48 protein-coding genes (1 of these 48 cut by a window edge) are annotated in these 54721 nt (G+C 67.8%); 20 read left to right on the forward strand and 28 right to left on the reverse strand.

The window, feature by feature from the left end:
• Both J2X20_RS12330 and J2X20_RS12335 read left to right on the forward strand, forming a co-directional pair.
• A protein-coding gene (locus J2X20_RS12330) for a TonB-dependent receptor plug domain-containing protein (protein WP_310264954.1) crosses the window boundary here: on the forward strand, nucleotides 1-1401 show its 3' end. The gene continues 1557 nt to the left of window position 1, outside the view; 1401 of the gene's 2958 nt are visible here — the last part of the coding sequence; its start codon lies beyond the left edge, outside the window; its stop codon occupies nucleotides 1399-1401.
• A 193-nt stretch (nucleotides 1402-1594) separates the two neighbouring features.
• Nucleotides 1595-2296, forward strand: a complete 702-nt coding sequence (locus J2X20_RS12335) for a PEP-CTERM sorting domain-containing protein (RefSeq protein WP_310264956.1) — start codon at nucleotides 1595-1597, stop codon at nucleotides 2294-2296.
• An 81-nt stretch (nucleotides 2297-2377) separates the two neighbouring features.
• Here J2X20_RS12335 and J2X20_RS12340 read toward each other — a convergent pair whose 3' ends face one another.
• From J2X20_RS12340 to J2X20_RS12355, 4 genes are read right to left on the reverse strand one after another with little or no spacing between them, the layout of a single operon-like run.
• Nucleotides 2378-3091, reverse strand: a complete 714-nt coding sequence (locus J2X20_RS12340; RefSeq protein ID WP_310264958.1) for a queuosine precursor transporter — start codon at nucleotides 3089-3091, stop codon at nucleotides 2378-2380.
• A 28-nt stretch (nucleotides 3092-3119) separates the two neighbouring features.
• Nucleotides 3120-6425, reverse strand: coding sequence for a PAS domain-containing hybrid sensor histidine kinase/response regulator (locus tag J2X20_RS12345; RefSeq protein WP_310264960.1), 3306 nt, complete (start codon nucleotides 6423-6425; stop codon nucleotides 3120-3122).
• 2 nt (nucleotides 6426-6427) lie between these two features.
• Complete coding sequence (pyrF, locus tag J2X20_RS12350; protein ID WP_310264962.1) at nucleotides 6428-7231, reverse strand: orotidine-5'-phosphate decarboxylase; 804 nt, start codon at nucleotides 7229-7231, stop codon at nucleotides 6428-6430.
• Nucleotides 7231-9456: a putative bifunctional diguanylate cyclase/phosphodiesterase gene (locus J2X20_RS12355; protein ID WP_310264964.1), complete on the reverse strand. Its 2226-nt coding sequence runs from the start codon at nucleotides 9454-9456 to the stop codon at nucleotides 7231-7233. The genes pyrF and J2X20_RS12355 overlap by 1 nt, the downstream gene beginning before the upstream one ends.
• Before the next feature lie 73 nt (nucleotides 9457-9529).
• Between J2X20_RS12355 and J2X20_RS12360 the strand changes: the two genes are divergently transcribed.
• Nucleotides 9530-10039 (forward strand): GNAT family N-acetyltransferase, encoded by a 510-nt coding sequence (locus J2X20_RS12360; protein WP_310264966.1) that lies wholly within the window; start codon nucleotides 9530-9532, stop codon nucleotides 10037-10039.
• 56 nt (nucleotides 10040-10095) lie between these two features.
• Here the strand turns inward: J2X20_RS12360 and purB are convergent, their stop codons facing one another.
• Genes purB through J2X20_RS12375 form a run of 3 tightly spaced genes read right to left on the reverse strand, consistent with a single transcriptional unit; the run spans nucleotide 10096 to nucleotide 13728 of the window.
• On the reverse strand, nucleotides 10096-11472 hold the full coding sequence (purB, locus tag J2X20_RS12365) for an adenylosuccinate lyase (RefSeq protein WP_310264968.1): 1377 nt from the start codon (nucleotides 11470-11472) through the stop codon (nucleotides 10096-10098).
• A gap of 40 nt (nucleotides 11473-11512) precedes the next feature.
• On the reverse strand, nucleotides 11513-12541 hold the full coding sequence (locus J2X20_RS12370) for a M48 family metallopeptidase (protein WP_310264970.1): 1029 nt from the start codon (nucleotides 12539-12541) through the stop codon (nucleotides 11513-11515).
• Nucleotides 12541-13728, reverse strand: a complete 1188-nt coding sequence (locus tag J2X20_RS12375) for a YjgN family protein (protein WP_310264972.1) — start codon at nucleotides 13726-13728, stop codon at nucleotides 12541-12543. Before J2X20_RS12375 ends, J2X20_RS12370 begins: the two co-directional genes overlap by 1 nt.
• 196 nt (nucleotides 13729-13924) lie before the next feature.
• On the opposite strand from J2X20_RS12375, the gene J2X20_RS12380 reads away from it, so the two are divergent.
• Nucleotides 13925-14548, forward strand: coding sequence for a glutathione S-transferase family protein (locus J2X20_RS12380; protein WP_310264974.1), 624 nt, complete (start codon nucleotides 13925-13927; stop codon nucleotides 14546-14548).
• Between the two features lie 141 nt (nucleotides 14549-14689).
• On the opposite strand, the gene J2X20_RS12385 is transcribed toward J2X20_RS12380, so the two are convergent.
• Together J2X20_RS12385 and J2X20_RS12390 are read right to left on the reverse strand one after the other, a co-directional pair.
• A complete protein-coding gene (locus J2X20_RS12385; protein ID WP_310264975.1) occupies nucleotides 14690-15337 on the reverse strand; it encodes a response regulator in 648 nt (215 codons plus the stop codon).
• Between the two features lie 103 nt (nucleotides 15338-15440).
• Nucleotides 15441-17093 carry an FMN-binding glutamate synthase family protein gene (locus J2X20_RS12390; protein ID WP_310264977.1) on the reverse strand — a complete coding sequence of 551 codons (1653 nt, stop codon included), beginning with the start codon at nucleotides 17091-17093 and terminating at the stop codon, nucleotides 15441-15443.
• Nucleotides 17094-17177: 84 nt separating this feature from the next.
• On the opposite strand from J2X20_RS12390, the gene sppA reads away from it, so the two are divergent.
• Entirely contained in the window at nucleotides 17178-19058 is a 1881-nt protein-coding gene (sppA, locus tag J2X20_RS12395; protein ID WP_310264979.1) for a signal peptide peptidase SppA, read from the forward strand.
• Between the two features lies 1 nt (nucleotide 19059).
• Here sppA and J2X20_RS12400 read toward each other — a convergent pair whose 3' ends face one another.
• Together J2X20_RS12400 and J2X20_RS12405 are read right to left on the reverse strand one after the other, a co-directional pair.
• A complete protein-coding gene (locus J2X20_RS12400; RefSeq protein ID WP_310264981.1) occupies nucleotides 19060-19461 on the reverse strand; it encodes a nuclear transport factor 2 family protein in 402 nt (133 codons plus the stop codon).
• A gap of 11 nt (nucleotides 19462-19472) precedes the next feature.
• Entirely contained in the window at nucleotides 19473-20093 is a 621-nt protein-coding gene (locus J2X20_RS12405; RefSeq protein WP_310264983.1) for a glutathione S-transferase, read from the reverse strand.
• Between the two features lie 54 nt (nucleotides 20094-20147).
• On the opposite strand from J2X20_RS12405, the gene J2X20_RS12410 reads away from it, so the two are divergent.
• From J2X20_RS12410 to J2X20_RS12420, 3 genes are read left to right on the forward strand one after another with little or no spacing between them, the layout of a single operon-like run.
• Nucleotides 20148-20624 (forward strand): hypothetical protein, encoded by a 477-nt coding sequence (locus tag J2X20_RS12410; protein ID WP_310264985.1) that lies wholly within the window; start codon nucleotides 20148-20150, stop codon nucleotides 20622-20624.
• Nucleotides 20624-22096: a hypothetical protein gene (locus tag J2X20_RS12415; protein WP_310264987.1), complete on the forward strand. Its 1473-nt coding sequence runs from the start codon at nucleotides 20624-20626 to the stop codon at nucleotides 22094-22096. The genes J2X20_RS12410 and J2X20_RS12415 overlap by 1 nt, the downstream gene beginning before the upstream one ends.
• A 46-nt stretch (nucleotides 22097-22142) precedes the next feature.
• On the forward strand, nucleotides 22143-22628 hold the full coding sequence (locus tag J2X20_RS12420; protein ID WP_310264989.1) for a hypothetical protein: 486 nt from the start codon (nucleotides 22143-22145) through the stop codon (nucleotides 22626-22628).
• A gap of 10 nt (nucleotides 22629-22638) precedes the next feature.
• Here J2X20_RS12420 and J2X20_RS12425 read toward each other — a convergent pair whose 3' ends face one another.
• Nucleotides 22639-22941, reverse strand: a complete 303-nt coding sequence (locus J2X20_RS12425) for a putative quinol monooxygenase (RefSeq protein ID WP_310264991.1) — start codon at nucleotides 22939-22941, stop codon at nucleotides 22639-22641.
• Nucleotides 22942-23243: 302 nt separating this feature from the next.
• Here J2X20_RS12425 and J2X20_RS12430 point away from each other — a divergent pair, with 302 nt between their 5' ends.
• A complete protein-coding gene (locus J2X20_RS12430; RefSeq protein WP_310264993.1) occupies nucleotides 23244-23855 on the forward strand; it encodes a PEP-CTERM sorting domain-containing protein in 612 nt (203 codons plus the stop codon).
• Nucleotides 23856-23858: 3 nt separating this feature from the next.
• Here J2X20_RS12430 and J2X20_RS12435 read toward each other — a convergent pair whose 3' ends face one another.
• On the reverse strand, nucleotides 23859-25256 hold the full coding sequence (locus J2X20_RS12435) for an amidase (RefSeq protein ID WP_310264995.1): 1398 nt from the start codon (nucleotides 25254-25256) through the stop codon (nucleotides 23859-23861).
• Nucleotides 25253-25789 carry a peroxiredoxin gene (locus tag J2X20_RS12440; protein WP_310264997.1) on the reverse strand — a complete coding sequence of 179 codons (537 nt, stop codon included), beginning with the start codon at nucleotides 25787-25789 and terminating at the stop codon, nucleotides 25253-25255. The genes J2X20_RS12435 and J2X20_RS12440 overlap by 4 nt, the downstream gene beginning before the upstream one ends.
• Before the next feature lie 98 nt (nucleotides 25790-25887).
• Between J2X20_RS12440 and J2X20_RS12445 the strand changes: the two genes are divergently transcribed.
• On the forward strand, nucleotides 25888-26745 hold the full coding sequence (locus J2X20_RS12445; RefSeq protein ID WP_310264999.1) for a hypothetical protein: 858 nt from the start codon (nucleotides 25888-25890) through the stop codon (nucleotides 26743-26745).
• Here the strand turns inward: J2X20_RS12445 and J2X20_RS12450 are convergent.
• The 3 genes from J2X20_RS12450 to bufA2 form a co-directional block, all read right to left on the reverse strand.
• Complete coding sequence (locus tag J2X20_RS12450; protein WP_310265001.1) at nucleotides 26727-27512, reverse strand: HvfC/BufC family peptide modification chaperone; 786 nt, start codon at nucleotides 27510-27512, stop codon at nucleotides 26727-26729. The two genes, J2X20_RS12445 and J2X20_RS12450, sit on opposite strands and share 19 nt — an antisense overlap.
• Nucleotides 27509-28330 carry an MNIO family bufferin maturase gene (gene bufB, locus J2X20_RS12455; RefSeq protein ID WP_310265003.1) on the reverse strand — a complete coding sequence of 274 codons (822 nt, stop codon included), beginning with the start codon at nucleotides 28328-28330 and terminating at the stop codon, nucleotides 27509-27511. Before bufB ends, J2X20_RS12450 begins: the two co-directional genes overlap by 4 nt.
• 189 nt (nucleotides 28331-28519) lie before the next feature.
• Entirely contained in the window at nucleotides 28520-28774 is a 255-nt protein-coding gene (bufA2, locus tag J2X20_RS12460; RefSeq protein ID WP_310265005.1) for a BufA2 family periplasmic bufferin-type metallophore, read from the reverse strand.
• 224 nt (nucleotides 28775-28998) lie between these two features.
• Here bufA2 and J2X20_RS12465 point away from each other — a divergent pair, with 224 nt between their 5' ends.
• From J2X20_RS12465 to J2X20_RS12480, 4 genes are read left to right on the forward strand one after another with little or no spacing between them, the layout of a single operon-like run.
• On the forward strand, nucleotides 28999-29880 hold the full coding sequence (locus J2X20_RS12465) for an N-acetylmuramic acid 6-phosphate etherase (protein ID WP_310265007.1): 882 nt from the start codon (nucleotides 28999-29001) through the stop codon (nucleotides 29878-29880).
• Nucleotides 29877-31145 (forward strand): MFS transporter, encoded by a 1269-nt coding sequence (locus tag J2X20_RS12470; protein ID WP_310265010.1) that lies wholly within the window; start codon nucleotides 29877-29879, stop codon nucleotides 31143-31145. The genes J2X20_RS12465 and J2X20_RS12470 overlap by 4 nt, the downstream gene beginning before the upstream one ends.
• Nucleotides 31142-32275: an acyltransferase family protein gene (locus tag J2X20_RS12475; protein ID WP_310265012.1), complete on the forward strand. Its 1134-nt coding sequence runs from the start codon at nucleotides 31142-31144 to the stop codon at nucleotides 32273-32275. Before J2X20_RS12470 ends, J2X20_RS12475 begins: the two co-directional genes overlap by 4 nt.
• 4 nt (nucleotides 32276-32279) lie before the next feature.
• A complete protein-coding gene (locus tag J2X20_RS12480) occupies nucleotides 32280-33548 on the forward strand; it encodes a glycoside hydrolase family 10-like protein (protein WP_310265015.1) in 1269 nt (422 codons plus the stop codon).
• A gap of 8 nt (nucleotides 33549-33556) precedes the next feature.
• On the opposite strand, the gene J2X20_RS12485 is transcribed toward J2X20_RS12480, so the two are convergent.
• A complete protein-coding gene (locus J2X20_RS12485) occupies nucleotides 33557-35344 on the reverse strand; it encodes a S8 family peptidase (RefSeq protein ID WP_310265017.1) in 1788 nt (595 codons plus the stop codon).
• 186 nt (nucleotides 35345-35530) lie between these two features.
• On the opposite strand from J2X20_RS12485, the gene J2X20_RS12490 reads away from it, so the two are divergent.
• On the forward strand, nucleotides 35531-36784 hold the full coding sequence (locus tag J2X20_RS12490) for a glycerophosphodiester phosphodiesterase family protein (RefSeq protein ID WP_310265019.1): 1254 nt from the start codon (nucleotides 35531-35533) through the stop codon (nucleotides 36782-36784).
• A 105-nt stretch (nucleotides 36785-36889) separates the two neighbouring features.
• On the opposite strand, the gene J2X20_RS12495 is transcribed toward J2X20_RS12490, so the two are convergent.
• Complete coding sequence (locus tag J2X20_RS12495) at nucleotides 36890-38332, reverse strand: aminotransferase-like domain-containing protein (RefSeq protein WP_310265021.1); 1443 nt, start codon at nucleotides 38330-38332, stop codon at nucleotides 36890-36892.
• A gap of 165 nt (nucleotides 38333-38497) precedes the next feature.
• Here J2X20_RS12495 and J2X20_RS12500 point away from each other — a divergent pair, with 165 nt between their 5' ends.
• On the forward strand, nucleotides 38498-39781 hold the full coding sequence (locus J2X20_RS12500; RefSeq protein WP_310265023.1) for an MFS transporter: 1284 nt from the start codon (nucleotides 38498-38500) through the stop codon (nucleotides 39779-39781).
• Between the two features lie 97 nt (nucleotides 39782-39878).
• Nucleotides 39879-40652, forward strand: a complete 774-nt coding sequence (locus tag J2X20_RS12505; RefSeq protein WP_310265026.1) for a substrate-binding periplasmic protein — start codon at nucleotides 39879-39881, stop codon at nucleotides 40650-40652.
• Here the strand turns inward: J2X20_RS12505 and J2X20_RS12510 are convergent.
• Nucleotides 40615-41211, reverse strand: coding sequence for a flavodoxin family protein (locus tag J2X20_RS12510; protein WP_310265027.1), 597 nt, complete (start codon nucleotides 41209-41211; stop codon nucleotides 40615-40617). The genes J2X20_RS12505 and J2X20_RS12510 overlap by 38 nt on opposite strands.
• A gap of 181 nt (nucleotides 41212-41392) precedes the next feature.
• On the opposite strand from J2X20_RS12510, the gene J2X20_RS12515 reads away from it, so the two are divergent.
• Nucleotides 41393-42034, forward strand: coding sequence for a hypothetical protein (locus J2X20_RS12515; RefSeq protein ID WP_310265029.1), 642 nt, complete (start codon nucleotides 41393-41395; stop codon nucleotides 42032-42034).
• A gap of 1 nt (nucleotide 42035) precedes the next feature.
• On the opposite strand, the gene J2X20_RS12520 is transcribed toward J2X20_RS12515, so the two are convergent.
• Together J2X20_RS12520 and exaC are read right to left on the reverse strand one after the other, a co-directional pair.
• Nucleotides 42036-42413 (reverse strand): DUF779 domain-containing protein, encoded by a 378-nt coding sequence (locus tag J2X20_RS12520; RefSeq protein ID WP_310265031.1) that lies wholly within the window; start codon nucleotides 42411-42413, stop codon nucleotides 42036-42038.
• A gap of 168 nt (nucleotides 42414-42581) precedes the next feature.
• Nucleotides 42582-44105 (reverse strand): acetaldehyde dehydrogenase ExaC, encoded by a 1524-nt coding sequence (gene exaC / locus J2X20_RS12525; RefSeq protein WP_310265033.1) that lies wholly within the window; start codon nucleotides 44103-44105, stop codon nucleotides 42582-42584.
• 332 nt (nucleotides 44106-44437) lie between these two features.
• Between exaC and J2X20_RS12530 the strand changes: the two genes are divergently transcribed.
• Nucleotides 44438-46171 carry a PQQ-dependent methanol/ethanol family dehydrogenase gene (locus J2X20_RS12530; RefSeq protein ID WP_310265035.1) on the forward strand — a complete coding sequence of 578 codons (1734 nt, stop codon included), beginning with the start codon at nucleotides 44438-44440 and terminating at the stop codon, nucleotides 46169-46171.
• A 62-nt stretch (nucleotides 46172-46233) separates the two neighbouring features.
• On the forward strand, nucleotides 46234-46539 hold the full coding sequence (locus J2X20_RS12535) for a high-potential iron-sulfur protein (protein ID WP_310265037.1): 306 nt from the start codon (nucleotides 46234-46236) through the stop codon (nucleotides 46537-46539).
• An 86-nt stretch (nucleotides 46540-46625) separates the two neighbouring features.
• Here J2X20_RS12535 and J2X20_RS12540 read toward each other — a convergent pair whose 3' ends face one another.
• From J2X20_RS12540 to J2X20_RS12565, 6 genes are all read right to left on the reverse strand, one after another.
• Nucleotides 46626-48227 carry a glycoside hydrolase family 43 protein gene (locus tag J2X20_RS12540; RefSeq protein ID WP_310265038.1) on the reverse strand — a complete coding sequence of 534 codons (1602 nt, stop codon included), beginning with the start codon at nucleotides 48225-48227 and terminating at the stop codon, nucleotides 46626-46628.
• Nucleotides 48228-48245: 18 nt separating this feature from the next.
• A complete protein-coding gene (locus J2X20_RS12545) occupies nucleotides 48246-49625 on the reverse strand; it encodes a TAXI family TRAP transporter solute-binding subunit (RefSeq protein ID WP_310265040.1) in 1380 nt (459 codons plus the stop codon).
• Between the two features lie 2023 nt (nucleotides 49626-51648).
• Nucleotides 51649-52224, reverse strand: a complete 576-nt coding sequence (locus J2X20_RS12550) for a hypothetical protein (RefSeq protein ID WP_310265042.1) — start codon at nucleotides 52222-52224, stop codon at nucleotides 51649-51651.
• Nucleotides 52225-52310: 86 nt separating this feature from the next.
• On the reverse strand, nucleotides 52311-52883 hold the full coding sequence (locus J2X20_RS12555) for a hypothetical protein (RefSeq protein WP_310265044.1): 573 nt from the start codon (nucleotides 52881-52883) through the stop codon (nucleotides 52311-52313).
• A gap of 825 nt (nucleotides 52884-53708) precedes the next feature.
• Nucleotides 53709-54047 carry a hypothetical protein gene (locus J2X20_RS12560; protein WP_310265045.1) on the reverse strand — a complete coding sequence of 113 codons (339 nt, stop codon included), beginning with the start codon at nucleotides 54045-54047 and terminating at the stop codon, nucleotides 53709-53711.
• A gap of 82 nt (nucleotides 54048-54129) precedes the next feature.
• Nucleotides 54130-54483 carry a hypothetical protein gene (locus tag J2X20_RS12565; RefSeq protein WP_310265047.1) on the reverse strand — a complete coding sequence of 118 codons (354 nt, stop codon included), beginning with the start codon at nucleotides 54481-54483 and terminating at the stop codon, nucleotides 54130-54132.
• Nucleotides 54484-54721 lie beyond the last annotated feature (238 nt).

Raw genomic sequence — 54721 nt, forward strand, 5'->3', positions numbered from 1 at the left:
CTGGCCGGCGGTGTCGAAGTCCGCCGCGAAGCCATCGAAGTCAATCCAGATCCGGAAAACGCGGCCGGCAACATCCTCGGCCTGGCCAACACGGCCGTGCGGGGCAGCCGCAACGTCAAGTCGGCCTTCGTCGAAGTCAATGCACCGGTGTTCAAGAGCCTGGAGCTCAACCTGGCCGGCCGCGTCGACAAATACCCCGGCATCAAGACCAACTTCGTGCCCAAGATCGGCCTGATGTACCGCCCGAACACGGTGGTGGCCCTGCGCGGCAGCTACTCCGAAGGCTTCCGCGCCCCGGCCGTGTCCCAGGTCAGCCCCGGCGGCGCCCAGTTCTTCGTCAACAACCTGATCGACCCGGTCCGCTGCGACACCAGTGTCTCGCCCAACGTGCCCAAGCCGGGCGCCGAGACGGCGGACTGCAACAAGAGCGTGTCTGGCATGGGTGGCGCCAACCCGGCCCTGCGCCCCGAGAATTCGTTCAACAGCTCGCTGGGCCTGATCCTCAGCCCCATGAAGGACGTCGACATGCTGGTCAGCTGGTTCCGCATTCGCCGCAATGGCGAAGTGGCCCTGGGTGACGCGCAGTCGGTGCTGGACCATCCCAACGCCTACCCGCCGTCCTCGATCGTGCGTGACACCAACCCGGCCCTGCTGCTGAACGGCCAGCCGGGCACCGGTCCGCTGCTGTCGGTGGCCACGCCCTGGGAGAACCAGGGCAGCACCATGGTCCAGGGCCTGGACTTCGAAGGTCGCCTCGTCGCCCGCTTTGACCAGGTCAAGTGGACCAATGCGATCAACGGCACCTACATGCTGAAGTACGAGCGCGTCGAGCGCAATGGCTATGCCACCGGCAACAACCTGGTCGGCACCAACGGCGGCCTGGCGGACTGGGCAACGTCGGTGGGCGACATCCCGCGCATGAAGTTCCGCGTCACCTCCACGCTGGACAACGGCCCCCACTCCATCATGGGCGCCATGAACTTCGTCAGCGGTGTGTCCTTCCGTCGTCAGATGGACACCACGAACATCCCTGGCGTCGTGTCCCCGGCTTATTACTCGGGCCAGACCTGCCACTACGGCGACCTCGCCGCCGGGGATCCGTTCCTGTCCGGCCGCAGCAAGATCGGTGCAGCGCCGACGGCGGTCAACGGTCGTGATTTCTACATCAACCGCTACCCGAGCTGCTCGGTGTCCAGCTGGACGACCTTCGACCTCAGCTACACCTACACCGGCTTCAAGGACCTGACGCTGGGCCTCGCCATCCAGAACTTCATGGACGAGAAGTCGCCCTACTACCCGACGACCTCCACGGGTACCGCGGCGGTACAGGGCTACAACGCAGGCCTGCACAACCCCTACGGCCGTTACTTCACCGTGTCGGCAAGCTACAAGTTCAAGTAAGCACGCGCCGCATCGCAGCACAAAGGGACGCCTCGGCGTCCCTTTTTTTGTTCAAGCAGATCGAACCCCGCGCTCACGGGTGTCGGTGCCTTTGACAGCAGCCGAGCTGCCAAGCCCGGCCGGCGTGGATTCCCCAGGGGCGATCACCCGTGGCTCAGAATTTGCATGCACTGAGTCATTTCTGGAGATGGCCATGACTCTGCTGAAAAAACTCCTCGCCGCCGCTCTCGTCGCCAGCGCCGGCCTGGCCCAGGCCGCCCCGGTCTACTGGACCGACTGGCAGAGCAGCAACCCCAATGCAGCCGGCTTCCAGGGCAATGGCGTCATCACGACGACGACGGCGACGGTCAACGTGACCTATACCAACCGCCAGGGCATAGGTTTCTACGACACCGGCGCCGGCTTCGACTACTGGGCCTATGGCACGTCCTACACCAGCAGCGCCGTCGACAACCGGCCCACCGGCTCGGACCAGATCGCGCTGAGCTACGCCGGCCCGCAGACCCTGCATTTCTCCCAGGCCATCGCCAACCCGGTGTTCGCCTTCATCAGCCTGAACGGCAACGGCTACGGCTTCGACCAGGACTTCGACATCCTCAGCGTCGGCTGCGGCTACTGGGGCTGCGGCAACGTGACCAAGAACGTCATCGACCATGGCGGCGGCGTGTTCGAGTACCAGCTCATCGGCACCGGCGAGCCGCATGGCGCCATCCGCTTCAAGGGCAGCTTCGACACCGTCACCTGGAACAGCCTGACCAACGAGTTCTGGAACGGCTTCACGGTCGGCGTGCAGGGCACGGCGGTCGAGGTGTTCGGCGTACCCGAGCCGACGGGCTTGGCGTTGACCGGCCTGGCGCTGGCCGTGGCGGTCGGTGTGCGCCGTCGCCGCAGCTGAGGCTCTGATGCCATAAAAAACGGCGACCTCAGGGTCGCCGTTTCCATCTCAGCCTGGCTTATACGAGCCGGCGCGTCGCGCTCACACCTTGATCGAAAAGGGATTGAAGTTGGTGCCGCGGTCGTAATGGTCCTCGCCCTCGGCGCGCTTCAGGAAGGCGACGACCTTGGCCGTCAGCGGGTACATGACGGCCTCCCAGATGGTCTTGAAGAGGTACTGGGTGACGATGACGGCGAACAGCTGGTCGTTGGGCCAGATGCCATAGAAGGCGATCAGGAAGAAGACGCCGGTGTCGACGAGCTGGCCGACGACGGTGGAGCCGACGATGCGCGCCCACAGGAAGCGGCCGGCCGTCGCGATCTTCATCTTGGCCAGCACGAAGCTGTTGGCGAAGCTGCCGCAGGCGAAGGCGATCATGGAGCCGGCGACGATGCGCCAGGTGTTGCCGAAGACGGCGTCCAGGTGCGGCTGGTAGGCCGCCATGAAGTCGTTCTGGGCCGGCGGCAGGTGGACGACGACATAGGCCATGAAGGCCGAGAACACCAGGGCGCCAAAACCCGCCCAGACGACGCGGCGGTCGCGGCCATAGCCGTAGACCTCGGTCAGGATGTCGCCAAAGATATAGCTGATCGGGAAGAAGAACAGGTCGGCGCCGAAGGTGACCGTGCCGATGACCGGCAGGGTCAGCTGGGCCGCCTTGGCTGCGCCAATCAGGTTGGAGCACAGCAGCACGCAGACGAAGGCCGCCATGATCAAGTCGTAGTACTTGAAGCTGCGGGGCGCGGATGGGGTCATGGGCTCCTCCTGTTGGGAGCCGGCATTGTCAACGCGCGGAAGTCAGACGTAACAGCGTCTGGTGCAGCTTGGGCGTGTCGATGGGCTTGGTCAGGAAGTCGTTCATGCCCGCCGCGAAGGCGTCGTCGCGTTCCGACACCAGCGCCGCCGCCGTCAGCGCCACGATGGGCAGTTCGCTGGCCTTGAAATGCTTGCGCAGCTCGCGCGTGGCGTCATGGCCGCCCATGACGGGCATCTGCACGTCCATCAGCACGATGTCGAAGGGCTTGCCGACGCTGGCCGCCGCGAGCACGGCCTCGATGGCCTGGCGGCCGTCGCTGGCCTGGGCGACTTCCATGCCCCATTGCTCGAGTTGGGCCACGGCGATCAGCATATTGACAGGGTGGTCCTCGGCGATCAGCACGCGCCGGCCATGCAGAGCGTCATGGGCATGGCCGGGAGCACGGGTCTCGCGCGGCTGGTGGGCCATGGGCGCCGGCGCGGCCGGCAGGGGCAGCTCGGCCCAGAAGGCCGAGCCCTCGCCCGGGCTGCTGTTCAGGCCGACCTCGCCGCCCATCAGCATGGCCAGTTCGCGGCAGATGGAAAGCCCTAAGCCCGTGCCACCAAAACGGCGCGTCGTCGACTCGTCGGCCTGGGTGAAGGGCTGGAAGAGGCGGGCCTGCTGCTCGGGCGCGATGCCGGGGCCGGTGTCGCGCACCTCGATATGCACCCACTCGCCGGCGCTGCCCCGGGCATTGGCCGGCAAGGCCCGCACGCTGACGGTGACGCCACCGGTCTCGGTGAACTTCAGCGCATTGGTCAGGTAGTTGGACAGGATCTGGCGCGTGCGCAGCGGATCGCCAAAGACCCAGCTCGGCAGGGCCGGATCGATCTCGACGGCGAAGGTCAGGCCGCGCGCCTGGGCCAGCGTCAGATAGGCCAGGCGGATGGAAGCGAGCAGCTCGCGCAGCGAGAAGGGCTGGCTCTCCAGCGTCAGCCGGCCGGCCTCGATCTTGGACAGGTCCAGGATGTCGGAGATCAGGCCCGACAGGCTCTCGGCGCTGTCCATCATCTGGTTCAGGTAGTCGCGCCGCTGGGTCTCGGAGATGTCGGGCTGCTGGGCCAGGCGGCCCAGGCCGAGCAGGCCGTTCAGCGGCGTGCGGATCTCATGGCTGGTGTTGGCCAGGAAGGCGCTCTTGGCGCGGCTGGCGGCCTGGGCCTCGTCCTTGGCGTGGGCGAGCTGGTCCTCGACGCGGCGTCTCTCGGTGACGTCCTCGATGATCCAGATGGTGCCGCCGCGGCTGGGGTGGGCGGGGTCGACGGCCTGGGCCAGCAGGCGAGCCAGGAAGGTGGAGCCGTCGCGACGGCGCATGGTGCGCTCGGCCTCGACCTGCTGACCGGCGGCGAGCTGGGGCCCGAGGTCGCGGCCGACGGCCTGCCAGTCCTCGACGCTGGGCCAGACGACGCTGCCATGCTGGCCGAGCAGGGCGCCGCGGTCCCAGCCGAACATGGCTTCCACGCGTGGATTGGCCAGCACGAACTGCTGGTCGCGCGTCAGCGCAATGCCGATGGAGGCGTTCTCGAGGATGGCGCCGTGCACGAGGCGGGTGCGCTCGCTCTCGCTCACATCGCGCGCATACAGCACCAGGTAGTTCTGGCCGTCCATCTCGAAAGGCGCGACCGACACCAGCATGGAAATGGCGCTGCCGTCCTTGCGGCGGAAGCTCACCGGCACATTGCTGGCAATGCCGTCACGGTGGATGGCCTCGCGGATCGCCGCGCGATCGGCAGCGTTGTGCCAGATGCCGATGTCGTCGGCTGTGCGGCCCAGGATCTCGGAGCTGTTCCAGCCGCTGAGCTGCTCGAAGGCCTTGTTGACCATCGCGTAGCGGCCGCTCTCGGCCTCGGTCAGCGTGATGACGTCGGGGCTGGTGGCGACCAGGTGCGACAGCAGGCCCTCGCTGCGGCGCAGCGCGTCCTGGGCGCGGCTCTGCTCGGTCTGGTCGGTGAAGAAGGTCAGCGTGGCCGGGCCCGAAGCCGTCTCGACGCGCACGCTGGTGGCCTGCACGAGGCGGCGGCGGCGCGACAGCGTGCGCAGCCGGTACTCGGCCATGGGCTGCATGGCGCCGGGGGCCATGCCTTCCAGGCGCGCCGCCTGCTGGCGGGCCGTCTCGTCGTCGCCGGGCTCGTAGTGACTGAACAGGTCCTGGCCGATCATGCTGCTGCGCTGCGCATAGCCGAACATGGCCATGGCGGCCGGGTTGGCGTCGACGACGCGGCCCCAGCGGTGCAGCACCAGCGGTGAAGGCGAGCGGCGAAACAACTCGCGGTAGCGCGTCTCGGTGGCCTGCACCGTCTGCTCGGCGGCGACTTCGCCCGTCACGTCGCGGCCCACGCCCCAGTAGCCGCGGAAATTGCCCTGCGCGTCAAAGCGCGGCTCGCCGCTGATGGAGACCCAGCGCGCGCTGCCGTCCACGCCGACGCGGCGCGCCACCATGCCGTGGAAGGGGCGGTGCGACTCGAGGTCGGCGCGATGCGCGTCGAGCTCGTCGTCGTTCAGGCCCATGCCGTCGAGTTCCCACGGCGTCTTGCCGAGGCGGCAATTCAGGTCCAGGCCCGAGGCACCGGGACGCTCCTCAGCGACATGGGTGAAGCGGAACTCACGGTCCATCTCCCAATACCAGTCCACCGCCATGCCAAGCAGGCCGCGGAACCTTGCGGTGCGTTCGTCGGCCTCGGCCAGCGACCGCTTGACCATTTTCAGCAGGCCCACGCCCGCCACCAGACCCGAGCCCAGCAGGCTGAACTGCACGATGGCGCGCAGCCCCAGGCTGGAAGAGGCCATGGGATGGGTGGCCCAGCCCAGGGCCTCGCCTGCGCCCAAGCCGGCCAGGGCGATCACGCCCAGCAGCGTCAGAGCGACGCCGGCCACCAGGCCCAGCAGGCCGGTGGCGAAGGCGATGACCAGGCTCATCAGCGGCAGGCTCAGCGACCACAGGCCCAGGTCGCGCGACACGGCCGCGGCCACCGGCAGGGCCAGCACCAGGGCCATCATGCCCAGGGCGATCAGCGGCTGCTCCTTGCGGCGGGTGCTGCGCGACAGCACGGCCAGGCGCAGCAGAGCCAGCACCGAGATCAGCAGGGCCAGGGCCGCAGGCGGCCAGCCGTCCATCCATTCATTGGGCTGGCGTGTGAACCACAGCAGCACGGCCACCGGGATGAAGACGGGAGCGCAGGCCAGCAGGAAGACCCGTGAGGCCTGCCAGCGCATGCTGCTCTGCAGGCGCTCGCGCTGCTGCTCGGGCGGTGCGGCATGCCCGACGAGGCTGCTCAGGTCTTCGCCGGCTCGCCCCATGTTCAGCTGAGGGCTCTGCGGGTCGCCTCCGCCACGGCGCGGGCGCGCTCGGCGAAGTCGGCGCCGCTGCTGGCGTAGAGGATGGCGCGCGAGGAATTGACGGCCAGCGGCGCGGAACGGCCGGCAGCCTGCACCACGGCCGCGGCATCGCCGCCCTGGGCGCCGACGCCCGGCACCAGCAGGGGCAGGGTGGGCGCGAGCTCGCGCACGCGGGCGATCTCGCCCGGATAGGTGGCGCCGACGACCAGGCCGAGCTGGCCGTTGCGGTTCCACTGCGTCTCGGCCAGATGCGCCAGATGCTCGAACAGGCGCGGCTGGCCGGGCACATCGGCCAGGCGCTGCATCTGCCAGTCGTCGCCGCCCTTGTTGGACGTGCGGCACAGCAGGATGGCGCCCTTGCCCTCGTAGGCGAGGTAGGGCTCGACGGAATCGAAGCCCATGAAGGGCGACAGGGTCACGGCGTCGGCCTGGTAGCGGACGAAGGCCTCGCGGGCGTACTGCTCGGCCGTGGAGCCGATGTCGCCGCGCTTGGCGTCGAGAATGACGGGCACGCCGGGGGCCACCTCGTGGATGTACGAAATGAGGCGCTCGAGCTGGTCTTCGGCGCGATGGGCGGCGAAATAGGCAATCTGCGGCTTGAAGGCGCAGACCAGATCCTTGGTCGCATCCACGATGGCCGCACAGAAGTCAAAGAACTTCGACGCGTCGCCGGCCCAGGCCCCCGGCAGCTTGCTCGGCTCGGGATCGAGGCCGACGCACAGGCGCGATTGGGGAGTCAGGGCTTGGAGCTGGGCAACGAAGGTCATCAGTAGGCGGAGATGGGAATGGTGCGGGCGAGCACGAATTGTGCAAAAGCCTCCGCGGGCAGCGGCCGGCTGAACAGATAGCCCTGCACGGACTGGCAGCCCTGGCGGCGCAGGAAGGCCAGCTGGCCCTCGGTCTCGACGCCTTCGGCCAGGGTCTCCAGGCCCAGTGCGCTGGCCATGCGGATGACGGCGTCGACGATGGCGCGGTCTTCAGCGTCGTCGGTCAGGTCACGCACAAAGGACTGGTCGATCTTGAGCTTGCTGACGCGGAACTTCTTCAGATAGCTCAGCGAGGAATAGCCGGTGCCGAAGTCGTCGATCGACAGCTGCACGCCGCGGGCATGCAGCTCGTTCATGACCGTGATGGCAACGGCCGGATTGTCCATGGCGGCGCCCTCGGTCAGCTCCAGCTCCAGGCGCTCGGCCGGCATGCCGACCTCTTCCAGCACACGGCCCACCAGTTCGGGCAGGTCGTCATGGCGGAACTGCACGGCCGACAGGTTGACGGCCATGGTCAGCTCGGGCAGGCCGGCGGCATCCCAGCGGCGCAGCTGGGACAGGGCCTCGCGCAGCACCCATTCGCCGATGGGCAGGATCAGCCCGGAGCTCTCGGCGATGGGGATGAATTCGGCCGGCGACACCCAGCCCAGCTCGGGGTGATTCCAGCGCAGCAGGGCCTCGGCGCCGACGATATGGCTCTCGCCCTGGGCGTCCAGCGCGAACTGCGGCTGGTAGTGCAGGCTGAGCTGGTTGCGCTCCTGCGCACGGCGCAGCGCGTTCTCCAGCTGCAGCGCGCGGGCCGACTGGGCCTGCATCTCGCTCGTGAAGAAGCGGTAGGCGTTGCGGCCATCCTTCTTGGCCCGGTACATGGCCGCATCGGCGCATTTGCACAGGGTGTCGAAGTCGTCGCCATCGGTCGGGAACATCGCGATGCCCATGGAGGGCGTGACGGTCAGTTCCTGCTGGTCGACATGGAAGGGAGCGCTGGCCAGGCCCATCAGCTTGGTGGCCAGGTGGGCGGCACCGGCGATGTCGGTCAGCGGCAGCACGAGGACGAACTCATCGCCGCCCATGCGGGCCACGGTGTCCTGCTCACGCACGGCACCGCGCAGGCGGCCGGCGAGCTGGGTCAGCAGGCTGTCGCCGACGCGGTGGCCCAGCGAGTCGTTGACGTTCTTGAAGTGGTCCAGGTCCAGGAAGAGGACGGCCAGCGGCTCGTCGTTGCGGCGCGCGATGTCGATGGCCTGGCTGGCGCGGTCGGCCAGCAGATGGCGGTTGGGCAGGCCAGTCAGGCCGTCGAACAGGGCCAGACGCTCGGCGCGGGCCTCGGCGGCCTGCTGCTCGGCGACCTTGAGCTCCAGGGCGGCGACGGTCTGGCTCAGCTGCTGGGTGCGTTGCTCGACAAGGGCCTCGAGCTGGGCCTTGGCCTGCACCAGTTCCAGCTCGGCCTGCTTGCGGGCCGTGATGTCCTGGGTGATCCAGATGGAACCGCGCGACAGATCGCTGCGGTCGATGGCCTTGCTGCGCACCTCGCAATAGATGGGCGTGCCGTCCTTGCGGCCCAGCAGCATCTCGGCATGGAAGGAGTCGCCGCGCGACAGCGGCTCGTAGCAGGCGTCGCCGGCAGCCTTCCAGTCCTCGTCGCTCAGGTACCAGGCGCGCGACAGCTGGCCGTCCAGCTCGCCGGGCTCATAGCCGAACAGCTGCTCGAAGGCGCGATTGCAGCGCGTCACGCGGCGGCCGCGCAGGAAGACGATGCCGACCATGGCGTGGTCGAAGATCAGCTGCTGCTCGGCGTGCAGGTCCTGCAGGGCCGCATCGGCCTGCTTGCGCTCGCTGATGTCGTCGACGATCCAGATCGAGCCGTCGGCCGGGTCGTCGACGTTGATGAGGCGGCCGGTCAGGTGGGCCCAGAACAGCTGGCCGTTCTGGCGCCGCATCAGCTGTTCGCCGCGGAAGGTCTCGCCGGTGGACAGCACCGGATAGGCACGGGCGCCCAGGCCACGCGCGTCCTGCTCGCTCTCGTAGAGCTCGTGGCTGCTCTTGCCGACGGCCGCCTCGGGGCTGTCGAAGCCGAAAATCTCGGCGTAGCGCTGGTTGCAGCGCACCAGGGTGCGCGCCTTGACGAAGACGACGCCCACGCCCGCGTTGGCCAGGATGACGTCCAGCTCGCGCAAAGCCTGGCTGAGCGCGGGGTTGTCGCTGGGGTCGGGCGCGAGGCTCATGAAGCGTCTATGCGGCGGCGGTGGTCTGGTTGGCGGGCAGGGAGCGGAGCATGACCGGTTATTGTCTTGCCTCATGCATATCCTGGATACCGAACGCCTGTCACTGCGTGAATTCACACCGCTTGACGCCCCCTTCCTGCTGCGCCTCGTCAACGAGCCGGGCTGGATCCGCAACATCAACGACCCCGGCGTGCGCAGCGTCGAGGACGCCCTGACCTGGGCCGAGGGCCGCCTCTTCAAGGCCTATCGTGAACTGGGTCACGGCTTCTGGGCCCTGGAGCGCCGCGAAGACGGCGTGCTGGTGGGCATGTGCGGCCTGTTCAAGCGCCCCGCCCTGCCCGAGCCCGACCTCGGCTATGCGCTGCTGGCCGAGCACGAGGGCCGGGGCTACGCGCTGGAGGCAGCGCGGGCCTGCGTGGCCCACGCCAAGGCGGCGTTCGGCTGGCCGGTGCTGATGGCCATCACGGCCGTCGACAACACGCCCAGCGTGGCCCTGCTGGCCAAGCTGGGTTTTGTCGAGCAGGGTCTTGAACAGCTCGAGGGCTACGAGGGGCCCTCGAGAGTGTTCAAGCTCGATCTCTAGCCGGTTGGGGACAGCGCGGCTCGCTGCGGCGCCCGCTCGGTCAGTCCCGCAAGGACTCAGATTTTCTTCGCCAGGTCCGCGGCCAGACCCGTGTAGGAGCCCGGCGTCATCTTCAGCAGCCTTGCCTTCTCGGCCTTGGGCAGGTCCAGCCCCTCGATGAAGGCGCGGATGGACTCCTGCGTGATGGCCTTGCCGCGGGTCAGTTCCTTGAGCTGCTCGTAGGGGTTGGGCAGGCCGTAGCGGCGCATGACGGTCTGGATGGGCTCGGCCAGCACTTCCCAGGCGGCATCCAGGTCATCGGCCAGGGCCGCCTCATTGAGCTCCAGCTTGCCCAGGCCCTTGGCCAGGGAGTCGTAGCCCAAGAGCGCATAACCCAGGCCGACGCCCATGTTGCGCAGCACGGTCGAGTCGGTCAGGTCGCGCTGCCAGCGGCTCACCGGCAGCTTCTGGCTCAGATGGGTCAGCATGGCGCTGGCCAGGCCGAAATTGCCTTCGGCGTTCTCGAAGTCGATGGGGTTGACCTTGTGCGGCATCGTCGAGCTGCCGATCTCGCCGGCCCTGGTCTTCTGCTTGAAGTAGCCCAGCGAGATATAGCCCCAGACATCGCGCGACCAGTCGATCAGGATGGTGTTGGCGCGCGTGAAGGCGTCGAACAGCTCGGCCATGTAGTCATGCGGCTCGATCTGGATCGTGTAGGGGTTGAACGTGAGCTTGAGCTGCTTCTCGATGACGCTCTTGGAGAAGGCCTCCCAGTCATGCTTGGGCCAGGCCGACAGGTGGGCGTTGAAGTTGCCGACGGCGCCATTCATCTTGGCCAGCGGCTTCACGGCGGCGATGCGCGCGCGGGCCGTGACCAGGCGGGCCACGACGTTGGCGATCTCCTTGCCGACCGTCGTCGGGCTGGCCGTCTGGCCGTGGGTGCGGCTCAGCATCGGCGTGGCCGCGAACTGGTGGGCCATCTTGCGCAGCGTCTCGACGATGCCGTCCAGGGCCGGCAGCATGACCTCGTCGCGCGCGGCCTTCAGCATCAGCGCATGGCTGGTGTTGTTGATGTCCTCGCTGGTGCAGGCGAAATGCACGAACTCGCTCGCCGCCAGCAGTTCCGGCTGGCCTTCGAAGCTGCGCTTGATCCAGTACTCGACGGCCTTGACGTCGTGATTGGTGGTGCGCTCGATGGCCTTGATCTCCTCGGCATCGGCCTCGCTGAACTTCTTGACGAGGCGGCGCAGGCGCGAGCGCGCGGCGCTGGACAGCGGCTTGAACTCCTTGAAGCCGGCGTCGCTGAGGGCGATGAACCACTCCACCTCGACCTGCACGCGGCGGTGCATCAGGCCGTACTCGGACAGCAGCGGGCGCAGGGCGGCCACCTTGGCGGCATAGCGGCCGTCCAGCGGCGAGAGAGCGCTGATCGGGTTGAAGTCGGTCGTGGTCATGGCGGGCCGGCGGATCGTGGAAAACCCGCAATTCTAGTTTTCAGCGCTCCGAGAAGAAGCGCACCCGCTCTTCGTCCGCCGGATGGGTGGAGATCGCGATGGCCAAAGGGTGGTTGTCCACGGTCGCCTGGTGCTTCTTGGCCAGGCGCTCGAAGAAGGCGGCCATGCGCGAGGTATCGGCCCCGCCGGCCCGCGCCAGGGCACGGCCATAGAAGTCGGCCTCGCGTTCGTTGTCGCGCGAATAGGCATTGCCGGCCAGCACCGCCGGCGCCGAGGCGAGCAGGGCGGAGAAGTCGCCGACGATGACCGAGGCCACGATGCTGACCGCACCGGCGCGCAGCATCAGGCGCAGGCCATGGCGGTGGCGCACATGGCCGGTCTCGTGGGCCAGCACCGTCATCACCGCATCCGGCTCGTCGGCCAGCAACTCCAGCAGGGCATCGGTGATGACGATGTCCCCGCCCGGCAGCGCAAAGGCATTCGGCCCCAGGGCCTTGCCGCCGTCGCGGAAATGGATCTCGAAACGCTCGGGCAAGGCCGGCCCGCCGTTGGCGCGCGCGCGGACGACGACCGTGGACCAGCGTTGGCGCCAGGCCTGCTGCTGCTCGGGCTTGAGCCCGCTGGGCTTGAGCCAGTCGCCGTCCAGGCTGTGCAGCACCTGCTCGCCGAGGCTGCGTTCGGCCGACAGCGGCATGGCGTCGACCGCCTTGTCCACGGCCCAGGGCAGGCCCCAGCGGTAGGCCGCGGCCAGGCCGGCAACGAGCAGCACCAGGGACATCAAGGCCAGCCGCCAGCTCTGCTGCCATTGCACGACGAGGCTGTCGCCGCGGCCCGAGGCCTGGGCCCAGGCGTCGAATGCGGGGCCGTCGGCGACGCTCAGCAGACCGCCGCCGGGCAGCAGGATCTGGCGCTGGCCGTGGCGCTGGCGTTCGGGCCAGGTGAGGCCGGCGAGCGGCGCGCTGTGCTCGCCGTAGTGCAGGCTCTTGCCGTCCAGCCAGACCTCGACCGGCCGCGCGCGGGCACTGCGGCCATCGAACCAGTCCGCAGTGATGCGGGGGCTGCCGTCCATCAAAGCCCCATGTCGATGCCGAAGAAGTCCCCGGCGATGTCGCCCGTCGCATCGGCATGGCCGGCATGGGCTGCGGCGACCCAGTCGGCCGGGTCTTCGCTGCTCTCGATCTGCACCGCCTCCAGCCGCAGCCGGGCGGTCGACACCGCTGCGAAGGGCCGGTACAGGCTCAGCGTCAGCGCCGTCAGCAGCCAGTTCTTCAGCGTCAGCGCAAACAGCGAACGGAACTTCAGCCGGCTCTTGAACGCGAGGGCCTCGCTGCGCGTGCCGTTCCAGGCCAGGTTCTGCATGCGCGCCGCGCCATACGGCATGACGACGGCAAACATCAGCAGATACATCAAGGCCAGGCCGATGCTGAACAGCACCATGCCCAGCACCGCCCGCTCGGGGCCGGCGAGGGTGCGCGACAACCCCACGAAAACGGCCATCAGCGCGCCACCGAGCAGCATGGGCAGGATGGCCACGCCCATGGTCTTCAGCGACAGCAGATACAGCTTGGCCACCGACAGCTTCAAACGGCTGTGCTGGCCGGCGATGCGGTAGCCATCGTGCTGGTAGCGCTTGAACAGCGTCAGCGACCAGGGGGCGAACAGCGTCATGCACAGCGCGCCGACGGAGTAGATCGCCAGGCCCGGCGTGAAGCCGCCGCCGGCGGCCTTGATGGCCTCGGGGTCCAGCGCCGAGGCGCCGCCGACCAGGGCGATGGCCGGCAGATAGCTGGGTGCGCAGCTCAGATAGGCGCCCCGCAGCGTGCCGTCGAAGCGCATGCGCAGGCCGCGCCAGCTGGTATTGCCCAGGCGGAACTGCAGGGAGGCCCGCCACAGCGCCGGCCAGACGGCGCACAGGATCAGGAAGGCGACGAAGGCCGCCGTCGTGGAGAAGCGGCCCGCGCCGCTGTAGACCGCCATCAGCAGGACCAGCAGCAGGAAGCCGCGGAACATCTTCCTGGGATCGCCGTGAAAGCTCAGTGCCTGGCCGTCGACCAGGGTGTTGGCATAGAAGTAACGGATGCGCCTGGCCTTGGCAAAGGGCAGGTACAGGCCCAGCGTGACAAGGATGAGCAGCATATTGACCGACCAGATGCGGAAGTATTCGCTGCCCGAACCCGTGAAGCGGATTTCGAGGACACGCGGCGCTGGCGGCAACGGCGATGGAGCCGCGGCAGTGGCGGCGTCGATGTCTGGCATGGGCTCTCCCTGGATCACTGCCACCGTCTACTGCGGTGGGCCGGCCGACACTCTGGCGGTCGCGAGCCGGGCTGGCAACCCCTGCCTGCGGTGGCTGTCGGCCCCAGCCGACAGGCCTTTTTCACGGCCGATTCGCCGGGGGGCGCTGGCTAGAATCGTTTCGACTTGTGATCCCCGTGTTTGCCCTATGACCGCGATGAAGTTGATCGGTTCTCTCGCCAGCCCTTATGTGCGCAAGGTGCGCATCGTGATGGCCGAGAAGAAGCTCGATTACCAACTGGTGCTTGAAGACGTCTGGGGCAGCGACGCCATCCTGAAGATGAACCCGCTGGGCAAGGTGCCCTGCCTGGTCATGGAAGGCCAGGACTCCATCACCGGCGCCGTCTTCGACTCGCGGGTCATCGTCGAGTACGTGGACACGCTGTCGCCGGTGGGCAAGCTCATTCCCGAGCGTGGCCGTGAGCGCTGCGAAGTGCGCACCTGGGAGGCCCTGGCCGACGGCATCATGGACGCCGGCATCCTCGTGCGCCTGGAGCGCACCTGGACGCATCGCACGCCCGAGCAGCGCAGCCCCGCCTGGATCGACCGCAACCTGACCAAGGTCCATGCCGCCCTGGCCGCGATGAGCCAGGGCCTGGGCGAGAAGGCCTGGTGCTCAGGCAATCATTTCTCGCTGGCCGACATCTCGCTGGGCTGTGCCCTGGGCTGGCTGGAGTTCCGCTTCCCCGAGATCCATTGGCGCGAGACCCACCCCAACCTGGCGCGTCACATGGACAAGCTCTCGCAGCGCCAGAGCTTCATGGACACTGTGCCGAGCTGACGGCCCCTCGCCCAGCCTCGCATCGCTGAACGCGAGCGAGTCTGATCGGTCCCCCGCGGGGACGGCGATGCTTGCTGCATCGAGCAGCAAGCACATCGCCAACGCGGGCCGGCTTGGGAGCGGCCCGGCGCTCGGCCCGCATCAGGCGATCAGGAGCTCCCTGGATCGAACATGCAGCAGGCGCACGAGGCGCCAGACGCGGCCTTCGATCTCGGCCGCCTGCAGCTTCCACAGCGTCGCGATCTCGGCCAGCAGCAGGCCCTGGGCCAGCAGCGTCAGCAGATGGCGGCTGGCCTGGTCGATCTGGCGGCCGGCAGGGCTGGCGTCCAGCGGCGCGGCGACCTGGCGGGCCATGGCCAGGGGACTGCGCTCGATGCCAAAGGCCGCCATGGCCTGGCGGGCCAGTTGCGGGCTGAGCATGGCGCGGCGGTCATGCAGGCGCATCAGCGCCTCGACCAGGCCGGCGCCGCCACCGTCATCGACGTGATAGGCGTTGGCCCCGGCGCTCAGGGCGGCGAACAGCTGCAGGTCGTCGGCCGTCGGCGTCAACAGCAGCAGCTGGGGGCGCACCGGCAAACGGCCCAACTCATGGGCAACGCGCATCGCATGGCTGTCCACCAGGCGCAGATCGCTGGCGACGATATCGGGCGCCAGCGCCGCGAGTTCGCCCAGCGCATCTGCCAGCACGGTGCTGCTGCCGGCCAGCTCCACGCCCTTGGCCTGCAGCAGCAGCGAGCGGGTGCGCTGCAGCGTGGCCTCGCTGAGACGGAGAAGGTAGACGGTGGGCATGGCGCAGGGATGTAACCGCTGCGCATTGTGCGCGTTTTGGGCCTTGCCCCCCTAATTTGCAGTCCCCATCCCCCGCGAGCGGGCGGCACCGGGATGGGTGGTCTCAGGCCGTGCGCTCGATATTGCCCTGCGGCGCAAAACTGTGGGCGCTGGCCAGCGGCCAGTAGATGCGGAAGGTGTTGTGCGGCAACTCGCCGCGCAGCACCGCGCCGGGCTCGACAAAGGGCAGCAGATTGGCCAGCAAGCGCACCTCATGCTTGTCCAGGCGGTGCACGATGTGCTGGGCCGTGATCTCCTGCGGATGGCACAGACCGGCGGCCTCGACGAGTTCCTTCAGCGCCTTCAGTGTGTTCTGGTGGAAGTTGGCGACGCGCTGGGCCTTGTCGGGCACGACGATGGCGCGCTGGCGGTGCGGGTCCTGGGTCGTCACGCCGGTCGGGCAGTGGCCGGTGTGGCAGGCCTGGGCCTGGATGCAGCCCAGGGCGAACATGAAGCCGCGCGCCGAGTTGCACCAGTCGGCGCCCAGGGCCATCAGGCGCACGATGTCGAAGGCCGTCGTGACCTTGCCGGCGCAGCCGATCTTGATCTTGTCGCGCAGATTCAGGCCGAGCAGGGTGTTGTGCACCAGCAGCAGGCCCTCCTGCACCGGCGCGCCGACATGGTTGGTGAACTCCAGTGGCGCCGCCCCCGTGCCGCCCTCGGCGCCGTCGACGACGATGAAATCCGGCGTGATGCCCGTCTCCAGCATGGCCTTGCAGACGGCGAACCATTCCCAGGGATGGCCGATGCAGAGCTTGAAGCCGGTGGGCTTGCCGCCCGACAGCGTGCGCAGCTTGTCGATGAACTGCATCATCTCGACCGGTGTCGAGAAGGCACTGTGCCGGGCTGGCGAGATGCAGGCCACGCCCTCGGGCACACCGCGCGCGGCGGCGATCTCGGCCGTCACCTTGGGGCCGGGCAGCACGCCGCCATGGCCAGGCTTGGCGCCCTGGCTGAGCTTGAGCTCGATCATCCTGACCTGGGGGTCGCGGGCATTGGCTTCGAACTTCTCGGCGCTGAAGCTGCCGTCCTCGTTGCGGCAGCCGAAATAGCCCGAGCCGATCTCCCAGATCAAGTCGCCGCCATGCACGCGGTGGTGGGCGCTGATCGAGCCCTCGCCGGTGTCGTGGGCAAAGCCGCCCTGCTTGGCGCCCTTGTTCAGCGCCAGGATGGCATGGGCGCTGAGCGCCCCGAAGCTCATCGCCGAGATATTGAAGACGCTGGCTGAATAGGGCTGGGCGCGGCCGGCGCCTATGGTGATGCGGAAGTCGTGACTGGTGAGATGGGTCGGGGCCAGGGAATGGTTGATCCATTCGTAGCCACGCGCACTGACGTCGAGCTGGGTGCCGAAGGGGCGCTGGTCGGGGTCGCCCTTGGCGCGCTGGTAGACGATGGAGCGCTGGGCGCGCGAGAACGGCGCGGCGTCGTTGTCGCCCTCCAGGAAGTACTGGCGGATCTCGGGGCGGATGAACTCCAGCAGAAAGCGCAGATGGCCGATGACGGGGTAGTTGCGCAGAATGGAATGACGCGTCTGGCGCGAGTCGCGCAGGCCGAGCAGCGTCAGCCCGAGGAAGACGATCACCAGCACGCCGTCGGTGAGCCCGCCCATCCAGCCGATGGCGAAGAACAACGCGAGCAGGCCGCAGAGCATCCACGTCAGATAACGCAGCGGGAAATACTCGTTGATGCGCCGCGTCCAGCTGGGCCAGGCAAGCATGAGATGTCCTCAAAACCGTGACCGGCGGATGCTAAGGCCGCCGGCCCTCACAATTGCCCGCATCAACCCTCAAGGTAGCTGTCGATGAAGTCCTTTTTCTCCACACTCGGCTGGCTGTTCTCCAAGGCCTGGTGGCTGCTGGATGGCACCCGACGCGCGCTGATGAACCTGCTGGTGCTGATCCTGCTCGTCGTCATCGTGACGGCCATCGTGACGCGCGGCCCCAAGCCACTGAACGACAAGACCACCCTGGTCCTCAAGCTCGACGGCAACCTCGTCGAGCAGTTCTCCGGCAGCCCGCGCGAGCAGCTGGCCGCCCAGGCCCGCGGCCAGAGCGTGCCGCACCAGACCCGGCTGCGCGACGTGCTCGCCGTGCTCGACCAGGCCGCGAAGGACGACAAGATCAGCGCCGTGCTGCTGGACGTCGAGGAGCTGCAGGGCGCCGGCCTGGCCGGGCTGCACGAGGTGAGCGCGGCCTTGCAGGCCTTCAGGAAGAGCGGCAAGCCGGTCTATGCCTATGCCGACAGCTACAGCCAGCGCGGCTATTTCGTGGCCACCCAGGCCAACGAGGTCTATGTGCACCCCATGGGCATGGTCGGCCTCGAAGGCTTCGGCCGCTACCGCACCTATTACAAGGACGCCCTGGACCGCATCGGCGTGGCGCCCAACGTCCTCAAGGTCGGCACCTTCAAGAACTTTGCCGAGACCTACACGGCCAATGGCCCCAGCCCGGCGACGCTGGAGTCCGAGGGCCTGGTCTATGGCGAGCTGTGGAGCGGCTTCACGGCCAGCATCGAAGCCGCCCGCAAGCTCGAGGCCGGCAGCATCGCCCGGGACATCGCCGACCTGCCCAGGCTGATGGCGGCCTCCCAGGGCGACGTCGCCAAGCTGGCCCTGCAGGCCAAGCTCGTCGACGGCCTGAAGACGCGCGACGAGATGCGCGAGCTGCTGATCGCCAAGGGCGCCAAGGATGAGGAGAGCAAGAGCTTCCGCCAGGTGTCCCTGAGCCAGTACATGGCCTATGTGAAGGAGGCCGGTGCGCCGAACAAGCTGCAGGCGGGCATCGGCATCGTCGTCGCCGAGGGCGAGATCGTCGATGGCGATGCCGGCCCGGGCCGCATCGGCGGCGACTCCACCGCGCGGCTGATCCGCAAGGCGCGCGAGGACGATGCCATCAAGGCCCTGGTGCTGCGCGTGAACTCGCCCGGCGGCAGTGCCTTCGCCTCCGAGATCGTGCGCCGCGAGCTGGAGCTGACGCGCCAGGCCGGCAAGCCCGTCGTCGTCTCCATGGGCGACGTGGCGGCCTCGGGCGGCTACTGGATCTCGATGGCCAGCGACGCCGTCCTCGCCGACGCCGGCACCATCACCGGCAGCATCGGCGTGTTCGGCATGCTGCCGACAGCCGAAGGCCTGATGGACAAGCTGTCCCTGCACACCGGCGGTGTCACGACGACCTGGCTGGCCGGCGGCTACGACCCGCGCCGAGCGCTGGACCCGCGGCTGAAGGCCGCCGTGCAGGCCAGCATCGACAACACCTACAGCCGCTTCACGACGCTGGCGGCCCAGGCGCGCAAGAGCACGCCGGAAAAGATTGACGCCGTGGCCCAGGGTCGCATCTGGACCGGCTCACAGGCCAAGGAGCGCGGCCTGGTCGACCGCCTGGGCAGCTTTGGCGACGCCGTGCAGACGGCCGTCCAGCTCGCCAAGCTCGAGGTCAAGGCCGGCGAGAAGCCGCGCCTGGTCTATGTGGAGCGCGACCTCAGCCGCGGCGAGCGCCTGCTGGCTTCGCTGACCGACGCGGTGGCGCCGTCCATCAGCGCGTCCATCGGCGCCTCGCTTGGCCTGGACGCCCTGCCCGCGCCGGTGCGCGAGGAGCTGGCGGTTCTGAAGGAGCTCGCGCAGCACTCGGCGCGCGGTCAGTGGGACAAGGCCGCCGCGGTGCACTGCCTGTGCGGTGTGCCCTGAACTACTGCTGAGCCTGCTGCTGCATCTGCGCCAGCAGCTCGGCCATCTTCTGCTGCACGGCCTGGATGGCCTTCAGGGGCCGGATCATGACCTTGAAGTCGGTGATCTGGCCCGCGTCGTTCCAGCGGATCAGATCGACGCCGTTGACGGCCACGCCTTCGAGCTCCAGCTCGAACTCCAGCAGCGCGTCACGCTCGCCGCGGATCTCGCGCACATAGCGAAAGCTCTGGTTGCCCAGGATCATCAGCGCCGCGCCGAGATATTGCGACGCCAGCAGCTTGCCGCGCTGGAGCGTGTGCACGACGGGCGAGTGGAAGACGACCTCGTCGGCCAGCAGGGCCGCCAGGGCACGGGGATTGCGGGCTTTCGCCAGCGCATGCCAGGCGTCGATGGGGTGGGTCATGGGGGCTCCAGTCATGGCCAGTGGCGTTGGAAGACGGCGGCGACTTCCGCCTGCTGCTCCACGCGCAGCAGCTGAGCATAAAAGCTCGGCCTCTCCGCCTGCAGCATGGGCCGCGACCCCGACCATTTGGACACGACGGTGGCCAGCAGTTCCAGCGCCCCGGGCGAGCCGGCGTCGAAGCCGATCTCGAACTGGTCGGCGAACAGCCGCCAGTGCTCGTGCAGGCGGGCCCGCGTGCCGGCACGGATCTGCGTCTTCATCGCGTCGTCGCAGGGCTCGCACCAGCGCTCGGGGTAGTCGATGACGCTGATGGCGGCATAGCAGTTGGCCGCGATATAGACCAGGCCGCGGATGGCGCGCGCCCGCGCGCTGGCGTCGGCGGGCAGCAGCAGGCCCGGCGGTGCCGTCAGGCCCAGATGGATGAGGATGGCCGCGCTTTCCGTCAACACCGTGCCGTCGGCCAGCACCAGCGTCGGGATCTGGCCCAGTGGGTTGACGCGCAGCAGCTCGTCCCGTCCCGGGCCGGGGTTCCAGGAAGCCGCGTCCACGCCCGTGTAGGCCAGGCCCGCCCGCGCCAGCGCCGCCTCGATGGCGGCCGAGCCCGAGCCCTTGGTACCGTACAAGGTCAACATTGCCATGACTCCTTCATTGAGCGTGCCGCCAAGCGTGCAAAATAATCTCACACCATGAGCTCCGGCCCCGCTCTTCCCCCTTCCCGCCATCCGGTCGTCAAGCCCAGCTTCGGCCGCGTCAGCGTGGGCGTGCATGGCCGCGTCATGGTGTCGCTGGCCGAAGGCCCCTTCGACGCACCGCTGATGGCCGCCGTCAAGCGCGCCATCGCCCTGGCCGGCAAGCGCCTGCCGGCCGACCGCCGCTTCGGCGACCTGCTGGAGATCCGCGGCAGCCTGCAGATGGACTCCGATGCGCTGGCCGAACTGCGCGCCAGCATCGACGCCTTCGGCTCGCGCGGCATCGTCGCCGTGTCCACCGTCTTCCTGGTGCGCCCCGGCATTCCCGGCATCGAACGCCTGCCGGCCTTGATGGACATCTGGCGCGCCAGCCGGCCGGTGCGCCGCGCCGACAACTTCGACGCCGCCTGGGCCCTGGTCAATGCCGACCTGGCCGCGGCCGGCCTGCCCACGCAAGAACCGCCGCCGCGCTGATGAGTGAAGCGCCGGGCCTGCAATGGCCGCTCGATGCCAAGGGCAAGCGCTCCACCGGGGCGCCGGGCCAGCGCATCGTGGCCGCGGCCTTGCGCGGGCTCGATGCCACGGCAGCAGATGCTGTCACCGCCGAACGCGACTGGCGCCATGCCTATCCCGCCCATTGGCTGGCCCTCGTGCAGGCCCAGGCGGCCAGGCCCGTCGGCGTCGTCGCCTCGGCGCGCGCGGGGCTCACGGCGGCCTGGAGCGAGTTGCCCTTTGTGCGCGCCGGCAAGGCTCTCTCGCTGGCCGATGCCATGCGCGCGCCGCAGCGCCGCTTCCAGACCCTGCAGCTGCACGGCAGCGGCGACGCCGCACCGGCGCCCTGGACCGTGCCCCATCAGGGCCGAGAGTTGTCCGGCGACGCCCTGGCCCGTCAGATCGATCGCTGGGAGAAGGCCGGCGTCTGCGAGGCCGCGCATGCCAGCGCCCTGCGCGACTGCCTGGCCCATCCGGAATGGTTCGACCTGTCCGACCAGCATCTGGTGCTGCTGGGCGCCGGCAGCGAGGCCGGCCCGCTGGCCTGGCTGGCCAAGTGGCGCGCCAACCTCGTCGGCATCGACCTCGCCCGCGCCGCGACCTGGAAGCGCATTGCCGCCACCGTCGCCGCCGGCAATGCGACGCTGACCGCGCCCGTCGCCCAGGGCCAGCCGCTGGACGCCGCCCACGCCGGCGCCGACCTGCTGGCCGACACGCCCGAGATCGCCGCCTGGCTGGCGTCCCTCGGACAGCCGCTGTCCATCGCCAACCTCGCCTATCTGGACGGCGAGCGCCATGTGCGCGTGTCCCTGGCCATGGACGCCATCAGCGCCACGCTGTGCGCCGCCGACGCGCGCACCCAGCTCGCCTATATGGCCACGCCGACCGACGTCTTCGCCGTGCCCGAGGAACTGGCGCGCGATGTCATGCGCCGCTATGCCGAACGCGGCGTCGTCAAGAAGCTGGCCCAGTTCGGCGCCCGCCTGTCCAGCGGCGGGCGCGGCTTTGCGCCGCATATCGAGACGCTGATCGACGCGGGCGATTTCGGCCACTGGGGTCTGGTGGACGCCCTCGTCGTCGAACAGGGTCCCAACTACGCGATGGCCAAGCGCTTGCAGCAATGGCGAGCCCTGGTGGCGCGCGCCGACGGCCATCGCGTGGCCTTCAACGTAGCGCCCAGCACCACGACGGCCTCGGTCGTCTCCAACCCGCTGCTGGCGGCGGGCTTTCGCGGCGCCAAGGCCTTTGGCGTCGAGGTCTTCGCGCCGGCGACGACGAATGCGCTGATGGCCGCGATGTGGGTGCACCAGCTGCGCACGGCGCCACGCGACTTCGCCCATCCGCTCAAGCTGCTGGTGCACACCGCCAACCACGGCGGCCTGTGGCGCCTGCCCTACCGGCCGCGCTCGGTGCTGCCGATGGCGGCGCTGCTCGGCTTCGTCAAGCGGCGGTAAGCTCGGTCGACGCGGCCAGGCGCAAAATCTGCCCGGCCCGACGTCCATGAACGCCCCAGGTCACGCCCCCCTGCACGAGCAGCCCGACACCCACGGCTTCGGCCGCGTCACGGTGGGCTTCATCGGCCGGGTCATGCACTACATCGCCCAGGGGCCCTTCGACGCAGCGCTGATGGCTGCGGCCAAGCGCGGCACCAACATCGCAGCAGACCGCATCCCGGCGGACCGGCGCTACGTCAGCCTGATGGAATTCCGCCGGCCGCTCGGCATGGACGACGAGGGCCTGCGCGAATTCAAGGAGACGGTGGGCGGTTTCGTGGAGCGCCAGACGGTGCCGCTGGCCACCATCCTGCTCGTCGCGCCCGGCGACGAAGACGCCGCCATGGTGCTCGACATGGCTGCCGTCTACCGGCGCAGCCGCCCCTTCCAGGTCTGTACGGACGTCACCGCCGCCTGGGACGAAGTCAACCGCGTGCTGCGCGAGGCCGGCCTGCCGGAGCAACCCTTGCCTGCGAGCATCGGGCGCGGCTGACCCCCCGCGTTCAGCCCGCCGGCCTGACCTCTGCGGCCTCGTGGATCTCCAGCCCCGGCGGCTCGGACGCCAGCGTCGCCAGCGCCTTGCCAAACTCGCGCGAGGCCGGCACGCGGAAGTGAAGCTGCAGGGCCGCCATGTCGCTCCACTTTTCGACGAAGACCAGGCGCAGCGGATTCTCGGTATCGCGGTGCACGGCATGCGCGATGCAGCCCGGCTCGGCGCGCGAGCGCGCCACATGCTGCTGGCTGAGCTTCAGCACCGCATCGAAGTGCTCGGGGCGGGCGGTGACATGGCCAAGGACGAGGATCATGGTGGGCTCCGTCAGACAGGCCAGGGATGTTGGGCGGGGCGCAGCGGCTCCCGCACGGCACCGAGGGCCAGCACCCCGGCATCGTAGAAGCGACGGCCGCCGTTGCGCCCAAGCGCATCCAACAAATGAAACACGCCGCGCGCCGGCGCGAAACGGCGCTGCAACCGGCGCTTCAGAGACTGCTCCCATCGCAGCACCCTGCTGCAGATACCACCTCCCGGAGAGCACTCATGACCGAGTGCGCGAGCTCGCACGCTTCAACCCGGGGATTGACCGAAACGATCCATCATCTGGGAATCACCATGTACTCAAGACTCTTTTCATCACTCTTCCTGGTCTTCGGGCTCGCCCAAGCTGCCCATGCCAATCTGGTGGTCAACGGCGGCTTCGAGACCGGCGACTTCACGGGCTGGACCGCTTCGATCGACGATTCATGGCTGAGGGTGTGCGGGCCATCGACCCTCAGCCTGTGCGAAGCGGTGGGCGGATTCCAGGCCACTGGGGGTCCCCATTCCGGCCAATATTCCGCGATCAATGGCCTGATGGGGCTGGGGGGCATCAGCCAGGACCTGTCCACCGAGGCGGGCAAGACCTATGAAGTGTCATTCTGGCTGGCCAATTGTCCGGACTATGCGGCTTGCGCGCCGAATGGCTTCAAGGTCACCTGGAACGGTATCGAACTGCTCGCGCTCAGCCAGGCCGACCCATTCGCGTGGACCCACTACACGTTCAACGTGCAGGCGAGCGGCACCAGCAGCACGCTGGCTTTCATGGGCAGCAACGGCGGGAGCTTCTACATGTTCGATGACGTGAATGTCGTCGGCGCGGGTCGCGCCCTTCCCGAGCCGGCCTCCCTCGCACTGGTCGTCGTGGGCCTTGGCGGCTTGATGGCCGCAAGGCGCCGCGCCCGTTGAGCATCAGCCGCGGAGTTCGGCGCTGAACGGCCACGCGCGCTGCATGGGCCGCAGCTGCTCCCACAGCGCGCCCAGCGCCAGCACGCCGGCGTCGTCGAAACGGCGGCCGATGACCTGCAGTCCGATGGGCAGGCCGCCCGCCGTGTAGCCCGCGTTGATGGACAGCGCCGGCTGCTCGCTCATGTTGTAGGGCAGCGTGAAGGCGATGTGCTCGAAGGGTCGGGCCGGATCGTGCAGGGGGCTGGCGAGATGGGCCGGGTAGGCCGGCATGGGAGCGACCGGCGACAGCACGAAATCGAATGGCTCGCAGGCGGCATTGGCCGCTTCGCGCAGGGCCTGCATCTGGCTGTAGCCGCGGAAGACCGTGCCGCCGTCATAGCCGGCCGCGGGCGCCACCCAGTCGAGGATATAGGGCAGGACCTTGGCACGCCGCTCGGGCGCCAGGGCCGAAATGTCCAGCCAGGAGCGCATGCGCCAGAAGCGGTCGATGCCCTCGGCCATCTCGCGTGTCGTGAAGGGGGCCAGCGGCTCGACGATGGCACCGGCCTGTTCGAAGGCGCGCGCTGCGGCCATGATGGCGGCCGCGACCTCGGGCTGCACCGTGTCACCCCAGCCTGCTTCCATCAGCAGGCCGATGCGCAGGCCACGCGGGTCGAGAGGACGTTGGACGAATCCCGGCGGCAGCTGCGTCGGGTCGCGCGCATCCGGCTGGGCCAGCACGGCCAGCATCAGCGCCGTGTCCGCAACCGTGCGCGCCAGCGGCCCGGCCACGCGGCCGGCATAGCCCGGCTTGATGGGCACGCGGCCATGGCTGGGCTTGAGGCCGACCAGGCCGCACCAGCCGGCCGGCAGCCGGATGGAGCCACCGATGTCGGTGCCGAGATGCAGAGGGCCATAGCCGGCGGCAGCGGCAGCCGCTGCACCGGCGCTGGAGCCGCCGGGCGTCATCGCCACATCCCAGGGATTGCGGGCCGGCTCGGCGTAGAGGCTGGACAGGCCCGAGCTCAGCATGCCGTAGTCGGGCATGGTGGTGCGCGCCCAGCGAACGGCGCCGGCCTCGCGCAGGCGGGCCGCGGGCGGGGCCTCGAAGTCGGCCACCGCATCGTCGGCCGTGGCGGCGGTACCCAGGCGGTAGCCGGCGCCCGGCACGGCGATGTTTTCCTTCAGCGTGACGGGCACGCCGTCGAGCGCCAGCGCCGCGCCGGCACGCCAGCGAACCTCGCTCTCCCGGGCGGCCGCCAGCGCGGTTTCGGCGTCGACGGCGCACAGTGCATGCAGCTCGCCTTCGCGCCGGCTCGCCTGGTCGAGCACGGCCTGCATGACCTCCACGGGCGACAGCTCGCCCGAACCATAGGCCGCCAGCAACGCGGTCGCGTCGAGAGCGTGGAGGCCGGCGGTCACTTCTTGAACTTCTCGGCGGCCTTCAACATTGCGTCGATGTGGCCATCGGGGTTCATGCTGGCATGCACGGCGGCGATCCTGCCGTCCGGGGCGATCAGGTAGGAGACGCGGTCGGCCATGGTGCCGGGCACCAGCTTCAGCGCGACGTCATAGGTCTTGATGACCTTGCCGCCGGCATCGGCCGCGACGGCGAACTTGTTGCGGCAGGCCTCGACGCTGAACTTCTTCAGCGTGTCGATGTCGTCATTGGACATGCCGATGACGGTGGTGTTGAGGGCCTTGAACCGGTCGGTCGCCTCGGCGAACTGGTGGGCTTCCACGGTGCAGCCGCTGGTGAAGGCCTTGGGATAGAAATACAACACCACCGGGCCTTGCTTCAGCGCTTCGGCCAGGCGGAACTTGAAGGCCTGGCCGCCCACCGCGGCTTCGGCGCTGAAGTCCGGCGCGGCGGCGCCCACGGACAGCGTGGCATGCGCGCACGGAGCGCTCAACGCCAGCGCCAGTGCGACAGCGTGAAATGGCCTGGGAAACATAACGACTCCTGTCGGGTGAGTATTCACAATGGCCGTCAAAGCGTGGCGGCGGCCGTCGCCCCTAGTATCTGCGCCGACGAACAACCCAGAGAAAACCCATGACTTTCCCGAACTGCCGCGTGCCGGCGTCGCTGGGCTGCGCGGTGCTCGCGCTGGCTGGTTGTGGCGCCCCCAGCGACGACACCGAGCCCCTCGACGACGCCTTCAATTGCACGGTGCGCAACTGCACCGAGTCTTCGACGCTGCGTGTGGACGAGATCAGCCCGCGCTTCACGGCCACGCAGATCGATGCCAACCGCGCCATCTTCCTGGAGGGCTTCCTCGGCAAGTCGGCCAACGCGACGACGACCGTGCTGCTGGCCGGCAACGAGAGCCTGATGGCCAGTACCGACGCCGAGCCCGAAGTGCGCATGAACAACCCCGACGGCAAGCGCCTGGACTACAGCCTCTACATCAACGCCTCGGCCGCCCAGCCGCTGGTGCGCGTCGTCTTCACGCGCGCCGGCGTGCGCCATGTCAGCGAGGTGATGCTGCCCGCGGCGTTCACCATCCTGCAGCCCACCGGCGCCCCCACGCTGCGCCGCTCGGGCAGCGCCCTGGCCGTGCGCCTGAACCTCGCCACCAGCGGCGACGCCAGCGCCGCGGCCACCGGCGGTTGCACCCGGGCCGACAACAGCAGCTTCCCGTTCAAGGACCTGGCCCTGGCCGCCGTCACCGAGGCCGGTGTGGCCGGCGGCTACCGGCTGGAGCCCGCCACCGTCGACACCGCGATGAACAATGCCAGCCGCGCGGCCAACAAGGACGCGGCCGACACACCGGCGGTGCGGGAATGCCAGTTCACCGTGGCCTGGATCCGCACCGCCTACGGCACGATCGCGCCGACGATGAACGGCCATGGCACGCTGAGGGGGCAGCGCGAGGCCACTCACCCGCTGAACTACGACGCGCGCTCCTGAAGCAGGCCGTCGGCCAGCCAGCGCTGCAGGGCGCCGATGACGGCAGGCGCGGCGGCCTCGGGGTCGCCGAGCTGCTCGGCAACGCGCTCGCACAGCCATGCGAAGGGCGCGCCGGCGGCGACGCCTTCGAGCAGGCCGGCCTCCAGCGGCTCCAGCGAACGCCAGCGGGTCTCGCCGGCCTGGCGCCAGGCCAGCAGCGTGTGCTCATGCGGCACGGGCTCGGGCAGTTCGGGCTGAACGTCGCCGAATTCCGGTTCCCATTCGCGCAGCACGCGCCAGGCGGGCTCGATGGCGTGGGCGAGCGTCACGCGCTGCACGCTGGGTTGCAGCTGCAGCACGAGATCGGCCCAGTCGTCGGAGCTCAGGGCCGCCAGCGTCGCCGGGTCGAGAGGCGGCGCCTCAGCCGCGTCGAAGGCGCCGCGCAGGGCCCAGTCCATGCGGGCGAAGTCGACCAGGCTGGCATGGGGCACGAGATCGTCATCGGCCGCGGCCATGAAGCCGGCCAGCTCGTGGCCGAACCAGCGGATGGACGGATGCTGGCTGGGCGTGGCGGCCAGATAGGCCTGGCCCAGGGCCTCGAAGGCCTCGTCGCCCAGGGCTCGGGCCAGCACGGTGTAGTTGTCGGTCAGCGCTGCGACGAGGCGGGCGCGGTAGGCATGGCGATAGACCTCCAGGCCGATCGCGTGATCGCCGGCCAGCAGGCCGGTGGCGTCCCCACCGTCGCGGATGGCGGCGGCGAGCTGCCGCTGTTGCTGCGTCACGCTCATGATTCAGCAGCCAGGCGGCGGGCCACGCTCAGCTCGGCCAGCAGGCTCTCCAGCGGCGGGATATGGTCATCGCGCTCGATCATGGTCGGCACGGCGCCGAAGCGCTTGACGGCATGCTGGTAGAGGGCCCAGACCTCGTCGCGCACCGGGTGGTCGTGCGTGTCGATGACGATGTCGCCACGGTCCTCGTGGCCGGCGAGGTGGATCTGGCGCACCGGCTCGACGGGAATGGCGTCGAGATAGGCGACCGGGTCGAAGCCGTGGTTGCGGCCCGAGACATAGACGTTGTTGACGTCCAGCAGCAGCTGGGCGCCGGTGGCCTTCAGCAGCTGGGCGATGAAGTCCCATTCCGTCATCTCGTCGGCCGCAAAGCGCACATAGCTGGAGACGTTCTCCAGCACCAGCGGCCGGCCGAGGGCGTCCTGCACCTGGGCGATGCGGCCGCCGACATGGTCCAGCGCCGCGCGCGTCAGCGGCACCGGCAGCAGGTCGTGCAGCTGGCTGTGGGCGTCGGCGCTCCAGCAGAGGTGGTCGGACACCCAGCCGGGCTCGAGGCGGTCGGCCAGGGCCTTGAGTTCACGCAGATAGCCGAGATCCAGCGGCGCCGGCCCGGCGACCGACAGCGACACGCCGTGCATGACGAGCGGGTAGTCGGCCCGGATGCGCTCCAGATGCACCAGCGGCGGCCCGCCCGGCACCATGTAGTTCTCGGAAATGATCTCCAGCCAGTCGGGCCTCACGGCGGCATCGACACCGGCCTCGAAGGCGGCGTAATGCTCGGTGCGCAAGCCGAGGCCAAAGCCTTGAATCTTGGTCATGTGTTCGCAAACAAAGAATGACGTGCGGCCGCAGGCTCGCACGCCATCAAGCGGCAGCCGTGGAACTGGCTTTAGCTCCGGCGTCACATCGCAAGCGATATGAGCCTTCACTGAAGCGCAAAGCGCTTTGCCAGGCCACTGGCTGCGCCCCCTTGAGGGGGAGGCGCGTCAAGCGCCTCGGGGGTGGTCTTATTTCTCCACCTTGCCGCCGGCCTTGGTGCATTCCTCAGCGCTCTTCTTGCTGACCCAGCCCTGGCCCTTGCAGCCGTTGTGGCCCTTGCAGTCGCTCTTGGCGGTCTTGCACTCGGAAGTGCCCTTGCAGCCGTTCACGCCGGAACACTTGACCATGCCGTCGGCAGCCATGGCGGTCGTCGGCACGGCAGTGGCGAACAGGGCGGCAGCGGCGGCGGCAATGCCCAGGCCGGTCTTCAGGGATGCGTTCATGTGGAGTCTCCAGAAAAAGAAAGTGGATGAGATCGGGTAATCACCACAGGTCGGCCCTGAACAGCGGAACCGACTTGCCAGCTTGCGTCGGGTTGATCCTTCGAGTCCTTACAGCCAGCCGGCAGATTCTGATTACCTGACGTTATGACCGCAATGGCGCGTGGCATTCGTCATGCCTCGGCACCAGCCGCTAGAGTGCGGCAAGCCTGCGCCTGCCCTTCCCCATGCTGAACACCGAAACACCGAGCACCCGGCATCCCGACCTGGACACTTACGCCACGCCGGACCTGCTGGATGCATTCATCGCCGACCAGGACGCCGCCGTGGCTGCCGTCAAGGCCGCCATGCCCCAGTTGGCCGCCGCCGTGGACGCCGCCCTGCCCCGCATTCGCGCCGGCGGCCGCCTGCTCTATGCCGGCGCCGGTACGTCAGGGCGCCTGGGCGTGCTGGACAGCGTCGAGCTCTACCCCACCTTCTCGTGGCCGCGCGAGCGGGCCGTGGCCGTCATCGCCGGTGGCCAGGGCGCGATGTTCGTCGCCGTCGAAGGCGCCGAGGATGACCGCGCCCAGGGTGCCGCCGACCTGGCCGCGCTGAATCCCGGCCCCAATGACGTCGCCCTGCTGCTGGCGGCCTCGGGCGGCACGCCCTATGTGCTGGGCGCCATCGAGGCCGCGCGCGCGGCCGGCAGCCTGACCATCGGTTTCGCCAACAACCCCGGCGCGCCCGTCACCCAGCAGGCCGAGATCGGCATCACGCTGGACACCGGCCCCGAGGTCATCTCCGGCAGCACCCGGCTCAAGGCCGGCACCTCGCAGAAGATCGCGCTGAACACCTTCTCGTCGGCCTTGATGGTGCGGCTCAACAAGGTCTACGGCAATCTGATGGTGGACCTGAAGGCCACCAATGCCAAGCTGGTGAAGCGGGCGCTGGCGCTGACGGTGCGCGCCTCGGGCGCCAGCGAGGCCGACGCACAGGCCGCGCTTGGCGCATGCGACCACCATGTGAAGACGGCCCTGGTCATGCTCAAGCGCGGCGTGGGCGCCGCCGAGGCGCAGAAGCTGCTGGACGCCGTGGATGGCAGCGTGAGCCGAGCCCTCGCGACATGACGCGTTCGCCGTGGAGCTGGATCCCCAGCCTCTACTTCGCCCAGGGCATCCCCTATGTCGTCGTGATGACCTTGTCGGTCGTCATGTACAAGAACCTCGGCATCTCCAACACCGACATCGCCCTCTACACCAGCTGGCTCTACCTGCCCTGGGTCATCAAGCCGCTGTGGTCGCCGCTGGCCGAGCTGTTCGGCACCAAGCGAACCTGGGTCGTCGTGCTGCAATTCTTCGTCGGCGCGGCCCTGGCGGGTGTGGCGCTGACCATCCCGACCGACAAGGTCTTCCAGCTGTCGCTGGCGGTGTTCTGGCTGATGGCCTTCGCCTCCGCCTCGCACGACATCGCGGCCGACGGCTACTACATGCTGGCCCTGCCCGAGCACAGCCAGGCCGCCTTCGTCGGGGTGCGCTCCACCTTCTACCGCCTGGCCAATATCGGCGGCCAGGGCGGCCTGGTCTATCTGGCCGGTGAGCTGACCGAGCGCAGCGGCAGCGTCGTGCAGGCCTGGACCTGGGTGTTCTGGCTGCTCGGCGGCCTGTTCGTGCTGCTGGCCCTGTGGCATGCCGCCGTGCTGCCCCGCCCTGCAGCCGATCTGCGCGGCCCGGGCCGCAGTGCGGCGCACGGGTTGCTGGCAGAGTTCTTCGCCGTCTTCGCCAGCTTCTTCAGGAAGCCCGGCATCGCCGTCACCCTGGGCTTTCTGCTGCTCTACCGCTTCCCCGAAGCGCAGTTGCTGAAGCTGGCCTCGCCCTTCCTGCTCGACCCCGTCGACAAGGGCGGCCTGGGCCTGTCCACCAAGGCCGTCGGCATCGCCTACGGCACCGTCGGCCTGACGGCGCTGACGCTGGGCGGTCTGTTCGGCGGCTGGATCATCTCGCGCCTCGGCCTGAAGCGCGCGCTGTGGCCGCTGGTGCTGGCCATGCACGTGCCCAACGTCGCCTTCCTGCTGCTGGCGCTGACGCATCCCGACAGCCTCGCCATCATCAGCGCGGCCCTCGCCGTCGAACAATTCGGTTATGGCCTGGGCTTCACGGCCTATCTGATGTACATGATCCATGTGGCCGACGGACCGCAGAAGACGGCCCACTACGCCATCTGCACCGGCTTCATGGCTCTGGGCATGATGATCCCCGGCATGTGGAGCGGCTGGCTGCAGGACCACATCGGCTACGTGCCCTTCTTCGCCTGGGTGCTGGTGGCGACGCTGCCGAGTTTCGCGATGGCGGCCCTGATCAAGATCCCCGACGGCTTCGGCAAGAAGCAAGAATGAACCCGCGCATCCTCAGCCTCGACGCCTTCCGCGGCTTCGCGATCGCGGCCATGCTGCTCGTCAACAACCCGGGCGACTGGGGCCATGTCTACGCGCCGCTGCTGCATGCGCACTGGAACGGCTGGACCTTCACCGACTGGGTCTTCCCCTTCTTCGTCTTCATCAGCGGCATGGCCATGACGCTGAGCCTGGCGCGCCGCGCCCAGGCCGGGGCTGACAAGACCGCCCTGCTGCTCGCCACCTCGCGCCGCGCCCTCGTCATCATCGGCATCGGCCTGCTGCTCAACCTCATCCCGAGCTTCAGTTTCGAGACCCTGCGCATCCCCGGCGTGCTGCAGCGCCTGGGCCTGTGCACGCTGGCCGCGGCGCCCATCGTCATCTGGTGCGACCGGCGCGGCGTGGCGCTGTGGGCCCTGCTGTTGATGGCCATCTATTCCCTCGTGCAGCTCGGCATGCCGGTGCCCGATGCGGAAGGCGTCGTCCACGTCGGCCTGCTGGAGCCCGGCAAGGATGCCGGCGCCTGGCTGGATCGCCTGCTGCTGGACGGCCATCTGTGGAAAACCGCCAAGACCTGGGACCCCGAAGGCCTGCTGTCGACGCTGCCGGCCGTGTCGACGCAACTGTTCGGCGTGCTCGCCGGCTATGTGCTCGCGTCCAACAGGCAACCGGCCGAGAAGACCATGACCTGGGTCCTCGCCGGCCTGGCCTCGCTGTGGCTGGGCCAGGCGCTCGACGCATTGCTGATGCCCATCAACAAATCGCTGTGGACACCCTCCTATGCCTTCGCGATGTCCGGCTGGGCGCTGCTCGTCTTTGCCGTCTTTTATTGGTTGCTGGACGCCATGCCGCAGCCGCTGGCCCGCGAGCGCTGGGCACGACTGCTGCATCCGCTGGTCGTCTTCGGCATGAACGCCCTCTTCCTGTTCGCACTGGCGGGCCTGGTGGCCAAGGCGCTGTACACGATCAAATTCGCCGACGGACGCACATTGGGCCGCGCGCTGTACGCGCCGCTGCGCGACTCGGGCCTAGCACCCATCAACGCCTCGCTGCTGCACGCCATCGCCTTCGTGCTCGTCATGTATGCCATCGCTTGGTTCATGCACCGCAAGCGCTGGTTTGTGAAAGTCTGATGCCATGAAACGCCGTGACCTGTTGAGCCTCGCCTCCGTGCCTCTGCTCGCTGCCTGCGCCACGCCGCCCACGCCTGCGCCCGTGCCGCCCAGCGAGGCCGCGTTGGCCGCCACGCCGCCAGCCCCTGCTGCCTCTGCCGTGGCAGCGCTCGCGCCGCCCCCGCCACGCGAATGGCGGGCCGCCTGGATCGCCACCGTCGCCAACATCGATTGGCCCAGCAAGCCCGGCCTCAGCGCCGAAGCCCAGCAGGCCGAGATCAAGGCCCTGTGCGACACGGCCGTGCGCATCGGCCTCAATGCGCTGATCCTGCAGGTGCGCACCAGCGCCGATGCCCTCTACGAGTCCGGGCTCGAGCCCTGGAGCGAATACCTCACCGGTACCCAGGGCCAGCACCCCGGCTACGACCCGCTGGCCGTCTGGCTGGCCGAGGCCCGCGCCCGCGGCCTGGAGCTGCACGCCTGGATCAACCCCTATCGCGCCCGCCACAGCACGGCCAGGTCGGCCCTGGCCGAGACCCATATCGGCCGCAGCCGCGACTGGGTCAAGCACTATGGCGACCAGCTCTGGATGGACCCGGGCGAACCCGCCGCCGCCGAGCAGACCCTGGCCGTCGTGCGCGACATCCTGAGCCGCTATGCCGTCGACGGCATCCACATCGACGACTACTTCTACCCCTATCCCGTCACCGACCCCGCCACCAAGCAGGAGGTCGACTTCCCCGACGACGCGAGCTGGCAGCGCTACGCGGCCAAGGGAGGGTCTCTGGGTCGCCACGACTGGCGGCGCTACAACGTCAACACCCTGGTGCAGCGCCTGTACACGCTGGCTCACGAGGTGCGCCCCGGCACGCGCGTCGGCGTCAGTCCCTTCGGCATCCCCAAGCCCGCAGCAAGGCCGGCCGGCATCAGCGGCTTCAGCCAGTACGACAAGCTCTATGCCGATGTCGAGCTGTGGCTGCGCGAGGGCTGGATGGACTATCTCGCGCCCCAGCTCTATTGGCCGCGCTCGCAAACCGCCCAGGCCTTCGAGCCGCTGCTGCAGGCCTGGCGCGCCTCCAATCCGCTGGGCCGGCCCATCCACCCGGGCCTGTTCACCAGTCGCATCAACGACACCGACAAGAGCTGGCCGCCCGATGAGGTGCTGGCCCAGATCGACATCATCCGGCGCGCCTCGCCCGGCAGCGGCCACATCCACTTCAGCATGGCGGCGCTGTCGCAGAACCGCAAGGGCATCGCCGACGCGCTGCGGGCCGGGCCCTACGCCCAGCCCTGATCCGGGCTTCAGTACGCGTAGGTCAGCTTGCGCAGCTGCACTTCGTAGCCGCGGTCGGTGATGGTGAAGGACGAAGAGGTGCTCTTCACGCGCAGGTACACCGCCATCGTCTTGCCCGTCGCGTTGAAATAGTTGACCTCGGTCTTGCCGTTGACGATGGCGGCGGCCTTGACCAGCTTGCCGCTGGCGTCCAGCAGCTCCATCGTCGCGTTGAAGGGGTAGATGTCCAGCAGCGACGGCGGGTCAATCGTCAGCGTGGTCTGCAGCGTCGTCGAGGCGGCCAGGTTGATCGAGTAGATGTCGACGTTCTGCGGGTCGGCCGGCTGCAGCGTGCCGCGCACCCGCGCCGGGAACACATTCAGGTATTGGGCCTGGGCCAGCGTGCCGTTGGGCTCCTTCTCGAGGCGCAAGCCCCGCGCCGCGATGATGGCCTGCTCGGCGTCGACGATGCCGGCGCCGCAGCCCGTGCAGCTGCCCGGGAAGGCGCGCGCGGTGGATCGCATCAGGTAAGCCATGTCGGTCGGCAGCACCGTCGAGTTGACGGCCGCCATCAGCGCGGCCACGCCGGCGACGTGGGGCGCCGCCATCGACGTGCCGCGCAGCCAGCTGTAGCCGTCGGCCAGCGGGCCGCTCATGCCGGTGTTGGACAGCGACAGCACGTTGCCGTAGGTCGCGTCGCCGCCAGGCGCCGCGATGTCCACCATGTCGCCGTAGTTGGAATAGCTGGAGCGCGCGCCGACCTTGTTGGTCGCGGCCACGGCCATCACATGCTTGCAGTTGGCCGGTGTCTGCTTGGAAACGTCCTGGTTGTCGTTGCCGGCCGCGACGACGACCAGCACCCCCTTGTTGTAGGCATAGTTGACGGCCGACTGCGTGATGCTGGCGCAAGCCGCCTCGCCGCCCAGCGACAGGTTCAGGATCTGCGCCGGGTTGGCGTTGGCCGGCACGCCGGCCACCGAGCCGCCCGCGGCCCAGACGATGCCGTCGGCGATGTCCGACGTGGTGCCGCCGCATTTGCCCAGCACGCGCACCGGCACGATCTTGGCCTTGGGCGCCACGCCGGTGACGCCCAGCGCGTTGTTGCCCAAGGCGGCGATGGTGCCGGCGACATGGGTGCCGTGCCAGCTGCTGTTCTTGGCCGGCTTGTCCACGCCGCACTGCTCGGCCGTGACGTTGTCGCCCGGGTCGCCGGCGTTGGCATCGCGGCCGCCGCCGTCGCCGGCACGGGTGCTGTCGGTGATGAAGTCATAGCCCGGCAGCAGGTTGGCCGCGATGTCGGCATGCGACAGCACGCCGGTGTCCAGCACGGCCACGCGCACGCCGAAGCCCGTGCCGATGTCCCAGGCCTTGGGCGCGTTGATGCCGCCGGTCGGGTCGCTCATGTCCCACTGGTCGGCCCAGCCGGGGTCATTGGGCGTGAAGCTGGGCTGCATGACGTGGTCGAGTTCGACGGACTCGATGCTCGGGTCCGACAGCTGGATGTCGCGCGCCAGCTGGGCCAGGGCGCTGGCCGGCACGCGCTGGGCGAGGCGGATGACGCGATGGCCGAAGGCGCTCTCGCGGTCGAAGGCGACGCGGTGGCCACGCGCCTCGCTCATGGCGCGGAAGCCCTGCAACGCGGCCTTGGCGGCCACCGGGGTGCGGCTGCCGTCGCGGAACTTGATGATGAGGCCGGCGACCTGGGGCTCGGCGCGGCTCGCCGGGGTCTGGGCCTGCGCCTGGCTGAAAGCCGGGCTCAGCGTGAACAGGGCGGCAGCGATGAAGCTCAGGGCGAAGGTCTTGCGGGTCGAGGTCATGATAGGTGGGCTCCGTGTTGAAAGTGCCTCCATGCTCGACAGCGCCGGTTGCAGTCCCGCTTCAAGCGCGGCGGCGTTTGGTTTCGTTTGTTTCGAGGCGCTGCCCCTAGCTTGTGGCCCTCAGGGTCACGCGGGCTTCATCCGGCAGGTCTAGCGTGCAGTCGCATCCACCACCAAGGACATCCCATGCGCCTCACCCTCGCCCGCCTAGCCCTGCTGGCCCTGGCCACCGCCAGCCTGCCCGTCCTCGCCCATGACCGCGAGCGCGAAGGGATTGCCAGCGTGCAGCTCGGCCCGCGCCCCTTCTTCCTCGTCAACGACATGCCCGAGGGCGCGCTCAAGAAGCGCCTGCAGCATTGCGCCGCCACGCGAGAGCACTACCGGCCCACGCTGTTCTCCATCGGCCACCGCGGCGCGGCGCTGCAGTTCCCCGAGCACACCAAGGAGAGCTACGAGGCCGCCGCGCGCATGGGTGCCGGCATCGTCGAATGCGACGTGACCTTCACCAAGGACAAGGAGCTGGTCTGCCGCCACGCCCAGAACGACCTGCACACGACGACCAACATCCTCGCCACGCCGCTGGCGAGCAAATGCATCAAGCCCTTCACGCCGGCTGTCTTCGATGCCGCCGGCACCCTGGTCGCGCCGGCCGCCGCCGAGTGCCGCACCGCCGAGCTGACGCTGGCCGAGTTCAAGACCCTGCGCGGCAAGATGGACGCCTTCAATCCGCGCGGCCGCAGCGTGGCCGAGTACATGGCCGGCACGCCCAGCTGGCGCACCGACCTCTATGCCGGCCCCACCAGCGGCACGCTGCTGACGCTGAAGGAAGCCATCGCGCTGTTCAAGCAGCTCGGCGTGAAGATGACGCCCGAGCTGAAGGCGACCAGCGTGGCCATGCCCTTTGACGGCTTCACGCAAGCCGCCTATGCGCAGAAGATGATCGACGAACACAAGGCCGCCGGCGTGCCGGCCCGCGACGTCTGGGCGCAGAGCTTCGACCTCAAGGACATCCTGTACTGGGTCAGGAACGAGCCGGCTTTCGGCCGCCAGGCCGTCTTCCTGGACGCCGCCGCCGTGCCGGCCGATGTACCCAGCGCCGACCAGCTCAAGGCCTGGCGCGCCCAGGGCGTGCGCATCGTCGCGCCGCCGCTGTGGGAGCTGCTGGCGGCCGACACCAGCGGCAACCTGCTGCCCTCGCAATACGCGCGCAACGCCAAGGCCGCCGGCCTGGACATCATCACCTGGTCGCTGGAGCGCAGCGGCATCCTGGCCGACGGCAACAACGGCTCCTACTACCAGACCTATGACAGCGCCATCACCCGCGAGGGCGACATGTTCCGCATGCTGGACGTGCTGGCCGAACAGATCGGCGTCATCGGCGTGTTCTCCGACTGGCCGGCCACCGTCAGCTTCTACGCCAACTGCACGGGGCAGCGCTAGATTGGTCCCGCGCAGGCTCGGCACATGCGCCGCGCGGGGTTCGCGGGATGCGCCGTCAGCGTGACCTGGGCATGGCCGCCTGCGCAATTCGGTGCACGTCGACGTTCAGTTCGATGACATGCGTGCCGACACCGGCGCCAGCGATTGGCGCGCGGCCTCTCCGAGGAACTGCAGCCCGGCCAGGCGCACCGCGTCCAGCGGATGCGCTGCAGCCAGGCGCAGACAGTGATCGAACCGCTCCGTCGAGGTGAAGACGGCGCCGGGAACAAAGGTGTAGCCGGCGTCCCGTGCCCGCGCGAGCAGATCCGATGCGACCAATCCTGCAGGAAGCTCCACCCATAGAACGTAGCCCGCATCGCCCGTTGACACACGTGTGCCCGTGGGAAAGTACTGCTTCACGGCCCGGGTCCAGGCCGCCACCTGCTGACGCAGCCGCAACCGCAGCCGTCGCAGATGGGCGTCGAATCCATCCCCGGACAAGAACTCCGCGAGCACCTGGTCGGTCATGTGAGGAATGAGTTCCCCGTGCACTGTCCGTGCGGCGCGCAGCCGCAGGCGGTGGCGCTCGCTGACGACGAAGCCCACGCTGAAACCCGGGCCGGTGACGCAGGCCAGGCTTGCGCAATGGATCACCAGTCCCTCGGAATCAAAGGCCTTCAGGGGGCGCCCTTTCTCGGCACCATGATGCAACTCGCCCATCAGATCAAACTCGATGAGGGGCACCCGATGAGCCGCCAGCAAGGTCACCAGGGACTGCTTCTCGGCGTCGCTCATCGTGCCGGCAGCCGCGGCGAAGAGGCTGACGTCGATCACGCAGGCGGCCAGCCTCTCCCGCGCCAGGAATGCCTCCAGTGCGGCGTTCGACTCCTCGACCCCTGGCGAGATGGGCAACTCGACCGACTGCAGCCCCAATGCGGCAACCACCTCCAGCACGCGCAGCGACCCTGGCGACGCCACGGCGACGCGGTCGCCGGGCTGGGTCAGCAGGCCCAGACACAGCTGCAGGGATTCACCGTCGCCGTGAGTGAGGATCACGTCGTCGGCGCTCACGGCGGCGCCTGAGCGGGCCAGTCGCTTGGCGAGCTGTTCGCGCAAGGCCTGGCTTCCAAAGACCGAGCCCGATGCCAATGCGCAGGCTTCGGTCCTCAGATGCTTGGACATCAACCGCCGCAAGGCCGTCAGCGGCAACAGCGCCGGTGGCAGCGCGAGGTGACCGAGCGATACCTGCCCCTCCCGCGAGGCCGCCAGCGTCATCAAGCGATGACGCCGCTCCTCCAGCTGCAGCGTCGCTGCCGTGGACCTCCGCGCTTGCTGCGGCAGGCCATCTCGTGGCGCCTGCACGAAGAATCCGCGCCGAGGGCGGGATGCGATCCATCCCGCGTCCTCCAGGCGATGCAGGGCATGCGTGACGGTGGCCAGGCTCATGCCATGCGTGCTGCACAGCTCCCTGACGGAGGGCAGTCGGTCGCCGGGGCGGTAGCGGCCGGCGCGCATCGACTGGATCAACGAGTCGGCCAGCGTCTGATAGAGATGCGGACGGGATGTCACGGTTCGGGCGGCGGGACGGGAAGGGGCGAACGATATCGGCTTTGGCGTCGGCGAATCGATACACAGGCAGCGCCGCGCAATCGATACAGCGCCCCTTCTGTATCGACCGAAAACGTCACCCCCTGGGACTGCCGCGGTCGGGGGCCGATGCCTAGAGTCCCAGGCATGACCTCGGTTCTGAATCCTCTGCGCCACCAACAACCCGCCACGCGCCGCCTGCTGGTCGGCGAGATGGCGGGGCTGCTCGCTGGCGCATCGACCCAAACCACACTGGCCTGGTGGATCGCGCATTCGGGCGGCTCGGGTGACCTCGCGCGCTACGGCGCGGCGATGGCGATCTGTGCAATGGTTGCGCTGCCCCTCATGTCGCCACTCGGGGACCGATGGGCCAAGCATCGTGTGGTCCGCTACGCGCGCGGCGTGCTGCTGATCGAAGCGCTGGCATTGGCTGCGATGGCCTTCACGCATGTCTACAGCTGGCCGATGCTGTGTCTTTGCGGAGCCCTGTCGGCAGTGTCCAACGCAGCCCTGATGCCGGCTCAGGCCAGCATGCTGCCAGAGCTCGTGAGCGCGGACCGGCTGCCCGAGGCGATCAGGCTGCGGCGCGGGTTCCAGGCTGCAGGAGGGCTGATGGGGCCGGCCCTGAGCGGCGCCTTGCTGGCGCTGCACGGCATTGCTGCGGCCATGATGGGCGCGCTGTTGCTGATGGTCGTCGCGGCGGGCATGGCGATGCGGCTTGAATCGCCACAGGTCTTGAGGTCCAGTGCCGCGTCAGCCGGGTGGCTCGGCGATATGCGCGCCGGTCTGCGCGCCAAGTGGTGTGTTCCCGTCGACCGCTGGTGGACGCTGGCAGGCGCCTTGATGATGGTGTTTTTCCTGCCGACGACGGGCCTGTTGTTGCCGCTGCGGCTGCAGTCATTGGGTCTTTCAGGCGGGTGGTTTGGCGCCTGCGGTGCCGCGCTCTCCCTCGGCGTGATGGCCGGTGTCGCGGGCTTGGCGGACGCGCTCATCCGCAGGCTGGACCGGGTACGCGCCATTGCGGTTGCGCTCGGCATTTGCGGCTGCGCCATGGGAGCCGCAGGCCTGTGCGATCACGCGTTGGCGCTCGTGGCCCTGTTCGCGCTGATGGGGATTTGCATGTCGGTCACGCAACTCGTGGGCCAGACCCATCGCATGCTGGCGGTCCCCGAGGCCTTCCGATCACGCATGGCGGCGGCCCAGTTGACCCTGGCCCACCTTGCCGCCACGGTGGCGCCGGCCGTTGCCGGTGCGCTGTTGACGGGATGGTGCGTCGACGCCGTCTATCTCTGGATGGCGGCGGGCTTTCTGGTCAGCGGCGGGCTGCTGCTCGCGGTCCCGGATTTTCGGCCGTTCCTTCGCCTGGATCACGCGCGGGTGAAGAACTGGTATGGGCAGCAGTATCCAGAGGCATTCATGCCAAGGCCGTGACCCACGCGAGGCAAGCCTGGGGCTTGTCCATGCCGGCGCCCGTTGGTCGCGGCCGGGCGAAGGGCTACATTGCGTCAGACCAGCCCTTCATTCCGGCATGCGCTCTGCCATCCGCCTCCTGTGTCTCGCCTTCGCCCTGCATGGCGCGCTGGCGTCGTCCTGCGAGTTGCGCATGACCTGGAAGCACGATCCGCCCTACCAGTACCAGGACGGCCAGGGCCGCCTCTCGGGCCTGGAAATCGAGATCGCGCGCGCGGCCCTCGCCCGCATGCAATGCCAGATCGTGCCCCTGGAATTGCCCTTCGCGCGAGCCATGACCGAGCTCGAGGCCGGCCGCATCGATCTCGTGCCCGGCGTGCTGCCCACGCCCGAGCGCCAACGCTATGCGCGCTTCTCGCTGCCGGGCTTGGCCACGCGCAACCTGGTGTTCCTGCGCAACGGCCTCGCTCAGCGCATCACCACGCTGGACGAGCTGCGCGCGTCGGACCTGCGCGTCGGCCTGGAGCGTGGCACGGCCTATCGCGCCGAACTGAAGACCCGGCTCTCGCGGCCCGGCATGGAGCGTCGGCTGGAAGAGGCCACCAGCCTGGAAGGCCTGCTGCGCATGCTGCAGATGCAGCGCATCGACGCCTTCGTGGCCGACGAGTATTCGACGGCCTTCCTGGCCCAGGAGCTGGGCTTGGCCGCGTCGTTCAAGGCCAGCGCTATCGTCATCGACAACGAGCCCCCGGTGTTCGCCTTCTCGCGCCGCCTGGTGGCGCCGGATTTCGTCGAACGCTTCAACGCCGCCCTCGAAGCCCTGCGGCGCGACGGCACGCTCAAGCGGCTGGAAGTCAGGTTCCTGACCGCTGCGCCGACGCCGCGCCGTTGACCAGCAGCCGGGCCGCGGCCGCCATCGCGGCCTCGTCCTGCAGCACATCGCCCGGCTTGCTGCCGTCGCCCAGTACCGCGCCGCCCCAGTGCATCTTCATGTAGTCGGCGCTGAAGCGCAGGCAGTCCAGCAGCGGCTGGGCCAGATGGGGCTCCTCGCCGCTGCTCGTGGCGCACAGCACATGCATGGCCTTGCCGGCCATGCGGGGCTTGAAGTCCACCCCCGGCACGCGCATGAAGCCGCTCCAGTGGTCGAGATAGAGCTTGAGCGGCGCCGGCACGCTGTACCAGTACAACGGCGCAGCGACGAGGAGGTCGGTCGCCCACAGCGTGTCCTTCAGCACCCGCCCCAGGTCGCCTTCAGGCTCGGGGTACTGGCCGCTGCCCTCATGGCGGATGTCCTCGAAGGGCGGCAGGGCCAGTTCGGCCAGGCGCAGCCAGCGCACCTCCACGTCGGCCGGCAGTGCGGCCACGGCCGCACGGGCCATCAGTTCGGCATTGCCGTCGGCGCGCGTGCTGGCGAGCAGGACAAGGACGCGGCGGTTCACGGGGTCGATCATGGCGGCGGACGAAGCTGGGATGCCCGCATGATGGCCTCGAGAGCCTGCCCCTTGCCCGTCGCGGGACAAATCCTCGAATCGAGGCGCGTCCACCCCCATCCGCGGGGCGCCCCCCAGGCCTTGGGGTGGGCAGGGCCGGCGTTTCGGTCGCCCAATGGCAGCAGCTCCCGGGAGAACCACCATGCGCCGTGCCCTTCTTGCCCTTGCCCTGTCCGCCGTGGGCCTGGCCCAGGCCGCCACCGTCTCCGTCTACGCCAGCCTCGCCGCCTGGCAGGCCGCCGTCGGCGGGCCGGATCAGGCGCAGGACTTCTCCGGCTATGCCCCCAGCACCAACCTGACCGGCGTCGCGGTGCTGCCCGGCGTCACGCTGACGAGCAATCTCGGCCCGGTGCAGACCTTCGCGCAGACGGCCATGGCCTTCGGCCCGCGCGCCAACGGCAATGCCTATTACGAGGCCCACTACGCCCTGCCCTTCCTCGCGGCGGCCCTGGACATCACCGGCTTCGAAGCCATTCCCGGTGTGCCCAGCACCGCCATCGACCAGGGCCTGCTGTCCTTCCTGTTCAGCGACGGCACGACCCAGGACATCGCCATCTCGGGCGGCAGCGGCGTGCCCATCTTCGTCGGCGTCATCTCCAGCAGCGCCATCGCGTCGTTGCGCTGGACCGAGGCGCACGAAGGCAATGGCGGCAACGAGGAGAGCGGGCTGGACAACCTGCGCGTGGCCCTGCGCACGAGCAACCCATTGCCGCTGCCGGGCTCGCTGCCGCTGGCCTTGCTGGCCCTGGGCCTGACGCCGCTGGTGCGACGCCAGCGCGGTTGAATCAGGCCGGCGCGATAGCCGCCAGCCGCGGCACTTCCTCGTCCGTCCACAGCCTGAAGTGGGCGACGAAATGCTGGCCCGAGCCATCCTCCAGGCCGAAGCTGCCGCTGTTGCCCGGCGCCACGTCCAGCGTCATCTGCAGGCCGACGAGGTAGTCGCACTGGGCCGCGCTGGCATAGACCGGCACGCCGTCCACCTCGCCCAGGCGGCGATCGTCGGCGTTGAGCTTGAGCTCGTGCACGGCAAAGCACATCGGCGCGCTGCCGGCGCAGCAGCCATGCGATTGGTAGAACAGCAGCTCGCCGTGCTGGCCGCGCAGTTGCTCGACGAGTGCCTGCGCGGCCGCGGTGACCTGGACGCGGGGAATGGGATCTGACATCGGCAGCCTCCATGAAGACGGGCGGGCCGAGCGCCGGGCCGCTCCCTAGCCGGCCCGCGCTGGTGATGTGCTTGCCCGTCGACCCGGCAAGCATCACCGTCCCCTCGGGGGACCGACCAGAATCGCACGCGTTCAGCGATGCGACTCTGGGCGAGGGGCAGCGTTGCTTCAGAAGAAGCCCAGCGCGTTGGGGCTGTAGCTGACCAGCAGGTTCTTGGTCTGCTGGTAGTGGTCGAGCATGGCCTTGTGGGTCTCACGGCCGATGCCGGATTCCTTGTAGCCGCCGAAGGCCGCATGCGCCGGGTAGGCGTGATAGCAATTCGTCCACACGCGGCCGGCCTGGATGGCGCGGCCCAGGCGGTAGGCGCGGCTGCCGTCGCGGCTCCACACGCCGGCACCCAGGCCGTAAGGCGTGTCGTTGGCGATCTGCAGCGCCTCGGCCTCGGTCTTGAAGGTGGTCACGGCCAGCACCGGGCCGAAGATCTCCTCGCGGAAGATGCGCATGTTGTTGTTGCCCTGGAAGAGGGTCGGCTGGATGTAGTAACCGCCCGCCAGGTCGCCGCCCAGCTGGGCGCGATCGCCGCCGATCAGCACCTTGGCGCCTTCCTCCTTGCCCAGGGCGAGGTAGGTCTGGATCTTGTCCATCTGCATGGACGAGGCCTGGGCACCCATCATGGTGTCGGTGTCCAGCGGATTGCCCTGCTTGATCGCCGCCACGCGCTTGAGCGCCCGCTCCATGAAGCGGTCGTAGATGGACTCCTGGATCAGCGCACGGCTGGGGCAGGTGCAGACCTCGCCCTGGTTGAAGGCGAACAGCACCAGGCCTTCGATGGCCTTGTCGAGGAAGGCGTCGTCCTCGGCCATCACGTCCTCGAAGAAGATGTTGGGGCTCTTGCCGCCCAGCTCCAGCGTGGCCGGTATCAGGTTGCTGGCCGCCGCCTGGGCGATGACCTTGCCGGTGGCCGTCGAGCCGGTGAAGGCGATCTTGGCGATGCGCTTGCTGTTGGCCAGCGGCATGCCGGCCTCGCGGCCGAAACCGTTGACGATGTTCAGTACGCCGGCCGGCAGCAGGTCGGCGATCAGCTCGGCCAGCAGCAGGATGCCGATGGGCGTGCTCTCGGCCGGCTTGAGCACCACACAGTTGCCCGCGCCCAGGGCCGGCGCCAGCTTCCAGGCCGCCATCAGGATGGGGAAGTTCCAGGGAATGATCTGGCCGACGACGCCGAGCGGCTCGTGGAAGTGATAGGCAATGGTGTTGTGGTCGATCTCGCTGAGCGCGCCTTCCTGGGCCCGCACGCAGCCGGCGAAATAGCGGAAGTGATCCACCGCCAGCGGGATGTCGGCATTCAGCGTCTCGCGGATGGGCTTGCCGTTGTCGACGGTCTCGGCATAGGCCAGCAGCTCCAGGTTGGCTTCGATGCGGTCGGCGATCTTCAGCAGGATGTTGGCGCGCTCGCCGGGCGGCGTGGCGCCCCACTTGGCGGCGACCGCATGGGCGGCGTCCAGGGCCTTGTCGACATCGGCCGCGGTCGAGCGCGCGGCCTGGGTGTAGACCTTGCCGTTGATCGGCGAGATCACATCGAAATACTGGCCGTCGACGGGCGGCACGAACTTGCCGCCGATGAAGTTGTCGTAGCGGGCCTTGTAGGCGATCTTGGCGCCGGCTTGGCCGGGGGCGGCGTAAACAGTCATGGCTTGTCTCCTGCGTGGCGGGGAAAGGGGTTGTGGGGTTGTGGCCCCTCTCACAACGCAGAACCCGTGCCAGCGCCGCCGGCTGCGTATCCAGGTCGTTAGAGCCCTCTGGCCTGCGGGAAACCACCCGCCAACTGTTGCAGGCTGGAGCAGTCCACGGGAGGGCGGTGCAACAGCGTCCTCGCGCGTGCGACACGCGCGCAAGGGGCTGGAGCAGTGGCAGGACTGCTCCATCTCGCCGCGATTTGCATTGGCATGGAGCTTGCGCTTTGAGGCCATCCGCCCGCCGTCTCGGCAGGGCGGTGCATCCCATCAACACAGGAGACCTCACCATGCAACTCAAACCCCTCGCCGCCTTGCTGGCCGTGGCCTTGGGCAGCGCCCACGCCGCCGTGACCGAGCAGATGATCCAGGCCGCGGCCAGGTCCGGCCAGGAAGTGCTGTCCTGGGGCCTGGGCACCGAGGGCCAGCGTCACTCCACGCTCAAGCAGGTCAACGTCGGCAACGTCGCCAGGCTGACGCCGGCCTGGGCCTTCTCCTTTGGCGGCGAGAAGCAGCGCGGTCAGGAGTCGCAGCCGCTGATCCACAACGGCAAGATGTTCGTGACCGCCTCCTACTCGCGCATCTTTGCGCTGGACGCCGCCACCGGCCAGAAGCTGTGGAAGTACGAGCACCGCCTGCCCGACGGCATCATGCCCTGCTGCGACGTCGTCAACCGCGGCGCGGCCCTGTTCGACAACCTCGTCATCTTCGCCACGCTGGACGCCCAGCTCGTGGCCCTGGACCAGAGCACCGGCGACGTGGTCTGGAAGGAAAAGATCGACGACTATGCCGCCGGCTACTCGGCCACCGCCGCGCCCATCATTGCGCAGGGCCTGCTGCTGACGGGCGTGTCGGGTGGCGAGTTCGGCGTCGTCGGCCGCGTCGAGGCCCGCGACCCGCGCACCGGCAAGATGGTCTGGACCCGCCCCACCGTCGAAGGCCATATGGGCTACACCTGGGACAAGGACGGCAACAAGCGCGAGAACGGCGTCTCGGGCACCACGGGGAAAAGCTGGCCCGGTGACCTGTGGAAGACCGGCGGCGCGGCCACCTGGCTCGGCGGCAGCTACGACGCCAAGACGGGTCTGGCCTATTTCGGCACCGGCAACCCCGCACCGTGGAACAGCCATCTGCGCCAGGGCGACAACCTGTTCTCCTGCTCCACCGTCGCCATCGACGTGAAGACCGGCCAGATCAAGTGGCATTACCAGGGCACGCCCAACGACGGCTGGGACTTCGACGGCGTCAACGAGTTCATCACCTTCGACCAGGACGGCAAGCGCATGGGCGCTAAGGCCGACCGCAACGGCTACTTCTATGTGCTGGACGCCGCCAACGGCCAGTTGAACAACGCCTTCCCCTTCGTCAAGAAGATCACCTGGGCCACCGGCATCGACCTGAAGACCGGCCGGCCCAACTTCGTGCCCGAGAACCGCCCGGGCGACCCGACGGCCGGCGCCGACGGCAAGAAGGGCAACTCGGTGTTCGCCGCGCCCTCCTTCCTCGGCGGCAAGAACCAGATGCCCATGGCCTACAGCCCCGACACCAAGCTCTTCTACGTGCCGGCCAATGAATGGGGCATGGAGATCTGGAACGAACCCATCGCCTACAAGAAGGGCGCCGCCTACCTGGGCGCCGGCTTCACCATCAAGACCGTGGCCGACGACTACATCGGCGCCCTGCGTGCCGTCGACCCCAAGACGGGCCAGATCGTCTGGGAGGTCAAGAACAACGCGCCGCTGTGGGGTGGCGTGCTGACCACGGCCGGCAACCTCGTCTTCTGGGGCACGCCCGAAGGCTGGCTCAAGGCCGCGGACGCCAGGACCGGCAAGGTCGTCTGGCAGTTCCAGACCGGCTCGGGCGTCGTCGCGCCTCCCATCGCCTGGCAGCACAACGGCGAGCAATACATCGGCGTGGTCTCCGGCTGGGGCGGTGCCGTGCCGCTGTGGGGTGGCGACGTGGCCAAGAAGGTCAACTACCTCGAGCAGGGCGGCATGGTCTGGGCCTTCAAACTGCCCAAGTAAGCCGCGCACCCATCCTGAAGGCGCCGGCCCGCGCGGGCCGGCGCCGCATCCCGAGATCCGCCATGCATCCCACCCGCCGCATCTTCATGTTCCAGGCCACCACGGCCTGCCTGGCCGTTCCGGCCATCGCCCAGACCACCCAGGTCGACGAGGCCAGCGAGACCGCTGTCGCTCTCGGCTACAGGCACGACACCGCCAAGGTCGACACCGCCAAATTCCCCAAGCACCAGGCCAGCCAGCACTGCGGCAACTGCCAGTTCTGGCAGGCCAAGCCGAGCGATGCGTGGAGCAACTGCGCGATGTTTGGCCGCAAGGCGCAAGTGGCCAACAAGGGCTGGTGCGCCGCGTGGGCCAAAGCGCCGGGCTGAGCCCAAGCCGTCTGCCCTGACTTCCAGACAGCGCCCCAGCAGTCACCATCGTGGGTGGAACTGGAGGGAGGCGCGGTCGGGCCGTGTCAATTCCCGTCTTTCGCCCCTTGCGCGATCCGGTAGTAGTCAAAGTCAACACGGCCGCCGGCGGTCTGCGTCGAATAGAAGAAGAGGCCGAAGCGATAACCCATGAAATGCGGCATGGTGTAGGAAAGGCGCGAGGGGCGACCGATGGGCGTCCAGGATCTGCCGTCGAGGCTGTAGGAGAAGCGGGCCACCTCGGGTCCAGGCTCAAACTCGCAGTCCACCTTCAGGTGAACCGTTTTGCCAGACAGGGGGATGGAGGCGACTTCCTCTGGCTTGTCGGTGTCGGCGCTCACCATGACGAGAGATCGGGCGCCGTCGCTCATCTTGACGCCGACAAAACCGTAGCGTTTCTGAAAAACGGCGAGGCCGGCCCAGTCGCCGTCCTTCATGCCGCTCACGTCGATGCGGGTGGTGGCGGAACTGTTCGGTCCGAAGGTGCGCTGGGTGAGCGTGTTCGAGGCCTCCGCCAGCGTGGCAACAATCCGGCTGGTCACGAGGCTCAGGTAGCCAGGGCGCTTGGTAAGCGACCAGTCACTGGGCCTGGGGTTGTGGTTCCATTGCCAGGCCAGCGGCAGGTCAGGGTCGCCAGGCCGGCGGTCGAATTCGTCGGAGGCGACGATTCCCGAGACGCCGGAGACGCTCTGCCCGTCGGCGGGGATATCGAGCACCATGGGCACCTTGCCGTCCTTGCCGAGCACCGGCCAGCCGTCCTTCCACGTCACGGGCACGAGGTAGGGAATGCGACCGACGGCGCCGTTGTCTTTGAAGAGATAGGCGTACCACTTGCCCTGCGGCGTGTCGATGAGGCCGCCCTGGGCGATACCGCGGTCATCGAGCGCGATGCGACTCTCGTAGGGGCCATCGATGGTGTCGGCGCGGCTGATGATGACGGTGCGCGCCCAGCGGCTGCCGGGTGAGGCGATGTTGAAGAGGTAGTAGCGGCCATCGACCTTGAGAAGCTGCGAACCCTCGCCATTGAGTCCGCCCAGGTCCGAACCGAAGACGGTGTTGACGTTCTCGATGAGGACCTTGTTCACGCCGCCTGGTTTGATGCCGGAGAGGTCGGCATTCAGCTCGGTGAGCATGATGCGACCGCCCCCCCAAACCATGTAGACACGACCGTCGTCGTCGAAGAACAGGCTGTGGTCATGCATCGCGGGCTCGAAACTCGTCTCCTTCCACGGGCCGCGCTCCGGATCGCGCGTGCTGTAGATGTGGGTGCGCCCGCTGGTGGAGGAAAAAGTCGAGGCATAGAACATGCCGTCGTGGTAACGCAGGCTGCTGGCCCAGGAGCCGGCACCGTAGGCGTTCCTGCCGTTTTCCAGGCGAAGCGCTTCGTTGTCGGCAAGGGTCTGATAGGCATAGGAGGCCATGCGCCAATTGACCAGGTCCGTCGACTTCATGATCGGCAGGCCCGGACTCATGTGCATCGTCGTGCTGCTCATGTAGTAGGTCTTGCCTACACGGATGACGGCCATGTCCGGGACGTCGGCCCAGATCAGAGGGTTATGGGCGAGGCTCACCTGTGCCGCCGAAAGCGGCTGAGACGTTGCGCAGGCAAGGACGAGGGCGAGCAGAAGGGAAGCGATGGATCGGCTCATGGCTAAGGTCGTAAGGGTTCAATCAGTCGGTCCGTCTGTTGGCCCAGAGCGCTGCGCCAGCAGGCGCCTGCGCACCGCATGGATGTTGTTGCGCAGCGCGTAAAGCTCTTCGGCGTAGGACAGCGGCACGGCAATGCGGTGCGTGACGCGGTCCAGTTCGTCCAGCTCGTCCAGCAAGGCGTCGCGCTCGCCCGTGCCGGTTTCCATCTTTGCTTCCACCTCGCGCAAGCGCGCATACCAGCGGAACACGCGCGAGCGCACGCGGAAGGTGTAGATCGGCGGCACCACGCGCGACAACGGCAGCATCAGCACCAGCAAGCCGCCAACCACCAGCCACATGCGTTCCAGCAGATTGCCGGCCCAGAAGGGCAGGTAACGCGCCCAGGCCGGCGGCGTGCCATTGATCGCGCGGTCGCCCTCGGCGCTGACCGGCAGCTCGCTGGTGCGGGTGTTGGGGAAGTCGCGCGCGCCATTGAACCAGCCGGCCTCGCCGTGCTGGCCCAGGGCCGCCTGCGCGAACAGCTGGCGCAGCGCAGGATGCGTCTGCTCGCGCGCCAGCAGTGCGGTGGTGGTGGCCAGCAGCGGCACGTCGTGAGGCGGCAAATCGGCCGCCAGGTCCACCACGCCGCGCGGCAGCTGCACGGTGGACAGGAAGGGCAGGTGGCGCGAATACGCCTCGTTCTGCTCGAAGGCCATCAGCGCCATGGCCGGGTCGCGCAGCAGCTCGCGGATCAGGGTTGCCTGCGGCGCCGAGATCAGCACCGCGGCGTCCAGCTTGCCCTGGCGCAGGGCCGCGCCGGCGGCGTCGGGCGCCAGATTCGACAGCTGCAGATCGGTTGGCTTCAGCTGGTTCAGCGCCAGCAGCTTCTCAACGATCTGCGGTACACCGCTGCCGTCCTGATCCACATTGACCCGCAGGCCGCGCAGTTGAGCCAGGCGCTGCAGTTCGCCGCCGGGCTGGCGGCGCGCGATGCCAAGATCGCGGCGATAGAAGATCCAGATCGGCTCGTAAAACAGGCTGCCCAGCGAGACGATGCCGGCCTCGGTATCGGCTGCCGGATCGGCCATGCCGCCGCGTACGAAGCCCACGTCGGCCTGGCCCGCGCGCAGATAGGCCAGATCGTCCTGCGCGCCTTCGCTGGCGATCAGCTCCACCTGGATGCGCTCACGCGCCAGCGCCTTCGCATAGCCCGCACCGAAGGCGGCGTAGGCACTTCCGGCCGGACCGGTGGCCAGCCTGACCTGGCGCGGCGGCTGCGGATCCAGCCACCAGTAGGCCGCTGCCAGCAGGCCACCGCCCAGCAGCAGCAGCGGCCCCATCGAGACCATCATGTCGCGCAGCGTCTGCAGCAGCAGGCGCAGGCTGCGGGTGGCATGCCATTGCTGAATCGGGGTCATGGCTTGCCATTGTGAGCGGGCAGGGTCCGGACCCGCATGCTGCAGAGTCGCTCGCCCTGCTGGGCACGCACAGGAGTGGCGGCCGCACGAGTAAGGATGATCGCGATGCCGAGGCGTCGCACAGGCTGGGCCTTTGCCGATGGAGGACCGCCCCATCGTATTCGAGACGGCTGGCCGGGCTGTTAGGCCGTGCTTTCGTTGCGATGCTGCCGGTCAAGGATAGACGGCGGCTTCAGGCTGGCTCCTGCCGCTCCGAGTTTTTTAGTCGTAGGGCGGCAATGTGCCCGAAGCGGACGTCGGCGCGGGCCTACCAGGCCTTCAGAACGCTGCCGTTCAACGTCGGCGCTCAGCGGGCGGCGTAGCCGTCCATTGCAGCAAAGGGTTAGGCCACATGTTTCGACGAAAACAAAGTTCAGAACACACGAGGCATCGGAAAGTCTCCAGTGGTTGTCAGCAACTCGACTGAATTTACTCGGTCTTCGCAGCCAGATCCGGCCAGCGATTTCCCCCTGACCTCGATTCTTGTGAATGTGCCCTTCACAGGACCTCGCCGCCACACATCTTGGGAGCAGTTCATGGACTGGCCAAATCGCCATTCAGGTCCCAACGCATTTCCAAGTTCGCGCAGCGTTTCTTGGCGTGCCACTTGATACCTCATCTTCAGCCACAAGAAGTGAGAACGATGTGCCATGCGTCGATCGTCGTCCAGCGTCATCGACAAAAGTACGCGCTCCACTCCATTGGAAGATGCCATTTCACACACCGTCTCGCCAGACTCCGACCCGGCTCGGCACACTGCCGAAAAGCGCTCGGCAACAAGGCGCGACATTAGCGCAGTGCGCGCCGGATCCGGGCCAGCCACGACCTCCTGCATTAGTCCCCATACCTTATGCACGTCCGCGCAAGTGGAACAGCCATCAGTTTCCATCGTCGTTCCGGCCAGCGCCGATAGACACAGCGGCATGAGCAGGATTGATAGCAAAACCCGAGGCATCAGAATCTCCCCATTCAACGCGGACCTCGTGCTGCGGCCTAACGTTGGCGCTCAGCGGGCGGCGAAGCCGTCCGCTGCAGCAGAGGGTTAGCCATCATTGTTGCCATATGGGCAGAACGCGGCGTGGAAGCACGGCACCACATATCGCTCCAGCCAATAGGCCGAGGGCGGCAATAAGGAGGCCAGTGCTGGAGAAGCGATGCCCGTAGAGCACGCGTTCCAAGACTGGAAAGCCATAGACAAGACCAAAGGAACCAGCGCAAACGGCAACCACCCAGGCCCGAGAAGGAATGCGATTGCGAAGGCGAGACCAAGCAACCAGGGAGGCAACAAACAGCGCTGCGCAAACGAGGACGGATGGCGCTGCCTCCTGATACAGCCCCGTAAGCTCGCCAAGCGGGAAAGATAAAGACTCTCTCGTCGAACTAGCCCAGATAGCAAGACAAACGCCGACAAACCCGACCAGCGGCGCCACACAAAGCACTAGGCCGACAGTTCCTAAAGATCGAAGGATGAGGCTGGCCCGAGTCATGATGGCTAACGTTCGACGTAAGGGGCAGACGTAAGTGGGGAAGTCCGCTTGTGGCCGCCCCCTTGACGAAGGGGTTAGGCCGCTGGCGGAAGAAGAGCGGGTTCACTGCTGTTCTTGTCTTTGAATTTTGTAACCGGCGAGAGTCAATAAGCGAGTGAGGATTTCGTTCAGGTTCTTGTCGTCGATGGTCCCGGCTTCCCTGGCTGGGCTTCGTCAATACCGGATGCATTGAACTGCTGCACCGTCGTCGATGTTGCCAAAGCTCGCCGAAAACAGCCTTGCAACCGCACGGTTGTCGAATTTAGGATCGGCGAGCATCAGCTCTCGGAACAAACTGGCCGGTTGTTCTCCTCCGAGAACTCTACTTCGGACATTTCGACATGCTGAAGATAGCTTCTCAGACATAGGAGGGATCGGCAGGTTTGTGTATTTGTATGGATCGAGCGGCCTAACGTCGAAGCTCAGCGGGCGGCGAAGCCGTCCGCCGCAGCGACTGGTTAGGCGGCGGGGTAGGCATGGTACGAAACGGTTGGGGATCGAAGGAGGTCGCCCCAGAGCGCCCAAGTATTCTGATCTGGCGATGTTGCCCCGAACGCCCAAAGCTCGGCGATCTGCAGCGGCGGAATGGCAAGCGCAGAAGGGTCGAAGGACATTGTTCGATTCAAATGGATCGCGACTACAAGCTCACGGGAGCTGACGTATTGCCCCAAAGCAGAGATGATCCCCTGCAAGGTAGCGGCGGGAGCCGTAGCTTCAGGCGGAAGTTCCTTGAGCTGCACCGGTGCAAAACACGCTTCTTCAAGGGCCGACCACGCCGCTACAAAGTCGTAGTCTTGCTCTTCGCCTGGAGCAAGACCCACCGTGGTGCCCATGCGCTGCCCAGCTAGATAGCAAAAAATTGCTGCCTCGCGCAGTTCGCGCTCAGGCTTCAGCTGATTCGTCCGCAGGTTTCTAACGCGCTTCGGCGTAGCGGATCCAGACAGCTCCAGCTCGAACTGCCGCAGACGGACAAGGAACGGCCGCGGGTCGCGGTAGTCAAGCTTGCTGAACGTGCGCAGGGCAATGGACTGCATGAGCCGCCTAACGTTCGACGTAAGGGGCGGCTTGCGCCTTTAGGCGCAAGACGTCCCTCTTGACGGATGGGTTAGGCGTCGCGCGCCTAGCAATTGAGTGGAGAGTAGCCAACATAGCCTTTGACTTGATACTGAAGAGTAGGCCCCGGAATGAATTTGCCGCTCACGGTGAAGTCTGGCAATTGCAAGGTGCCAGCCGTGCCGATGGTTGGCAATGACTGAAACCAGAAGCCGTAGGCTGCCTCAGATAGTGGTGGCGTGACATAGAGCCGTTTCGGATCACGCGGCGGCTCTTGAAGCAGTCCGGACTCGCTGACCTTGGTGCCTTTGGTCACAAGGGTGAGACGCTGAGGCTGAGATCCATCGGAGGGCCGGATTGTGGCTACCAATTCGTGAATCGAAATTGGTACGTCACGCGGCGCAAGAAGAAATACATAGGACTTGTCGAGGTACTGGCGATCCAGCGCAACGTTGAAGCGAACGTTCTCGAGGTAGAACGAAGTCCCGGACGGGACGCCGTAGCTGTAGCAGCCCTTGCTTGAAGTCTTGGGTGCCGCAAGAGCCTGCCCCGGCGGTTCAACGGCTACGTATGTCGTGGCGTACGGCACGCAGCCGCAGAGCAAGACGAGCAACAGAGCTGACGGGCGACGCATTGCCATTGAGACGCCTAACGTTCGCGCTCAGCGGGCGGCGTAGCCGTCCGCTGCAGCAATGGGTTGGACAGAATGCGGCGCATCACTCACTGACATGACCAGCCCCTTGCTGAAAGACAAAGTACCGGCGAGGCCGGAGCAGATGGGGAGTGTTCTCTCTCCACCAAGCACCAGCGTCTGGATGGGCTGCCTCAAGTATCAGAATTGCCTCGCGCGATTCAATCAAGTAGCCCGACTCGCGCACTAGCTTGCCGGCAACGCACCGGAGCAGGCTCGACAGCAAGCCTCGTGGCCCTGAGAGAACGCCAAACGTCGGCAATACCCGTGCATTTGCGCGTCGCTGCGCCAGCGGCAGCGATAGGCCGACCCATTTGCTGCGCACCCACTCTGGTGCCTCACCAGGAGGTATTGCGGTAACGTGAAAATGGAGCGGCCGCTTGGTCATGCTGTCCAACGTGAAAGCTCAGCGGGCGGCGAAGCCGTCCGCTGCAGTGACCTGTTATGCCTAGCGCCGGTTGTCGAAGCTCCGATGGCCGCGGCAGGACGAAGCCACCGAAGTTGAAAGCCGGCGAAGGCTGGAGCGAGCAGGCTTGTTGGACTAGCCGGAAGCGCAACGCAGGCGGAATGCCGAACCTGGACGCTAGCCAGGCGTGACGCCGAAACGCGTTGGCCCGAACTCGCGGACCGCTCGGTCGCCGGCGCGCCGAGGCCGCCGCGCAAGCCCGGCACAAAGCCCGTGACGGAGTTCAACCTAGCCTGCTGCATAACGTTCGACGTAAGGGGCTGGCCGCAGGCCAGTCCCCTTGACGGAGAGGTTAAGCGCTTGGTGGCTCATAGGCTCACCGGCCTTGTTGGATCGGTAGGATCACGACCATAGATTTCGTCGTCATCGCCCAGTACCCTGGCATCGAGCTTGGCGGCGATTTGAACCAACTTCGCAATGACGGCCGGTTCAGGATTCTTCGTGTAGATCTCGCCGCGCTTGTGCCACCACAGTGGCCATGAACTTTGGCCGAATTGGAAGATGTAGTTCTCATCACCAGGATTCTCGCGATCCAACGTGATTGCGGGGTCTGTCTTGACGTAAGCCGCCCACTCTTCAAGTGAAATTTCAGGCCCTTCGTCATCGGCCCAAAATTCTTTGCGGGTGACGTGAAGTTCGTAGCCCATGATGTCTCCTGCAGGCGCCTAACGTGCAAGCTCACCGGACGGCGAAGCCGTCCGGTGCAGCGTAGGGTTGAACAGCAGCGTTTCATTCATACGAGACCGCGACTCCGTTTGCGAGCTTCTCTTGTTTGAAGATCTTTGCACCTTGAAAGCCAGCGACCACAAGCTCGGACTCCGAAACCCAACGAACTCTTAGCGCCAGCGAGCCATCGGCAATGAAAGCGTTCCCCGCTTCCTTGGGCACTGCGTCGCCTTTCGCCAGAACCGAGAGTTGCGTATTGAAGCCAGTCGTCGCGCCGCAATTTCGGTTGAATATCACTGCGACGTGACCGCCCCGAGGGGATTCAATGGTTGACGCGATCTCGTTGCCGCAGCCGGCATCACAGCCGTTGAGCGCAACCAGAATTCCTATACCGATGACAACTGCGCCTAGCCGCATTGCTGCTGTTCAACTAGGTTGTAGGGCGACTGTTTTGCTGCATAACACCGGCACCTGTCTGCATAACATCGGACACCTCTCTGGCCCGCAGGCCGCGCCATTGCTTGATTTCAAGCTGTTTGGCTGTTAATTTATACAGCATCACAATGCCGGCAAGCCCGGCATTCCTTCAGTTGCGTCGCGGAGGTCATTGTCTAGGCCTCTATCCGCAGGCTCGCCGCCCTCCGGGGCGGATTGG

The organism is Roseateles saccharophilus (assembly GCF_031458095.1).
Taxonomy (GTDB): domain Bacteria; phylum Pseudomonadota; class Gammaproteobacteria; order Burkholderiales; family Burkholderiaceae_C; genus Pelomonas; species Pelomonas saccharophila_A.

What these genes read in the sequence shown, in the direction of transcription:
- J2X20_RS12335 (WP_310264956.1), top strand. Translation starts at nt 1,595, where the DNA reads ATGACTCTGCTGAAAAAACTCCTCGCCGCCGCTCTCGTCGCCAGCGCC.
- J2X20_RS12340 (WP_310264958.1), bottom strand. Translation starts at nt 3,091, where the DNA reads ATGACCCCATCCGCGCCCCGCAGCTTCAAGTACTACGACTTGATCATG.
- J2X20_RS12345 (WP_310264960.1), bottom strand. Translation starts at nt 6,425, where the DNA reads ATGGGGCGAGCCGGCGAAGACCTGAGCAGCCTCGTCGGGCATGCCGCA.
- pyrF (WP_310264962.1), bottom strand. Translation starts at nt 7,231, where the DNA reads ATGACCTTCGTTGCCCAGCTCCAAGCCCTGACTCCCCAATCGCGCCTG.
- J2X20_RS12355 (WP_310264964.1), bottom strand. Translation starts at nt 9,456, where the DNA reads ATGAGCCTCGCGCCCGACCCCAGCGACAACCCCGCGCTCAGCCAGGCT.
- J2X20_RS12360 (WP_310264966.1), top strand. Translation starts at nt 9,530, where the DNA reads ATGCATATCCTGGATACCGAACGCCTGTCACTGCGTGAATTCACACCG.
- purB (WP_310264968.1), bottom strand. Translation starts at nt 11,472, where the DNA reads ATGACCACGACCGACTTCAACCCGATCAGCGCTCTCTCGCCGCTGGAC.
- J2X20_RS12370 (WP_310264970.1), bottom strand. Translation starts at nt 12,541, where the DNA reads ATGGACGGCAGCCCCCGCATCACTGCGGACTGGTTCGATGGCCGCAGT.
- J2X20_RS12375 (WP_310264972.1), bottom strand. Translation starts at nt 13,728, where the DNA reads ATGCCAGACATCGACGCCGCCACTGCCGCGGCTCCATCGCCGTTGCCG.
- J2X20_RS12380 (WP_310264974.1), top strand. Translation starts at nt 13,925, where the DNA reads ATGAAGTTGATCGGTTCTCTCGCCAGCCCTTATGTGCGCAAGGTGCGC.
- J2X20_RS12385 (WP_310264975.1), bottom strand. Translation starts at nt 15,337, where the DNA reads ATGCCCACCGTCTACCTTCTCCGTCTCAGCGAGGCCACGCTGCAGCGC.
- J2X20_RS12390 (WP_310264977.1), bottom strand. Translation starts at nt 17,093, where the DNA reads ATGCTTGCCTGGCCCAGCTGGACGCGGCGCATCAACGAGTATTTCCCG.
- sppA (WP_310264979.1), top strand. Translation starts at nt 17,178, where the DNA reads ATGAAGTCCTTTTTCTCCACACTCGGCTGGCTGTTCTCCAAGGCCTGG.
- J2X20_RS12400 (WP_310264981.1), bottom strand. Translation starts at nt 19,461, where the DNA reads ATGACCCACCCCATCGACGCCTGGCATGCGCTGGCGAAAGCCCGCAAT.
- J2X20_RS12405 (WP_310264983.1), bottom strand. Translation starts at nt 20,093, where the DNA reads ATGTTGACCTTGTACGGTACCAAGGGCTCGGGCTCGGCCGCCATCGAG.
- J2X20_RS12410 (WP_310264985.1), top strand. Translation starts at nt 20,148, where the DNA reads ATGAGCTCCGGCCCCGCTCTTCCCCCTTCCCGCCATCCGGTCGTCAAG.
- J2X20_RS12415 (WP_310264987.1), top strand. Translation starts at nt 20,624, where the DNA reads ATGAGTGAAGCGCCGGGCCTGCAATGGCCGCTCGATGCCAAGGGCAAG.
- J2X20_RS12420 (WP_310264989.1), top strand. Translation starts at nt 22,143, where the DNA reads ATGAACGCCCCAGGTCACGCCCCCCTGCACGAGCAGCCCGACACCCAC.
- J2X20_RS12425 (WP_310264991.1), bottom strand. Translation starts at nt 22,941, where the DNA reads ATGATCCTCGTCCTTGGCCATGTCACCGCCCGCCCCGAGCACTTCGAT.
- J2X20_RS12430 (WP_310264993.1), top strand. Translation starts at nt 23,244, where the DNA reads ATGTACTCAAGACTCTTTTCATCACTCTTCCTGGTCTTCGGGCTCGCC.
- J2X20_RS12440 (WP_310264997.1), bottom strand. Translation starts at nt 25,789, where the DNA reads ATGTTTCCCAGGCCATTTCACGCTGTCGCACTGGCGCTGGCGTTGAGC.
- J2X20_RS12445 (WP_310264999.1), top strand. Translation starts at nt 25,888, where the DNA reads ATGACTTTCCCGAACTGCCGCGTGCCGGCGTCGCTGGGCTGCGCGGTG.
- J2X20_RS12450 (WP_310265001.1), bottom strand. Translation starts at nt 27,512, where the DNA reads ATGAGCGTGACGCAGCAACAGCGGCAGCTCGCCGCCGCCATCCGCGAC.
- bufB (WP_310265003.1), bottom strand. Translation starts at nt 28,330, where the DNA reads ATGACCAAGATTCAAGGCTTTGGCCTCGGCTTGCGCACCGAGCATTAC.
- bufA2 (WP_310265005.1), bottom strand. Translation starts at nt 28,774, where the DNA reads ATGAACGCATCCCTGAAGACCGGCCTGGGCATTGCCGCCGCCGCTGCC.
- J2X20_RS12465 (WP_310265007.1), top strand. Translation starts at nt 28,999, where the DNA reads ATGCTGAACACCGAAACACCGAGCACCCGGCATCCCGACCTGGACACT.
- J2X20_RS12470 (WP_310265010.1), top strand. Translation starts at nt 29,877, where the DNA reads ATGACGCGTTCGCCGTGGAGCTGGATCCCCAGCCTCTACTTCGCCCAG.
- J2X20_RS12475 (WP_310265012.1), top strand. Translation starts at nt 31,142, where the DNA reads ATGAACCCGCGCATCCTCAGCCTCGACGCCTTCCGCGGCTTCGCGATC.
- J2X20_RS12480 (WP_310265015.1), top strand. Translation starts at nt 32,280, where the DNA reads ATGAAACGCCGTGACCTGTTGAGCCTCGCCTCCGTGCCTCTGCTCGCT.
- J2X20_RS12485 (WP_310265017.1), bottom strand. Translation starts at nt 35,344, where the DNA reads ATGACCTCGACCCGCAAGACCTTCGCCCTGAGCTTCATCGCTGCCGCC.
- J2X20_RS12490 (WP_310265019.1), top strand. Translation starts at nt 35,531, where the DNA reads ATGCGCCTCACCCTCGCCCGCCTAGCCCTGCTGGCCCTGGCCACCGCC.
- J2X20_RS12500 (WP_310265023.1), top strand. Translation starts at nt 38,498, where the DNA reads ATGACCTCGGTTCTGAATCCTCTGCGCCACCAACAACCCGCCACGCGC.
- J2X20_RS12505 (WP_310265026.1), top strand. Translation starts at nt 39,879, where the DNA reads ATGCGCTCTGCCATCCGCCTCCTGTGTCTCGCCTTCGCCCTGCATGGC.
- J2X20_RS12510 (WP_310265027.1), bottom strand. Translation starts at nt 41,211, where the DNA reads ATGATCGACCCCGTGAACCGCCGCGTCCTTGTCCTGCTCGCCAGCACG.
- J2X20_RS12515 (WP_310265029.1), top strand. Translation starts at nt 41,393, where the DNA reads ATGCGCCGTGCCCTTCTTGCCCTTGCCCTGTCCGCCGTGGGCCTGGCC.
- J2X20_RS12520 (WP_310265031.1), bottom strand. Translation starts at nt 42,413, where the DNA reads ATGTCAGATCCCATTCCCCGCGTCCAGGTCACCGCGGCCGCGCAGGCA.
- exaC (WP_310265033.1), bottom strand. Translation starts at nt 44,105, where the DNA reads ATGACTGTTTACGCCGCCCCCGGCCAAGCCGGCGCCAAGATCGCCTAC.
- J2X20_RS12530 (WP_310265035.1), top strand. Translation starts at nt 44,438, where the DNA reads ATGCAACTCAAACCCCTCGCCGCCTTGCTGGCCGTGGCCTTGGGCAGC.
- J2X20_RS12535 (WP_310265037.1), top strand. Translation starts at nt 46,234, where the DNA reads ATGCATCCCACCCGCCGCATCTTCATGTTCCAGGCCACCACGGCCTGC.
- J2X20_RS12540 (WP_310265038.1), bottom strand. Translation starts at nt 48,227, where the DNA reads ATGAGCCGATCCATCGCTTCCCTTCTGCTCGCCCTCGTCCTTGCCTGC.
- J2X20_RS12545 (WP_310265040.1), bottom strand. Translation starts at nt 49,625, where the DNA reads ATGACCCCGATTCAGCAATGGCATGCCACCCGCAGCCTGCGCCTGCTG.
- J2X20_RS12550 (WP_310265042.1), bottom strand. Translation starts at nt 52,224, where the DNA reads ATGCAGTCCATTGCCCTGCGCACGTTCAGCAAGCTTGACTACCGCGAC.
- J2X20_RS12555 (WP_310265044.1), bottom strand. Translation starts at nt 52,883, where the DNA reads ATGGCAATGCGTCGCCCGTCAGCTCTGTTGCTCGTCTTGCTCTGCGGC.
- J2X20_RS12560 (WP_310265045.1), bottom strand. Translation starts at nt 54,047, where the DNA reads ATGGGCTACGAACTTCACGTCACCCGCAAAGAATTTTGGGCCGATGAC.
- J2X20_RS12565 (WP_310265047.1), bottom strand. Translation starts at nt 54,483, where the DNA reads ATGCGGCTAGGCGCAGTTGTCATCGGTATAGGAATTCTGGTTGCGCTC.